The 57671-nt window shown below is 32.9% G+C and carries 50 protein-coding genes, 1 tRNA gene and 1 other RNA gene (1 of these 52 running past the window's edge); 21 read left to right on the top strand and 31 right to left on the bottom strand.

Annotation, left to right across the window (positions count from 1 at the left end):
- The 3 genes from ACJMML_RS00840 to ACJMML_RS00850 form a co-directional block, all read left to right on the top strand.
- Nucleotides 1-118, top strand: a 118-nt coding sequence (locus ACJMML_RS00840; protein WP_405305632.1) for a 4Fe-4S binding protein, incomplete at its 5' end; no start/stop codon positions are given.
- Nucleotides 119-129: 11 nt separating this feature from the next.
- A complete protein-coding gene (gene frhB / locus ACJMML_RS00845; RefSeq protein WP_292751989.1) occupies nucleotides 130-981 on the top strand; it encodes a coenzyme F420 hydrogenase subunit beta in 852 nt (283 codons plus the stop codon).
- A gap of 115 nt (nucleotides 982-1096) precedes the next feature.
- Nucleotides 1097-2080, top strand: coding sequence for an Ig-like domain-containing protein (locus ACJMML_RS00850; RefSeq protein WP_405305544.1), 984 nt, complete (start codon nucleotides 1097-1099; stop codon nucleotides 2078-2080).
- A gap of 30 nt (nucleotides 2081-2110) precedes the next feature.
- Here the strand turns inward: ACJMML_RS00850 and map are convergent, their stop codons facing one another.
- Entirely contained in the window at nucleotides 2111-3028 is a 918-nt protein-coding gene (map, locus tag ACJMML_RS00855; protein ID WP_405305545.1) for a type II methionyl aminopeptidase, read from the bottom strand.
- Nucleotides 3029-3126: 98 nt separating this feature from the next.
- Between map and ACJMML_RS00860 the strand changes: the two genes are divergently transcribed.
- The 5 genes from ACJMML_RS00860 to ACJMML_RS00880 all read left to right on the top strand — a co-directional run bounded on the left by ACJMML_RS00860 (nucleotide 3127) and on the right by ACJMML_RS00880 (nucleotide 8089).
- The gene (locus tag ACJMML_RS00860; RefSeq protein WP_405305546.1) at nucleotides 3127-3531 is read left to right on the top strand and encodes a hypothetical protein; all 405 of its coding nucleotides are present in this window, start codon (nucleotides 3127-3129) and stop codon (nucleotides 3529-3531) included.
- A gap of 8 nt (nucleotides 3532-3539) precedes the next feature.
- Entirely contained in the window at nucleotides 3540-4055 is a 516-nt protein-coding gene (locus ACJMML_RS00865; protein WP_405305547.1) for a hypothetical protein, read from the top strand.
- A gap of 85 nt (nucleotides 4056-4140) precedes the next feature.
- Nucleotides 4141-4215: transfer RNA gene (locus ACJMML_RS00870), tRNA-Met, on the top strand.
- Between the two features lie 20 nt (nucleotides 4216-4235).
- An RNA gene (gene rnpB, locus ACJMML_RS00875) (RNase P RNA component) lies at nucleotides 4236-4517 on the top strand.
- A gap of 350 nt (nucleotides 4518-4867) precedes the next feature.
- On the top strand, nucleotides 4868-8089 hold the full coding sequence (locus tag ACJMML_RS00880) for a type ISP restriction/modification enzyme (RefSeq protein WP_405305548.1): 3222 nt from the start codon (nucleotides 4868-4870) through the stop codon (nucleotides 8087-8089).
- A 512-nt stretch (nucleotides 8090-8601) separates the two neighbouring features.
- Here the strand turns inward: ACJMML_RS00880 and ACJMML_RS00885 are convergent.
- The 4 genes from ACJMML_RS00885 to ACJMML_RS00900 form a co-directional block, all read right to left on the bottom strand.
- On the bottom strand, nucleotides 8602-9498 hold the full coding sequence (locus ACJMML_RS00885; RefSeq protein WP_405305549.1) for a phage baseplate protein: 897 nt from the start codon (nucleotides 9496-9498) through the stop codon (nucleotides 8602-8604).
- 10 nt (nucleotides 9499-9508) lie between these two features.
- Nucleotides 9509-10159, bottom strand: coding sequence for a hypothetical protein (locus ACJMML_RS00890; protein ID WP_405305550.1), 651 nt, complete (start codon nucleotides 10157-10159; stop codon nucleotides 9509-9511).
- Between the two features lie 443 nt (nucleotides 10160-10602).
- Nucleotides 10603-16827 (bottom strand): Ig-like domain repeat protein, encoded by a 6225-nt coding sequence (locus ACJMML_RS00895; RefSeq protein WP_405305551.1) that lies wholly within the window; start codon nucleotides 16825-16827, stop codon nucleotides 10603-10605.
- A gap of 249 nt (nucleotides 16828-17076) precedes the next feature.
- On the bottom strand, nucleotides 17077-19716 hold the full coding sequence (locus tag ACJMML_RS00900) for a hypothetical protein (protein WP_405305552.1): 2640 nt from the start codon (nucleotides 19714-19716) through the stop codon (nucleotides 17077-17079).
- A gap of 120 nt (nucleotides 19717-19836) precedes the next feature.
- Here ACJMML_RS00900 and ACJMML_RS00905 point away from each other — a divergent pair, with 120 nt between their 5' ends.
- A complete protein-coding gene (locus ACJMML_RS00905; protein WP_405305553.1) occupies nucleotides 19837-20127 on the top strand; it encodes a MarR family transcriptional regulator in 291 nt (96 codons plus the stop codon).
- Nucleotides 20128-20273: 146 nt separating this feature from the next.
- Here the strand turns inward: ACJMML_RS00905 and ACJMML_RS00910 are convergent, their stop codons facing one another.
- From ACJMML_RS00910 to ACJMML_RS00995, 18 genes are all read right to left on the bottom strand, one after another.
- Nucleotides 20274-20534: a hypothetical protein gene (locus ACJMML_RS00910; protein ID WP_405305554.1), complete on the bottom strand. Its 261-nt coding sequence runs from the start codon at nucleotides 20532-20534 to the stop codon at nucleotides 20274-20276.
- Between the two features lie 51 nt (nucleotides 20535-20585).
- Nucleotides 20586-21215 (bottom strand): hypothetical protein, encoded by a 630-nt coding sequence (locus ACJMML_RS00915; RefSeq protein WP_405305555.1) that lies wholly within the window; start codon nucleotides 21213-21215, stop codon nucleotides 20586-20588.
- 75 nt (nucleotides 21216-21290) lie between these two features.
- A complete protein-coding gene (locus ACJMML_RS00920) occupies nucleotides 21291-21506 on the bottom strand; it encodes a hypothetical protein (RefSeq protein ID WP_405305556.1) in 216 nt (71 codons plus the stop codon).
- A gap of 59 nt (nucleotides 21507-21565) precedes the next feature.
- Entirely contained in the window at nucleotides 21566-22069 is a 504-nt protein-coding gene (locus tag ACJMML_RS00925) for a hypothetical protein (RefSeq protein WP_405305557.1), read from the bottom strand.
- Between the two features lie 12 nt (nucleotides 22070-22081).
- Nucleotides 22082-22414, bottom strand: coding sequence for a hypothetical protein (locus tag ACJMML_RS00930; RefSeq protein ID WP_405305558.1), 333 nt, complete (start codon nucleotides 22412-22414; stop codon nucleotides 22082-22084).
- A gap of 62 nt (nucleotides 22415-22476) precedes the next feature.
- A complete protein-coding gene (locus tag ACJMML_RS00935; protein ID WP_405305560.1) occupies nucleotides 22477-22797 on the bottom strand; it encodes a hypothetical protein in 321 nt (106 codons plus the stop codon).
- Nucleotides 22798-22810: 13 nt separating this feature from the next.
- Nucleotides 22811-23185, bottom strand: coding sequence for a hypothetical protein (locus ACJMML_RS00940; protein WP_405305561.1), 375 nt, complete (start codon nucleotides 23183-23185; stop codon nucleotides 22811-22813).
- An 81-nt stretch (nucleotides 23186-23266) separates the two neighbouring features.
- On the bottom strand, nucleotides 23267-24085 hold the full coding sequence (locus ACJMML_RS00945; protein ID WP_405305562.1) for an ArdC-like ssDNA-binding domain-containing protein: 819 nt from the start codon (nucleotides 24083-24085) through the stop codon (nucleotides 23267-23269).
- Between the two features lie 70 nt (nucleotides 24086-24155).
- Nucleotides 24156-24359: a DUF4314 domain-containing protein gene (locus tag ACJMML_RS00950; RefSeq protein ID WP_405305563.1), complete on the bottom strand. Its 204-nt coding sequence runs from the start codon at nucleotides 24357-24359 to the stop codon at nucleotides 24156-24158.
- A gap of 111 nt (nucleotides 24360-24470) precedes the next feature.
- Nucleotides 24471-24599 (bottom strand): hypothetical protein, encoded by a 129-nt coding sequence (locus ACJMML_RS00955; protein WP_405305564.1) that lies wholly within the window; start codon nucleotides 24597-24599, stop codon nucleotides 24471-24473.
- 2 nt (nucleotides 24600-24601) lie between these two features.
- Nucleotides 24602-24796 carry a hypothetical protein gene (locus ACJMML_RS00960; protein WP_405305565.1) on the bottom strand — a complete coding sequence of 65 codons (195 nt, stop codon included), beginning with the start codon at nucleotides 24794-24796 and terminating at the stop codon, nucleotides 24602-24604.
- Nucleotides 24789-25052, bottom strand: a complete 264-nt coding sequence (locus ACJMML_RS00965; protein WP_405305566.1) for a hypothetical protein — start codon at nucleotides 25050-25052, stop codon at nucleotides 24789-24791. Before ACJMML_RS00965 ends, ACJMML_RS00960 begins: the two co-directional genes overlap by 8 nt.
- Nucleotides 25053-25106: 54 nt before the next feature.
- Nucleotides 25107-25466: a hypothetical protein gene (locus ACJMML_RS00970; RefSeq protein WP_405305567.1), complete on the bottom strand. Its 360-nt coding sequence runs from the start codon at nucleotides 25464-25466 to the stop codon at nucleotides 25107-25109.
- A gap of 64 nt (nucleotides 25467-25530) precedes the next feature.
- Entirely contained in the window at nucleotides 25531-25803 is a 273-nt protein-coding gene (locus tag ACJMML_RS00975; protein ID WP_405305568.1) for a hypothetical protein, read from the bottom strand.
- A gap of 97 nt (nucleotides 25804-25900) precedes the next feature.
- The gene (locus tag ACJMML_RS00980) at nucleotides 25901-26197 is read right to left on the bottom strand and encodes a hypothetical protein (protein WP_405305569.1); all 297 of its coding nucleotides are present in this window, start codon (nucleotides 26195-26197) and stop codon (nucleotides 25901-25903) included.
- A gap of 2 nt (nucleotides 26198-26199) precedes the next feature.
- The gene (locus ACJMML_RS00985) at nucleotides 26200-26463 is read right to left on the bottom strand and encodes a hypothetical protein (protein WP_405305570.1); all 264 of its coding nucleotides are present in this window, start codon (nucleotides 26461-26463) and stop codon (nucleotides 26200-26202) included.
- A 28-nt stretch (nucleotides 26464-26491) separates the two neighbouring features.
- On the bottom strand, nucleotides 26492-27010 hold the full coding sequence (locus ACJMML_RS00990) for an HIRAN domain-containing protein (protein ID WP_405305571.1): 519 nt from the start codon (nucleotides 27008-27010) through the stop codon (nucleotides 26492-26494).
- 10 nt (nucleotides 27011-27020) lie between these two features.
- A complete protein-coding gene (locus ACJMML_RS00995; RefSeq protein ID WP_405305572.1) occupies nucleotides 27021-27155 on the bottom strand; it encodes a hypothetical protein in 135 nt (44 codons plus the stop codon).
- Between the two features lie 275 nt (nucleotides 27156-27430).
- Here ACJMML_RS00995 and ACJMML_RS01000 point away from each other — a divergent pair, with 275 nt between their 5' ends.
- A complete protein-coding gene (locus ACJMML_RS01000; protein WP_405305573.1) occupies nucleotides 27431-27589 on the top strand; it encodes a hypothetical protein in 159 nt (52 codons plus the stop codon).
- Between the two features lie 2 nt (nucleotides 27590-27591).
- Nucleotides 27592-28029, top strand: a complete 438-nt coding sequence (locus ACJMML_RS01005) for a hypothetical protein (protein ID WP_405305574.1) — start codon at nucleotides 27592-27594, stop codon at nucleotides 28027-28029.
- 96 nt (nucleotides 28030-28125) lie between these two features.
- On the opposite strand, the gene ACJMML_RS01010 is transcribed toward ACJMML_RS01005, so the two are convergent.
- On the bottom strand, nucleotides 28126-28851 hold the full coding sequence (locus ACJMML_RS01010; protein WP_405305575.1) for a hypothetical protein: 726 nt from the start codon (nucleotides 28849-28851) through the stop codon (nucleotides 28126-28128).
- A 430-nt stretch (nucleotides 28852-29281) separates the two neighbouring features.
- Between ACJMML_RS01010 and ACJMML_RS01015 the strand changes: the two genes are divergently transcribed.
- The 5 genes from ACJMML_RS01015 to ACJMML_RS01035 all read left to right on the top strand — a co-directional run bounded on the left by ACJMML_RS01015 (nucleotide 29282) and on the right by ACJMML_RS01035 (nucleotide 33589).
- Nucleotides 29282-29440, top strand: a complete 159-nt coding sequence (locus ACJMML_RS01015; RefSeq protein ID WP_405305576.1) for a hypothetical protein — start codon at nucleotides 29282-29284, stop codon at nucleotides 29438-29440.
- 13 nt (nucleotides 29441-29453) lie between these two features.
- A complete protein-coding gene (locus tag ACJMML_RS01020) occupies nucleotides 29454-29636 on the top strand; it encodes a hypothetical protein (RefSeq protein WP_405305577.1) in 183 nt (60 codons plus the stop codon).
- An 8-nt stretch (nucleotides 29637-29644) separates the two neighbouring features.
- On the top strand, nucleotides 29645-29944 hold the full coding sequence (locus ACJMML_RS01025) for a hypothetical protein (RefSeq protein ID WP_405305578.1): 300 nt from the start codon (nucleotides 29645-29647) through the stop codon (nucleotides 29942-29944).
- A gap of 118 nt (nucleotides 29945-30062) precedes the next feature.
- On the top strand, nucleotides 30063-32834 hold the full coding sequence (locus ACJMML_RS01030; protein ID WP_405305579.1) for a hypothetical protein: 2772 nt from the start codon (nucleotides 30063-30065) through the stop codon (nucleotides 32832-32834).
- Between the two features lie 14 nt (nucleotides 32835-32848).
- Nucleotides 32849-33589, top strand: a complete 741-nt coding sequence (locus ACJMML_RS01035) for a hypothetical protein (RefSeq protein ID WP_405305580.1) — start codon at nucleotides 32849-32851, stop codon at nucleotides 33587-33589.
- A 351-nt stretch (nucleotides 33590-33940) separates the two neighbouring features.
- Here ACJMML_RS01035 and ACJMML_RS01040 read toward each other — a convergent pair whose 3' ends face one another.
- Nucleotides 33941-35731, bottom strand: coding sequence for a tyrosine-type recombinase/integrase (locus ACJMML_RS01040; protein ID WP_405305581.1), 1791 nt, complete (start codon nucleotides 35729-35731; stop codon nucleotides 33941-33943).
- Nucleotides 35732-36027: 296 nt separating this feature from the next.
- Between ACJMML_RS01040 and ACJMML_RS01045 the strand changes: the two genes are divergently transcribed.
- Nucleotides 36028-36669: a site-2 protease family protein gene (locus ACJMML_RS01045; RefSeq protein WP_405305582.1), complete on the top strand. Its 642-nt coding sequence runs from the start codon at nucleotides 36028-36030 to the stop codon at nucleotides 36667-36669.
- 251 nt (nucleotides 36670-36920) lie between these two features.
- Here the strand turns inward: ACJMML_RS01045 and ACJMML_RS01050 are convergent, their stop codons facing one another.
- Genes ACJMML_RS01050 through ACJMML_RS01065 form a run of 4 tightly spaced genes read right to left on the bottom strand, consistent with a single transcriptional unit; the run spans nucleotide 36921 to nucleotide 40938 of the window.
- Nucleotides 36921-38447 (bottom strand): pectate lyase-like adhesive domain-containing protein, encoded by a 1527-nt coding sequence (locus tag ACJMML_RS01050; protein WP_405305583.1) that lies wholly within the window; start codon nucleotides 38445-38447, stop codon nucleotides 36921-36923.
- Between the two features lie 51 nt (nucleotides 38448-38498).
- Nucleotides 38499-40337, bottom strand: a complete 1839-nt coding sequence (locus tag ACJMML_RS01055; RefSeq protein WP_405305584.1) for a YhgE/Pip family protein — start codon at nucleotides 40335-40337, stop codon at nucleotides 38499-38501.
- Nucleotides 40338-40379: 42 nt separating this feature from the next.
- A complete protein-coding gene (locus tag ACJMML_RS01060) occupies nucleotides 40380-40649 on the bottom strand; it encodes a hypothetical protein (RefSeq protein WP_405305585.1) in 270 nt (89 codons plus the stop codon).
- A 1-nt stretch (nucleotide 40650) separates the two neighbouring features.
- Complete coding sequence (locus tag ACJMML_RS01065; RefSeq protein ID WP_405305586.1) at nucleotides 40651-40938, bottom strand: hypothetical protein; 288 nt, start codon at nucleotides 40936-40938, stop codon at nucleotides 40651-40653.
- A gap of 137 nt (nucleotides 40939-41075) precedes the next feature.
- Here ACJMML_RS01065 and ACJMML_RS01070 point away from each other — a divergent pair, with 137 nt between their 5' ends.
- Nucleotides 41076-41402: a hypothetical protein gene (locus tag ACJMML_RS01070; RefSeq protein ID WP_405305587.1), complete on the top strand. Its 327-nt coding sequence runs from the start codon at nucleotides 41076-41078 to the stop codon at nucleotides 41400-41402.
- Between the two features lie 22 nt (nucleotides 41403-41424).
- Here ACJMML_RS01070 and ACJMML_RS01075 read toward each other — a convergent pair whose 3' ends face one another.
- A complete protein-coding gene (locus ACJMML_RS01075) occupies nucleotides 41425-42261 on the bottom strand; it encodes a DUF1002 domain-containing protein (protein ID WP_405305588.1) in 837 nt (278 codons plus the stop codon).
- A 242-nt stretch (nucleotides 42262-42503) separates the two neighbouring features.
- On the opposite strand from ACJMML_RS01075, the gene ACJMML_RS01080 reads away from it, so the two are divergent.
- The 3 genes from ACJMML_RS01080 to ACJMML_RS01090 all read left to right on the top strand — a co-directional run bounded on the left by ACJMML_RS01080 (nucleotide 42504) and on the right by ACJMML_RS01090 (nucleotide 56417).
- A complete protein-coding gene (locus tag ACJMML_RS01080) occupies nucleotides 42504-47333 on the top strand; it encodes a cobaltochelatase subunit CobN (protein ID WP_405305633.1) in 4830 nt (1609 codons plus the stop codon).
- Between the two features lie 106 nt (nucleotides 47334-47439).
- A complete protein-coding gene (locus ACJMML_RS01085; protein ID WP_405305589.1) occupies nucleotides 47440-51786 on the top strand; it encodes a right-handed parallel beta-helix repeat-containing protein in 4347 nt (1448 codons plus the stop codon).
- Between the two features lie 200 nt (nucleotides 51787-51986).
- Nucleotides 51987-56417: a hypothetical protein gene (locus tag ACJMML_RS01090; RefSeq protein ID WP_405305590.1), complete on the top strand. Its 4431-nt coding sequence runs from the start codon at nucleotides 51987-51989 to the stop codon at nucleotides 56415-56417.
- Between the two features lie 229 nt (nucleotides 56418-56646).
- On the opposite strand, the gene dnaJ is transcribed toward ACJMML_RS01090, so the two are convergent.
- Nucleotides 56647-57671 carry the 3' portion of a molecular chaperone DnaJ gene (gene dnaJ, locus ACJMML_RS01095; protein WP_405305591.1) on the bottom strand. The gene runs 121 nt beyond the window's last position, so 1025 of the gene's 1146 nt are visible here — the last part of the coding sequence; its start codon lies off the right edge, out of view — the gene reads right to left on this strand; its stop codon occupies nucleotides 56647-56649.

Consider the following 57671-nt stretch of genomic DNA (forward strand, 5'->3'; position numbering starts at 1 on the left):
TTCTGAAGGTAGACCTAGCTGTGATAGAGACAGATGTATTAAATGTGGATCTTGTTATGCAATGTGTCCAAGAGCATGGTTACCTATAAAAAGAATTAAAGAGGAAACTGGATTATAGGAGGAATGAACATGCCATTAGGAACTTATAAAGAAGCATTATCTGCAAGAGCTACTGATAGCAAAATTACTGATGTATCACAAGACGGAGGAATTGTTTCAGCATTACTCTGTTACGCAATTGATGAAGGAATCATTGAAGGTGCAGTTGTAGCTGGAACTCCTGATGAAGATTGGAGACCTATTCCTACTGTAGTAACTTCCGCTGATGAAGTTATCGCAGCAGCAGGTACCAAATACTCAATGTCCCCAACCTTATCCGCTGTTAAAGAAGCTACCCGTCAATATGGTTTAGAAAAAGTCGGTGTTGTAGCAACTCCATGTCAAACCCAAGGTTTAAGAAAAGCACAAGCTTATCCATTTGCAAGATTTGTTGCTGATAAAATCAAATTAATCATAGGTATCTACTGTATGGAAAACTTCCCTATGGCTTCTCTTGATACTTTCGCAACCGCAAAATTAGGATTTGACTCATTACAAGATGCTACTAAAATGGACATCGGTAAAGGTAAATTCTGGTTAACCAAAGATGGTGAAGACTCTGGTTTAGCTATTAAAGAAACCCACGGATACGAACAAGCTGGATGTAACATCTGTATGGATTACGTTTGTGAATGGGCTGACGTATCAACCGGTTCTGTAGGATCTCCTGACGGATGGTCCACTGTTTTAACCAGAACCGACGATGGTGAATCAATATTCAAAGCTGCTGTTGACGCTGGTTTAATTGAAACAAAACCAATGGATGACGTAAAACCTGGTCTTCCTTTACTTGAAAAATTAGCTAAAGGTAAAAAAGACAAAAACGGCAAAGAACGTGAAAGAAGAGCAAAAATGGGATTACCACTTCCTGTGGAATACTAATTCCACTTCTTTCTTTTTTTTATTTTTTTAATCGACTTCTCACTTGAGGCATACTTTTTTTAAATTAATCTTTAAATATTATGAGTCATATATATTTAACAGATGAGGTGACTATATGAAGATTAACAAAATACTTGTTTTTGCAATTGCAATAGTGTTTCTGGTATCAATAAATTTTGCAGTTGCAGTTGATGAAAATGCCACTCATGCAGTATCTGAAGTTGATGACAATGCAGTTGAACTTCAGGATGCTCCACAGAATTCAGTGGCTGATGATTCTGAAGATATGATAAGTCAGGATACATCTAATGATCCGGAACCGGTTCAGACAATTAAGATGGGCAAGGTTACCAAACGTTATAATGGAGCCATTGAATATCAGGCAACATTTTATGACGCAAACGGCAATCCATTAAAGAATACTGAAGTTTATTTTGAAGTGGATGATTCCACTGACTATTCAGCAGTTACAGATTCTAACGGTGTTGCATTGCTGACTATTCTAATCAATAACGGCAACCATAAGATTGCTGCATTTTGTACTGATCCTGTAGGAATTAATTATGATAATATCAAGGTGTTTGATGTTTTAAGAGGCAATAAAAACATCAACATGTATTATGAAGGAGGAAACACTTATAAGGTTCGTGTTTTCGATGATAACGGCCAACCTGCAAAGGCTGGTAAAAAAGTTACTTTTGCCATTGGAAAAAAGGTAGCGTACAGATACACAGATAAGAACGGTTATGCCCAAATCAAGATTCATTCAACACCTGGAATATATGAGATTGGGGCAAAATATCAGAACTTTATTGTAAAGAATTATCTTACAGTCAAACAGGTCATAAAACCATTGACTTCATTTAAAGATAGGGCAATTAAATCAAAAATTAAATTTAAGGTTAAATTATTGGGTAAAAACAATAAAAATAAAGTGATTAAAGTCAAATTTAACAAAAAGACATATAAAGCCAAAACCAATAAGAAAGGAATAGCAAAGTTCTATCTCAAAACTCCTAAGAAGGTAGGAGTATATAAAGTCATTACATCCTACAAAAAAACAAAAGTAACCTCAGTATATTCCAAATATTATGCATAATGAAGAGATTGCTCTCTTCATCTTTTTTTTTTAAATGGTTGTAACGGTACAGCCTTCTTTTTCGATAATTAGGGTGTGCTCTTTTTGGCTTACAAAGCAATCCTGTTTTTCACGCAGGGGAGCATATGCATAGACTGCCATTGCTTCTGACAATTGCTTTAAGGCGATGTTTCCTTTTCTCTCACCGAATTCACTGGTAATCCATCTTCCTGAAAATGGAACAAACCTGTGATTGTTTTGAATATATTTCAGCACTCTTTGTGTGCTTTTCATTCTGAAAGGCCTGTTTTTTAGGTATGAGAATATGTAATGTCCCGGTGCATCGTTCACGATTCCCTCTCCGTTTGTTGCAAAGGGTTCGATTGCTACCGCTTGTCCTTCCTCTAAAATGTAGTGGTCATGATTGTCATAATTTGGGATTGAAATTCCTGCATGCAGGTTATTCTGTTCCAGACTATGGCCGGTTAAATTGAATATCGGATTTAATTTGTATTCGGAAATTGCTTCATGAACTGCCTCACCAATCTTTGAGACTTCAATCCCTGCTCTTGCGGTTGCGATTGCGGCTTCAAGGCCCGCTTCTGATGCTTCAACTATCTCTTCATGCAGATTGATCTCATCTTGTGTGTAATTTTCATCAATGTTTCCGTCAGCTATTATTGTAATGGCAGTATCTGCAATATATCCATCAACCATTGCTCCCAAATCTAATTTTACCATGTCTCCTGCCCGTATTGCGGTTTTGTCATTGGCTGGAGAGGTATAATGTGCAGCCACTTCATTCAATGATACGTTGCAAGGAAATGCAATTTCAGCACCAGATTTTAATATTTCGCTTTCTACATATTCAACTAGGTCAATGACCAATGTTCCTTCTGTAATCATTTTTGAAGCTTCGTCACGTATTTTGGAAGCGATTTTTCCTGATTGTATATAAGATTCCATCATAAGTTTTTACCTTCTATGTTAATCAATTAAATATTTAATTGATAAAGTTTATATATTAATTTATTAGTATACATTATATATTAATTGGAGGTTAAAAAATGGATATTCCTACAATACCTGACCAAATGTTTTTATTAATTGTATTGGTTATCATAGCTATTGTATTAATTATCATTGTTTTCCAATGGAGAAGCATTGCTCAATCCAAAAATTCAATTGCAATTCTTGAAAAGGAAATTGAGCTTAAGAAAATGTCCATGGTTGAAAAAGACATTGAATCCAAAAGATTAATGGATAACCCTATTCCATTACCGCAGGACCAACAAGATCGTCTTTCAGAAATAAGACAATCCACTACTGAAGCTAGAAGTCGCGTTGGCTTCCTTCATTCTGAAATCAATGAAAGATTAGCAAGGTTGGAAGCTGAAACCGAACAGAGAAAACTTGAAAAGATGCTTACAGAAATTGAAGAAAAAGAAAAGAAACTTAAAGGAATGAAATAGGTGAGAATATGGAAGCTATGGAAGTAGTTGCAGTCATAATTTTAGTTGTTGCAATTGCAGTATTAGTTTATTATTATTTGCTGAACAGTCCTGGTACTATGGACAAATTACGTTCTTATGTTCCAACAAGTGCCGATGCACATATGGATGAAGTTTTAAGCGGTTCTTCAGATTATCCAGATTTGTCCAAGGACGGATCTTCTGGAAAAGGTAATTCTATGGGTAAAAGAATCAAGGTTAAATTAAGCGACATTGACATGTCCTCTTTGAACACTGATGCTTTTTCTAACAAAATTGATGCATTTCTGGATGCTAAAAGTGAAGAATTAATTAAAGATTGGTCTTTAGCCACTACTGATGATTTGGAAGATCTTCAAACCAAATTTTCAGAAACCACAAGCAATGTGGATAATTTGGAAAAAGATTTCAATGAATTTAAAAAGTCTTCTGAAGAGTTCCAAAAATCAACTGAAGAAAAGTTAAATGACTTGGATAAAAGAATTGAATCATTGGAAAATAACTAATGTTATTTTCTTTGATTTCTTTCAATTTTACGAAAACTTTATATATTATATGAATCATATTTAGTAATGTTACTGATTTTCATATAGCAGGGTGGGGTAGTCTGGTGAACCCGCAGGGCTCATAACCCTGAGATCCCTAGTTCAAATCTAGGCCCTGCTAATTTTAATTAATATTTTTTGGCAAGTTAAAGACAGCTGCTGGTTATATTTTAACTAAGGAAACTCCGCACATCAAACAAGACTATGGCGTTGAAAAACGTATACTGAGAAGTATGACTCTGGAGCAGAAACGACACGGCTTTTAATGGTAGACGATGATATTTAATTGAGGACATTAAAAGAGGCGGTGAAACGGCCATTCCATAGGATGCAAGAGCAAAGTTGCCGATAATCACTTGTGTAGGCAAGGTAGTTCGCTAAGATGAATGCTGACAAACAGAATGTGGGTTACTCTTAACATGCCATACCCTAATGTCTGGGTTACTATTAAAATAGGTTGAAAGATTACCTATTTTCCAGACATTATTTTTTTTGTTATTTATTGATACTCTAAGTGGTCATTTTTGGTGGGTAAAAATAATAGTTAACAATGGAAGAATATCTACCAACCAGTATTAATCCATTTGTTAAAATAGCCATATTTTAGTTCAACAGATTTAATCTAACCTGATTATATAAACTTATTAAATAACTGTTAATTGATGTTCTTACGAAGTTTTTTTAAAGAAGAAAAAATAAATATTAAATAAGATTAATATGAGCTTTTGAAATAATCAAAGGAATATTAAAAACAATTCACCATTGGTGGAATTATGGAAAAAAAGGTTTATTCAGCAATAATTAATAAATATTACAAAGCTGTTCGTGAAGTATATGAACTTGGGAATGTGGAATCATCATATAATCCACATATTATCCAAATGTTCACAGATATAGGTTGTATTGCTCAAGACTTATCTGGAGGAAGATCAGGTACTAGTGGAGAGAACATTGATATCAAATTGTGGCATAGTGAAGATGATGTTACTAAAATTGAACCATTTGCAGGTGTGGAAGTAAAGAAAATTAATGGTATTGATAAAAGAGCATTAGGGCAAATAGTAATAGAAGTAGAAACATATGGTAATGCCATTTTGACCGATAATTTAATATGGAAATTCTGGCAAGCTGGCGATACCAAAATGTATGCGGAAATAGAGCTTTTAGAATTCAAAAATGGTAAATTAGTTCTCAAAAAAGAAAATATTGATTTATTTGTCAGTATATTAGAAGACTTTTTACTTAAAAATCCTGCCCAAATCAAATCTTCAAGCAAACTTGCTGAATATATGGCTATCCACGCACGTACCATTCGAAGTATTGTTTTAGGAATACTTGGTGAGGATGATAATGGACAACCTTTGGATAATAATTATCAGTGGAGTCTTCCAATGTTTCAGGAACTATATGGCCTTTACAATAAAATTAAATCTGAACTTTCACCATCAATGAATACAAAAGAATTTGCTGATATGTATGCGCAGACTATTGTCTACGGACTTTTTATTGCAAGATACAAGGACACTACACTTGATACATTTGATAAATATGAAGCTATTGGTTATTTACAAGACGAATCTGAATTATTGAAACAATTTTTCATTCACATCACTATGGGGAAAATGAACCCCACTCTTGAAAGTGTTATAGATAAGTTATGTGAACTTTATAAGATATGCGACATATCATTTTTACTTGGAAGAGATGAGCATAAAGACACAATCGTTCATTTTTATGAAGAGTTTCTTACATATTATGATCCTGAATTAAGAAAGTCTCTTGGTGTTTTTTATACACCAATTGAAGCAGTGCATTATTTAGTCAATATGGTAGATGAAATTCTGATAAATGAGTTAAATGTAGATAATGGGCTCTCCAATAATGAATACATAACAACTAATGTCCCTTGTGCTCCTAAAGAGATTAAAAAAGGAAAATGGATAACAGAAGAGGAAATTTCTGTGCCTAGCATTGCTATTCTTGACCCTGCTTGTGGAACGGGCTCTTTTGGAGCAGAGATAATCAGATGTGTTAAGGATAAATATTTCTCTGGTGCAAAAGAAGTCTTTTATGAAGATTACATTCAGGATAAAAATGGTCTTCTGTCTCGAGTCATTGGATTTGAGATAATGATGACTAGTTATGTTGTTGCACACCTTAAAATGCGTCGTATGCTGAATTCAACATTAGGACATACTCCTCATGTTCAAGTACCAATCAATATTTTTCTAACTAATACTCTTGCTCCTCCTATGTCTGACGTTGAGCGAGGAAAACAGTTAACATTGTTAGATTTCTCTGCTGCAATAACTGATGAAGCTTATCATGCAGACACTTGGAAGGCTCGACGTCCTATAAAAGTTGTTATAGGGAATCCGCCATGGCTTTCCACATCGTCTAATCCTTATGATATCTCATCATATAAAAAAGAAACGGATGGTGTCACTGATCTCGGCGAAAAAAAACATTTGTTGAATGATGATTATGTTAAATTCTTCCATTTCGCAGAACAAATTATAGGTAAAGATGATGGAGGAATTCTTGCTTTCGTTTCAAATAATGGATATTTAGAAAATCCAACTTTTAGAGGAATGCGCGGAAGTTTACTAAGAACATTTGATAAAATTTGGATTGTAAACCTCCATGGAAGTGCAAATAAACAAGAAACTACTCCTGATGGAGGCAAAGATGAAAATATATTCGACATAAAGGTAGGAGTATCTCTTTTCATAGGTGTTAAAAAAACTGATTCAAAAGAATGGGCAAATGTGTATTATACTGATTTATGGGGTACAAAAGATTATAAGTTAAACACGTTAGAAAAAGGAGGTTTAGACTTTACTGAGTTGACTATAGATTCAAAAATGGCCTATTTCGTTCCATTTGGAAGTGATGATAAGGAATACTATGATGGGGGAGTTAGCATAACTGAATTGTTTCCAACCAATGTTACCGGAGTTCAGTCAGGAAAAGATAAGGTTGCCTTAGCTCCAACAAGAGAAGAACTCGTTAGAAGAATGGATATTGTTAAACACTCTACGACTGATGAAGAAATAAAGGAATTATGGGGAAAATTTACCGCCGGACAATCTGCGGAAAAAATTAAAAATGATGTGCTTTCAGATGGAGTTATAACACAAATTTCATACAGGCCATTTGATTTGCGTTGGACATATTATTCAGGAAAATCTAGTGGTTGGTTACATAGGCCTCGTGAGAAAAGTACAATGGGGCATTTACTTGCTAAAACTACTTCTCCAATAGGTGAAAATATTGGATTGGTATTTGGTAGAACATCTCGACCATATTTCTCACCATTTGTCTCAAAAAAAATAATTGCTCACCGCTTGTTTTCAGCAAAGTGTGAAATTACTTATGTTGCACCATTGTATTTAGTATCAACTGATGAATCTGGTGTAGAAACATGGAAAGATAATATCGATGAAATGGCATATAATAAATTGACACAATATCTTTTGGAAAAACCTTCTCCAATTGAGGTTTTCGATTATGTTTATGGTATTCTTCATGATCCGATATATGCAGAACAATATGAACAATATTTATGTAGGGATTTCCCACGAGTGCCTATAATTAATGATAAAAACATAGAAAATGAGGATGGGGCATTTTTTGTCAGTACCGATTTATTTTATGAATATGTATCAATCGGGTCTAAGTTACGAAAACTTCATTTAATGGAATCAAAACATCCTATAGAATTGACATTAGAACCTAACACTTCTGAAGATATGGAAATTGGCGCTATTAAATATAAAAAAGGTGTTCTTCAACTTAACGATAACAAACAAATTTTAGGTATTCCAAAAGAAGTGTGGGATTATAAAATTGGTGGTTATAAGGTGCTAGATAAATGGTTTAAAGAACATAAAGGAGATACATTAACAATTGATTCTTTTACTCATATTGAAAATATTGTAGGAGTCCTTGAAGAAACAATTAAATTAAAAGAACATTTAAGAAACCTACATTAAACAGTATAATGGCATCATAGATTAATCTAAATGTTCTACAATCTCCTCTCCCAAACTTGTTAGTCTGTATAAGCGTCCTTTCCTAAAATCCTCATTGATGCATTCTGCAACTCCAGTTTCCTTAAGCTCTTTAAGGACTTTTGAAATATGATTTGTCCTGATTCCTGCATCTGCAGCTATATTTGTTGGCGTCTTAACGTCATCTTTTAGTGCTTTGACAGTCTTAACACGGTAAGAACTGATATTTACATAAGCGTAAGTCTTTAAAGTTTCATCATCGATAGTACCATCCCCAGTTTATACACATAATATTAACTTGATTAAAATATATAAGTTTATCTACACGAACTGGAACCATTAGATGGATTTTTCATAATCTTGTCATAATAACAAATATGGCAATCATTAAAACATACTTCCAATCAACAACTATCAAAAATACGAAGGCATTCCTTCGTTAAAACAAAGCCAATGTACATAGGAGACAATCATGATGACAATGATTATTGCAATTAAGCAATCCTTCGCCACATGGTAACCACAAAATATGGCGGTAAATTATTATGCGCTGCCCCACCACCGTTGGAATCATGAGTATGGGTAGCATTAAGATGGAATGTTTGAGCTCCAAAAGCACTTCCACTTGACATTGTCCTATCAGCAGCATTTGATCCGCTTAATGATATGATACCCGTCTGACCAGGATTTGATTTATAAGTTATAGGTCTGAAATTTCCAGTTAAACTTTTACTTCCATGATTGTGGCTTGGCATTTCGTTAACTGTTAGTGTATGGCTTGCTTCACCACCAGTTGAGCCATTAGTGTAAGTATCTCCCGCTGCAAGTAGGAATTTATCTTTAATCTGTTCCCATTGGCCACCAAAAAGAGTAGAAGGATTTGTGTTATTAACAGATATGTATATGCTACCAACAGGATACACTTTGTTGATATCAAAAGAATTTAACTCAAATAGATACATCAGATAATCAAGAGCTTGACCAATATTTTTGTTTGAACCAAGACCTTGCCAAGTTTCTCTTGACCCCGTGAAAGATACGTCTTCATGAGAATGAGTATGCTCTTCATCCGCTTTGTCATTTAATGTAGATTGAAGATTCGTAATGTTAGATATACTGTGTGTATGACTGGAAGGTGTAAAAGAAGAAGGTTTATTAGTTAAATTATTATATGAACAAGTATGAACGTGATCTGCCCTTGCATAATAACCATTGTCTGTGCCCGCACTTGAAGATGTGCCAATAGTTTGTGGTGCTCCTCCTGCTTTGACATGCCCAAAATTAGTTGAAGATGCATGAGTATCGTGATCAGATATTTTTCTATCAATTATATTGGATATACTTGTTGTTAAATTTGTTATTGTTTGTTTCATTGAATTTGATAATGCCATTTAACCACCACTATAATTTTATAATTTTAACATCTCTATAGTGCCATGTGGATCCTTCAAAACTGGTAAATCCCCAATGTTTAAGCTCCTGTGTACCAGTATAAGTATATTCTGACTCACGAGTAATAGTATTAGTTGTTAAATCAGTTATTTTGTTATAAAATGTATTTCCACTTCGTGTAACTTCCAACAAATATTCTCTGTTAAAAATCATATCAGAACCTGCAGTTGATTGAGCCACAACATATTGCTTATGTTGACCATTTGTACCATTATAATTACTGCCAGCTAACAATATTCTAAAATTATTGTTTCTGTTCGTTGTTGTATCTGTAATTGGGTTTCCATAACATATTGACAGTCCCGCATTGTACCAATTACCTGAAGAAGTTTGTTTAACTATACAAGAGACCTTAACATCATCAGTTGTCGTATACCAAATATCATAGTGGTAATGACCGATATTATTGTTTACAGAATTAACACTATAATAATGTGAAGTTTGATCGCAATATATACAATTATAGATTGCAAATTCATTAGAAACTAAATCACCGCTTTCTGCTACAATTTTTACATTCTCTGGAGATGTTAAAGAAAAATCAAGATTTGCATTTCCATCATCATTAGTTTTTACTGTACCTATTAATTGTTTTGCCATGTTTTTTCACCATTTACTGTATGTGTTTTCTAATGTTCAAAAAAAAGGTAATTGGGAGCTACTCCGATATAGCCCCACATGGTGAATTGTCCATTAATAAGTACAGATATTAATTTCAGATATAAAGTATAAAAATAAAAGGACCCTCCCACGACACGAAGATGATCCACGCTAATGCATAGTCCATTATCACTCAAATATGAACTATAATATCAGTTATGTGGAATTAATTATATAATGCCTGTCATTATTTTTTGGATAAAAACACAGAACATGAAATCCTCGCCATTTCGTATATATGCAATACTACAAATAATGATGCCTGCAAACATGGCAGTTGAATCGTTATAAACGTGATGCGTAAAAATAAGCTTTGACAATCATGGTTCACTTTGGCGAAGGCTTGAAGTTAAAATAAAAGAAGGAAGTAATTACCTGAGTAATTACTTGACGATAATTTTTGCTTTTTTGGTCACTTTGTTATAGTATTTGTTACCTTTGTAGGTGACAGCAACATTATATTTGCCTTTTTTGGTTAATTTTTTGATTTTAAAGGTTGCTTTGCCTTTTGCATTAGTTTTGGCAGTATAGGTTTTTTTATTAACCTTGATAGTGACCTTAATGTTTTTCATGGCTTTGTTCTGATTGTCTTTCAAAGTTACAGTGTATTTTTTGGTTTTAACAGATTTTTTGAAAGTCTTTTTGTTTGCAGTCAGTTTTGGAGTTGCTTTTTTGACAGTGACTTTTGCGGTTGTAGTTGATTTAGCGTAGTTAGTGTTTCCTGCAAATGTTATTGTTGCAGTGTAGGTATTAGGTGCTAAACCGTTAGTGGACAATTTAACTTGACCGTTCTTGTCAGTTGTTAGATATTTGACACCATTAAGATTGATAGTAACTTGAACACCAACTATTGGTTTGCCGTTAATGTCTTTTAATGTTGCAACTAAATATTTTCCCCCATTGTAGGCAGTTGTTATGGCTGAACTAGTTACTGTTGTTGGAATAATTTTAGTTACACTAATACTATTAGTTCTACTGAATGAAGAATATTTGTTGTCTCCTGAGTAAGTTATTGTGAAATTGTAGTTTCCTTCAGTTAATTCTGGAACTTTAACATTAGCCACACCATTAATTACATCAAAAGTATAAGTATCCTTACCAATTGTCAAGTTAACGGTGCCTGTTGCATCACCAGGTAATCTGATTGCAATATTATTAGCTTGACCAGCTTTAATATCAGGAACAGAAATGCTTAGGTCATCATCATTGATTTTTAATAAAACCTTAAATGTAGTAGAAGCACTACTGTCAATGTAATTATTTCCTGCTGTGAAATTAGCTATTACTTCATATGATCCAATAGGTAAAACACCAAAGTCAAATGAAGCAACATTGTTTGCGGTTACATCAGCAGTTTTGACAATGTTGTTGCATTTAATTGTTACTTTACCATTTTCGGTTGCTGTGACATTTACAATAACATTTTCTGTTGACTCATATTCTTTTACAATCAATGTCAAATCTGTCTGTTTAGGTGAAACAGATATTTTTGTTGAATTGTTATCTGAAACATAATTGCTGCCTGCATTTAAATTTAGGGTTATATCATAACTATTAACATCAAGAACACCAAAGTTAATAGACATAATCTGATTAGCAGTTACATCAATAACTTTGGTAATGTTTCCAATTTTTGCTGTTAAAGATCCATCAACATTAGTTTTAACATTAACAATTACATTTTCACCATAAATCTTATCTAATGCTTGAATTTCGGTAATTTTTGATTGTGCTGGTGAAATTACTAAAGAAGTATCATCAAAACTTTTTTCATAATTGTTTCCACCATTAAATGTAGCATTAACTGCGTATGATTTAGCATCTAAAATACCAAAGTCGACAGAATATAATTTATTTGCTTCAACATTAACATCTTTAATGATTGTTCCCACTTGAACAGTTATTTTACCATTCTCACTTGCAGTAACATTAACAATAACATTTTCTCCATAAATACTATTCTTAACATTGACATTTACAGTTGTTTGTTTAGGAGATACTGTTATTTGTGTTTTATTCAATGGTTTTGTATAATTATTACCTGCATTCAAACTTACTTCTATATCGTAAGTTTTAGCATCCAATATGCCAAAATCAAATGAAGTTAATTTATTTGCAACAACATTAACTGATTTAATTGCAGAGCCGGCTTTAACTGTTAAATTACCACCAACATTGGTTTTAACTTTAATAATAGTATTTTCACCATAGACATTGTTTGGTGCTTCTATAGTAACTATTTCCGCTTTGGCTGGGGATATGACAATATTGCCATTATTGTTACTTGGTTTATAGTTTTCTCCGGCATCAAAGGAAACTTCAACATCATATGAATCAGCGGCTAAAACGCCTAAATTGATTTTTGTTAAAGTGTTGGCCAATACATCTTTCTCACGAGTAATATCGCCAACAGTGATAACCACTTTTCCATCAGCACTTGCAGTAACATTAACGATAACATCTTCACCATAAACTGAATCTTTAGCACCTAATGTAATTGAAGTTTGTTTTTTAGCTACTGTAAAATTAGTATTGAAGAATGAGTTACCATAGTTTTTATCAGATGGGTGTAATATAACTGAAACATTATGCTTTCCTGCGAGAATCTTGTCATAAAAAGTAACAGGTACTACAGTATTTGCTATCACATTAACCTCTTTAACGTAATTGTTATCAATTTTGACAGTGGCAACACCATCAACACTACCTTTAACATTAATTACTAAATATTCTGAGTAAGTTATATCATCAACACTAGCGACAACATTGGTAGATACTTTAGTTATTGTTAATATTGCATCCGCTGTTTTAGTATTATAATTGTCATTGCCATTGTATTTTACTTTAACATCATATGTTCCAGCGTCAATATCGTTGATATTTTGCACTACTCTTTGATTTCTAATGATAAGATCATCATATGTTCTAACTGATACGATTGTGATAGTGATATTGCCTTCAGCATTACAATTAACAACTATTTTTGCAGTTTGACCATATTCTGCGTTAGTTACTTCAACTGCTATTACAGGGTCAATTTTAAATACATTGAAAGTTTTATTTTGAGTTGTTGAATAGTAATTATTATTTCCACCGTAATTCACAGTTATCTTATATTCGGATGCATTTAAATTGCTTAATATTCGACTGAATTTACCTCCACTAAGAGTTACATTTGAAAATTTGATTTCAAAACCTGCATTATTGGATATAGTAACATTTGCAATACCAGTAATATCATTTAAATAATTTATAGTTAAATTTGTAGATTCATTATAATTAACATCATCGATAACAATATCAAAGGTAGGTTCGCCTTTAAATATTGTTAAAGTACTTCTAGTTGTTGCTTTATCATAATTTTGATTAATAGGAATGAAAACATATTCCACATCATAATCTCCAACATTAATACCTGATAAATTCAAATAATTAATATTTGCATTGACATTGAATGATTTAAAATACTTATTAGATGCATTAATATTTAGAACACCACTCAAAGAGCTATCAAAACTGATTTGTGATTTACCATAAATCATATCAATAAGGTTTATGCTGTCTGTAATATCAATTTTCTTTTTAAGCACTTCAAAAGTGATATTATTTTCACAAGAACTATAATTGGCATTACCATTATAAACAAGCTTTATAGTATGGTAACCTGCATTTAATCCATTTATTGACAATGAATCATTAATATTGATTGTTTTATTTAAAACAGAATCAATATAAACACTAATATTGCCAGTTACTCCATCAGTAATATGATAATTAATATCTGCTGCCTCTCCAAAAGTAATATTGTCTGAAGTTGAATTGAGAGTTAGCATATCGATTGTTGGTTTGATTTTTAATACTTTAAATGTAGCAGTATTCTCACATGAGCTATAATAATTGTCTCCACTATAAACAAGTTTAACTAAGTAATTGCCAACAGGCAAATCATATATGTTAACTTCTTCTCCTAATGCAACATTTTTGATAAATGTATTATTAATATACACACTAATGCTTCCGGTGGCATTTGCTGTTAAATCAAACTGAACATCAATTGTTTCACCAATTGTTTTATCACTTACATAAACAGTTATCTCGGATTTTTTAAATTGAAGTGTGAAATTGTAATCATGTGTTAATGAGACATAATTAGAATCTCCTTCGTAGATTATTGTGCAACTATGATTTCCTGCAGTTAAATTATGAATAGTAATGTTTGTTTTACCTTCTATGAGTTTTGCAGAATATGAATTATTATTTATAGTTATAGTTATATTTCCAGTTGTTTTTTTATTTAAAATAACATCAAATAATACATCTCCTGCCAGTTCAGATGAATTAATTTCAATTGTAGGTTTTGCTTTTAAAACTGTTATTGTAGCAGTATCATAACAACTTGAATAAGAGTCATCGCCGCTGTAAATTACTGTAACATTGTGACTCCCAACAGTAATATTTTCTAATTCAAATATGTCTCCAACAGTAATATTAGCTTTAAATATATTATCAACGAATACACTTATGATACCCTCACAATTTGGCGTTATTGTGTAGATTACGGGAATATTTTCATCAAAACTAGTATTTTGTTTTAAGTTTAAGGTTATATTTGATTTATATAAAATTTTAAATGTATTAGTTATATAAATTGGATTATATTTATCGTCTCCTTCATATTTGATTTTATAAGTATTAATTCCACCATTTACATATGGAATATCAAAACATGTTTTACCATCAGCTAATTCATTAATAAATGTGTAATTAGCTAAAGTAATCCTAACCCTACCAGTTGCATCTTCATTTAATGTTACATTAATAATTACATTATCTCCCTCGACAACCCCACCAAAAATTGTAACTTCTTGAGAAGAGTTCTTACCAACCTTAAAGAGATTGTTTGCAGAAGTTCCTGTGTAAAAACTGTCACCAGAATAATCAAGAACAAGTTGATATTCGCCCTCTTCTAAATTATTTACAGTAAATGAGGATGTTAACTCTTCAGAAGACATGGAAAACTGTTTATATAAAGAAATTTTATCTGTAACATTATATATTGATACAGAAATATTATTTACCAATGGAGTGACATCACAAATTATAATATAATCATCATTATTATAAATTGAAGAATTGTGAATTAATAATACAGGATACACATTTTTTTCAGATTTACAAACTTCCCGATAATTATAGTAACTTCCATTAAAACTACAATTAAACATGTTTCCTTCATCACCATACCAGTAAATAGCGCCGCCCGAATTAGTTGTAGATGCAGAAGCATAATAATCCTTAAAATTACAATTAAATAGGTTTCCTTCATCACCATACCAATAAATAGTGCCTCCATAAGCATAACTGGATTTAGTTCCATCGCTAGAACCATAACTGGAACTAATAATGTGGGAACTTTCAAAATTACAATCAATTATATTACCATCATTTCCCATCCAATAAATAGATCCTCCATAAGAATAACTGTAACTAGAACCAATACGTTTATAACTATAACCATAGCTATCACTTGTACCATAAGAAGTTTTAAAATTACAATTAACCATATTTCCATCGTTTCCATTCCAAAAAACAGATCCTCCATAACAATTACTATAACTGTTGGTATTACTGGCAGTACTATAACCATAACTATTACAATAACTAGAACTAGACACATGTGAATTTTCAAAATTACAATTAGTCATATTTCCATTATCTCCATACCATGAAACAGCACCACCAAAACTATTACTTGAACTAGAAACTGTGCCAGTATTAGTTGTAGAAAAAGAAATGTATACATTATTGGAGCTATAACAATTTTTAAAATTAGAATTTATAAGTTTACCATTATTTCCATTCCAATAAATAGCACCACCAGTACTACGACTAGAAGTAGAACTACTGACAGTAATATTAGCATAACTATAGCAATAACAATTTTCAAAGTCAGAATCTAAAATATTTCCATTATTTCCATCCCAATAAACAGCACCACCATTATTAGAATAACAATCTACAAAATCACAATCAATTAAATTACCATCAATACCTGTCCAATAAACAGCACCACCAGACAAAGGAGTATGGCAATTTACAAAACTACAATAAAGAATATTACCATTTGCACCATTCCAAACGATTGCACCTCCTGTAGAAGAACAGTTACAGTTTTTGAATTTAATATTTTTTAATGTAACTCCACTTTGCGCAACATTAAATGCAGAAGCTTGTTCTTTTCCATTTATAACAAAACCTTTTCCATTAATTAATATTTGTTTATTAATATCAATACCATTTTTGTAACGTGAGTCTTTACTCGGATCATAAACATAATTTTGAGTTAAATTTAATTCACCATCAGCATTTGCAATATCATTAGCTAAATCAGTGAATGTACCTGTTGTAGCACTTAATTCATTATCTTCAGTTGCCCCCACTTCACCACCATATTGCTCTTCAATTGCCAGTATATCATCTGTTTCATCTATTGTTATTTGATTCTCGCTTGATATGTCAGTTTCATTGACATCACTAGCATACACACTAGCAATACTGAACAAGCAAATAATCAAACAAATGAATACTAATCCCTTTTTATATTTCATATCATTGCTCCCAATTTTTTTATTAATTGATATATATTATGTTTAAATTGTTATTTAATATTTCCGACTATCACTAACTATTCAAATAATTAATTTCACGATGTATTATATTAACATTAATTGATAAAAGTAGTTAAAATTTCAAGCATGCATGCAATTAAACATGATGAGTATAAAAAATGAATGTAAACATGATGACGAATGTATACGAATTAGTAAAAAAAAGAAGAAATTGTAGATGTTAAACATCTACTTTTTCACTTTTGCAGTCTTTTTAGCTATTGCATTACCATAGCTTGCTTGGTATTTGACTTTTTTACCAACTTTGAGCTTCTTGAGAACATTCTTTTTAATGGTTACTTTTGCAATGCCTTTCTTATTAGTTTTTGCAGTGTATTTCTTGCCATTGAACTTGAAAGTAATCTTTTTGCCGCTTAAAGCCTTGCTACCCTTTTTCAAAGTTGCTTGCAAGACTAGTTTCTTAGCAGATTTCTTGACTTTAACTGTTTTCAAAGATATTGTTGTTTTAGCTACTTTTTTTGTAGTGGAGGTTGGTGTATTTTGGTTTGTTGGAGTATTTGAATTATTTTGATTTGTTGGAGTTATTGGTTTGCTAATGGTAAAACTTCCGGTTTTTGTGAAAGATGTGTATTTTGAATCTCCAGAATAAGTGAGGACATATCCATAAAAGCCATTATCTAATTCTGGAAGTTGAACATCACAAACACCATTAACTACAGTGAAATTATATGGTTTACCAGCAATGTCTAAAGTAATAATTCCATTTGCATCGTTTGGCAATATAACTGTTCCAGATCCCCCATCTAGTGACGGAATAACAATATTCTTATCATCAATAGGTTTTGGATCTGCTGCTTTAACAATTAATTTGTTAACGATTGATTCACCAGTATAATCATTGATTGAAGTAATGTTATACTCTCCAGGATTCAATTCAATTGGCAATTTTGCAACACCGTTTGAATCTGTTTTGATAGGTGTTTCATCGTTGTTGATTTTGAATGCAACGTATTTGTTGGATAATGGTGCTCCATTACTTTCATAGAATGTAGCTATGAAGTAAGACTGCTCACCATAAGTTGTTTCCATATCATTTGCATTAATTGTGGCTATGTGACCAACCTTCAGATTGCCATTACTTTTAAATGGATTGTATATTTTGTTTCCAGAATAATTAATTTCATAGTCATAAGTGCCATTTGGCAATTCAGATAAGTCTATAATTGCTTTTCCATCATTGATAGTTGAATTATAGGTTTTATTGTTGATAATAAGAGTAATGTTACCAGTTGCATTTGTAGGTAAATTGATTATCAATTTTTTTCCATCATCACATGAATCCGGCACTTCCACAATTAGATCTGTCTTTTTATTTACATTGAAATTAATTGTTTTCTGAAAGTTTCCACATTTGATGGTTAGAGTTGAAATTGGCGAATTATTTAATGTAAAATTATATTCGCCATATCCACTTACAAATGGAAATGTATCTAACATACCTAAGGATTCAGCAATAAAATCAACACTTAATACATTTGAATAATCATAACTATTCATATTTCCAATATAATCTATTATAGAAGATAAATTACATTTGATTTGAGCAATATCGCCCACATATAACATATCTCCAATACTTGTTATGTTTAATACTAACCACTTTTGGACAACTAATTTATTCACATTTGCAGGTTTTTGTCTTGGATTGTCAAAAGTATTGCCCCACCAGTTATAATTACCATCAAATTCTTTTTCTGAATAAACAATTGGATTAGAGCCATATTCTGAACCTAACAAAATACAATTATTAATACGGCCTTCAGACAAATGTGTAATGTCTTCTACATATATTCCGTCATCTAAAGCACCAGAATTGTCTAAAAATAAAGAGTTATCCATGTTAATCTTAACATATAAATCATTTTTATTTATTGCAGTAATATATATTGCAGCACCTTTAATTGCATTATTGGAAATAAATTTTGAATTATGTATTTCAATTTTATCCATATTGGAATAAATTGCACCACCAGTATTTGATGCTGAATTATTAATAAAAATGGAATCGGTGATGTTTAATTCACAACTAGCATAGGAATTACTTTCTTTATCCACATCTATTCGTATTGCACCCCCGTTTCCTTGATTAGTATTGTTAACAAATGAACATTTTATAATATTAAAATAGATTTTATTTGAACCAAAATTATCTACATCTATTGCTCCTTGTTTAGAACCACTAAAAATACAATTTTCTATAGTATAATAACAAAATGACAATGGATTAATACTAAAACTTGATGAAACCCCAATACTATTAAAAAAATAACAATTTTTTATTATAACATCAAGATGCATATAATATGTATTTGAAGAACTGGAACTTGAAAGCAGAATGCCTCCACAGTTTGTAAAATTACAATTCTCTATGGTGATGGCATTATTTTCTGAAAACTGATCCCATCTGACTGCATATGTCCCATTGACAAAATTACAATTCTTAATTGTTATGGAATTTGAATATGTAAAATGGAATGCATTAGTATAATAATTGTTAAAATCAATTGTATGTCCATTTCCATTAATGTATGAATTCAATACATTTATTTCTTTATTTTCAGTATTAATATAATCCCTAGACAATATTTTGCCTGATTTAATATCATTACTTAAATCAGTGAAAGTTCCAGGAGAATCACTTATTTTATCATTGTCTGTTGATTCAAGTGAATCCATTTCATTATTTTCAATAGTTATTGTCTCATCACTTTGATTTTCAACATTTATTTGTACGAAATCCGTTTCATCATCCACACTAACAACATCCCCCGTTATATTATCCGCAGCAGACACCGTTGAAGCTGCCAATAATATGACAAATAATATTGCTAATGTTAAAATAATTTTGTGTTTAATTTTAATTCCTCCTTCGAGTGCGTAAAAGTGCATTCAATGGTTATACTATATATATTTGATTTATTTAAGATTATGGTTACCCAAAACAAAAATGGATATATGAATGAAGATGTTGTTAAAGACCGTATTGGATTTGTTAAATTATCCCCATATCGTCTTGAAATATTAAAATACCTTGAAACTGGAATGAAAATGCCAGTTGAAATAGGAAAACATCTTGATATTAGAACTTCTCATGCTTCCAATGTCCTTCAAGGATTAAGTAAAAATGGACTGGTCGTATGCATCAATCCGCACCGTAAAAAGGGCAGATTATATGAAAATACAGAATTGGCAAAAGAAGTTCTAAAATATTTTGACTGAAAAACTAGTTATGTTTCTTGTTTTATTCTTTTAACCACAGATGATGCAGAATAATACATAGAAAAATACTACCAGTTGGAATGGTGGAAAAATCCAGCATAAAAATAATACTAGACCTGCACCAATCAGTAATCCTGTCCATACATTCATAATTGATCCCTCCTTGTTGTAAAATCTTTTATCTCATATTTGGATCTCGCAAGCAACTCTAAAACTTGGAAGCAAGTATCCAAATCAAATGTGCCTTCATACACTATGATATCTTTAAATTTATACATGGCCAAAACACGCAAGAAACCATTTCCATTTTCTAAATCATCCACATTCACATACAATCTTGTATATCCTAAATCTAATGCTTCTTCAATCCTATCTACAATGTCTAATGTTATTTTAACTGAATCCATAGTAACAACTCCAAAAAGTAAATATTTGGTGATGGTTTTTAGTTTAGTGTTTTAATCGATTGGTTTGTTCAGATATCTGCAACAAGCCCTGAAATACTGCTTAGCTTTGGATTTACCTCCATAACAGTGAAGAACCCACACCATCACATATGCCTCATTATTTGCTGCAATAGGCACAACCTTAGGCCTTTGCACAGCCATGTCCCCCATAAAGGTCTTCTCATACAATTCATCAGCCAAATCTCTAACAAACTTCTCATCAAAGAAAGCATAAAATTCCTTTTCAAAGACAGATTCACGATTAGACATTGGATTGGATAAATATTCCTTGTGTGCTTTATCATATTCATCTTTCCAATGGTTACTAATCTTATTTAATTCTCGTTGTCTGACATTTTCATAGTGGTTGATGAAATTTTCAATATCATTCTCAGTTGTATTAGGTTGTCTACGAATATATGAAGTACAACGTCTCCATTCACCTTCAGGAAGGTATTTCATCCCATCTTGTTTCTTTCGAGACACATAACATACTCTTAAGACATCTTCAAAGTCCCTGTATAAATTATATCCAGTATTTCTAACTCTCTTATCTGCATTTGATGCTTTCATATCTTTTGCAGCACCAGATAATGCTGATGCAGCTATCGCCATACTTGCTAAACAAAGCAATAAACTCATAGTTTCATCTCCTATTAATTATTTAACTCACAGTTTAGTGACTTAAGAGCCATTGGTCAAAGTTCGACAGTCTAATTACACCATAGTGAAGTAAGGTCTCTTATCAATAATTTCAAGATCAAAGATTCCATTTGCACATTGTTCACGCTCCCATATTAGGCGACTAGAAGCTTCCTGCGATGTGGTAATGTAGTAGTCGAAAAGCCTCCATCTGCCATTTTCAAATTCGTCAATTCTAAAGGATACTTCATATCCAGTACGTGGACTAATTGTTATTCTAAATTGTTTCATTTAAATCACCAAAAATAGAATTTTTAGATTTTAAAGACTCACTATGTCATTTCAACAGTCTATAATACCCATTGTTCAATTATCTTAAGCATTTTCTTACGAGATTCAATGCCTTGAGCATGAACTGAATCATTTTCTTTTTCAATTGGTGTTGACCTAGAATAAATAAAATCATCAACAATATGTGCTTCAGACTTAAATTCATCTGTTTCCAAATAGTTACAGACATTTTTAATCTTACCGAAGTGACGAATGACGGCCACCAATTCAGAATCCATTTGCCATGCGAATATGCTGTCATAGGGGATTAAATCAGGTTCAAAGATTCTATTAAAAGAAGTAGTGCATTGCATTTCCCACATCTGCATAGGTGTAAACTGTATAATGAACATATGTGGAATTAATGACACTACTTCTGAAACAGTAGCATCAAAGACTTTCACATGATCAATTAGCTCACCTTCAATAGTTAAAAAGTAAACACAATGGTTAGAAGTGTTATCATCACTTACAATTTCAACAAGACAGGTTTTATTTGGGACTGGTATTTTATCTAATTTCACAATATCAACTCCTTACAAGTAAGAATAATCTCTACAACAAAGTTTAATGGAAAATTCAGCAAGAGAAGGCATATTATGTTCCTGAACAAGCAATCTGCAGCCAAGAGTTATAACATACATATTCACAGGCACTTCACTATGTTTGAAATATACTGATTCACAAATTGCCTGTAAATGCTGTAATGTGTCTTCAGTAATTTCTTCATGAATCAAGTCCATAACGACTGCAATCTCACCATTGTCCTGTCTGTAGGTCTTAACTTCATCTGTCAAGTCATCTACAAATCGGAAATTATTTCTAAAAAATCTGTTTACTCTTGCATTGTCTAATACGATTTTTAACACAAAAATCAACTCCTAAAAATAGTTATTGAATAGTTTTATGACATATTCAGGTCACAATCTACCTACAAATACTTCTTACATAAATCAAATACTATTTGGCCATGAAATTTTGCAATCTCTTCGATATCTACCTCCCCATATTGATCCCGATGATAACAGACATCATCTCTTATGTGTTGATACACACATTCAAATTCATCATCAGAAATACTTCCGTCATGGATTAAACCTTGAATGAATTTGTCTGCTTCAGATTCACAAAGAATCAAAGCATCAGATTCATCTGATTCAAGATTATCAATAATGTCGTCCATACAAATACTAGAGCCAATGTTTAATTCATTGTCAATTGCTTTCTCGATTGTTAAATTTTCAAATTTCATAATTATGCCTCCATTAGATTAACTGTTTTCTTAAATCTCTAATCATCTGTTGAGTTTCAGGTCTTTCAGCTTCCCAGTGCTCTTTTGGGTAGTCACCAATCAAGTAATGAATCAACCATTTAGGCGAACACCACTTAGTGTGATTACTGTGCTCATAGTCATCAAAGGCAAGCTTCAAACCATCAAAATTGATAGATTTTAACAGTTCAGGACCTGTAAATTCTGCATTCTCAATTGTGACCTTGCTGCAATAGAAACCATTGTCAGTATAGACACAAATGTTTGCAGGATTAGTTGCATCAGTGACCGCAATAATGATTTCAGCGGCACCAAATGGCAGATTTTCAACAATATCGTTCATTTTAGGCAACATTTTTTCTAACAACAACGTTAAAACCTCCAATAAATTGTGGTGATGGTATACAGGTAAAAGTAACAAAAAGAATAAAAATTAAAGAAGCCAAAGAATTTACTCTTTGGCCTCAACGAAATCATAGAGTTTCATCTCCCTAATGATTTTCTCACAGGTAGAAATGATTTTACTGCCTTGACCTTCCAAGTCTTCAATGGCATGTTCTTTGTTCCAACTTCTGATATATGCAGCAGATTCAGAATTTGTCACATTACAAAATTTGCATAGATAATAAGAACCAGCTTCAGCCATAGTTTCTTTTACAGATGTAGAGAGCTTTTTACCTTTTTCTGTGAAGTGACAAAGGTAATGAATGTACTCATGGAAAAATACTGCTACCTTTTGGTCATCGGGAATCCAAGAACTGATTTTTATAATAGTGCCATCTGTACTCCCTCTAGTCAATTGCTTGTTACTCATCTTAATTTCAACAGGAGATCTTTCAAGAATGTCTTGAAAAGTAATTATTCCCCTATTAACAACCATTGACTCTTCCATTGGCTCTCCATCAGTCATTGACAAATCCCACACATTCACTTTGACAAAATAAAGGATTTCTTCAATTTCTCCTGATTCTTCGTCTTCCTTTTTCCAAATACGGGGTGCTAAGATCTTTAAAGCTTTCTGGCCTTTACGTACGAAGCGTCCATGCTCCTGCCAAGCACGATAACCCGCTAACAGCTCCGTGGTTTCTCCAGTCCTAGCATACAGCTGTTTATCAGCAAGGAGGACATTACCAATAGAATAGTTGTAAAATCCTTCACGACATCTTAATTGTCTTTCGATAATTCTATCTAATTCATCTATATCAGTAACCAATTGGTCGCATAATTCTTTTTGCATTTTTCTTAACTCTTTTACTTCAGATTTGCTCATTTTAAAACCTCGTTTATTTAAATTAGAAAAGCAGTTTAAAATGACTTGCTCAGGTCATCGTTCAACTGCCTTAAATTCTTGAGAAACTGTCCAATTTAACATTTAATGCTAAAGTTGAGCCGTTTTCCCATTTCACATGTATCTGTCCGATATCATCTACAAACATGACTTCGCCAACAGTTCCAGAAGGTGGAGCGAAAGGATCGTCCATAAAATGAAGTTTGACTTTACAACCGACTGGATACATTTTCCTTAAAAAATCTACTTTGTTCATTTTGAAAACACCTCAGAAAATTAATTAATTGAGTCTTTTTGTGAGAATCCTCCAGCTCAAATAATAAAAAAATATAAAAAAGTATTACTTCAAAATTTGAAAAAAAAATAATCACTCTTTTTTGTCATATTTGCAATATTGATGTGTCCAACAGTCAAAATCGCAGTCATCACATTTGGATAAATCGATTTCATCATCATACCATGATGGATAGACTTCATAAGGACTGTAAATTCCCATAATTACTCACCTCCTGTACATCTGCAACCTTTTTCAGGTAATTTTTCAACAGCCAATGATTCAGATCCATTGTAGATACATTTAAATCCATACTCGAAGTGATAAATGTCATCTGCAAAAGGGCTATTTGCTTTAAAATCTATCACCTTGATAGGTTCATCTGTCATCAACATCTCACACTTAAAACATTTACACATCTAATTCGCCTCCAGTAAAGTTAATATCAATGCGTGCTTCATGGTAAGGACATAATTTGTCTGCTTCATACTTAGTTAATGTAGCAGAGTATCCAAATTCTTTAATGAAGTCTTTAATATTCCTCATTTTTGAGAAAAATTCATCTGCACTTTCACCATCATCTGTGAAACTGATACTTCCTTTGTAGTCATCAGTCCATGCTGTGACATCAATCCAGTTCAAAGGACCAAATTCTTTTTGTATTTTTAAATTCATATCCAAAAACACTTTTATAATATCCATACTTTCACCACAATTAAAAAGAAGAGTTTATAAATACTCTCCTTCGATTATACTCCAAATTTCATATGCTCTATCAGGAATAGGTCCTGAAACAATATTGAGCTTATTGCATATTGAAAACATACATTCCCGATAGAAATCTTCATCATTACAATCTTCAAATTCATGATACACTTCACCTGCAATCAGACAATTCTCTTTGAATTCTGAAACATCAATTATGACAGAGATCTCTTCTTCGTTGCTTCCAAATATCGAATCTGAACCATATTCAATCGATTTAATATGATAAGTATCCTGTACTTCTGTTCTTCCATCAAAACTATTTTCATAGACTTGAATTCCACCAATTACTTTACCATCTTTTTCTACAATCTTAACAATCATATAAAACACCAATTAAAATATTAAAAAAATCCAGTTTAACGACATGGAGGTCGCATTCAACCAACTAAATTAACTCACAGTATTTATCAAATAAAAGACCTGCAAGTGCTTCCATATAACCTTGATCATAACTTATGTCGAGTTTGATTCCTGACCAAACAAGTTCCCTATAAGTTTCGACCAAATATTGTACTCGTTCAAAATGCTTTTTAATCACTTTTGGATCATCAGAAGTTTCCAAATCTTTCCAAATTTGATTAATATCTGCATCCAAACCATACATTTTCAACTCAAAGTCCATTTTACGAAGTTCTCTGTTTTTTGCAAAATTAGTCATGATTTCACCTCATTTTAATAAAAAAATGGAGCATTTAATGGCTGCTCCAAACCAAAAACTATCGTTAACAATGTTATATTGATGATTTAAAAATTTTTCAATGGAGAAAATACTCATAGGAATTAATAAATCTATCAATATCTGTAACAACTTGTTTTATCAATTCTTTTGCTTTTTCGTTCTTGTAGTAGCGAGAAGAGTTACTGCAATAATATGAGAAATCAAGCAATGCTCCATAACTACATTTGTCAATTCTATCGAATCGATTTACAAGCTTAAAACAAGATCTTTTCTCATAAGAATTGCTTCTCACAAGAAACACCATTTCCGCAAAGCTGTCATAGACTTTTTCGGAAATATTTGCTTCAAGTTCTTTGTTACTTGGCACATACACATTTAACACCCCCTTGAATGTCGATTTAACCATAATTCACAAGCTTCTCTCATTGTTGCACTTTCTAATGGTCGTGCTACTTTATGAGAACTGGCAAATAATGATACAGCCATCCTGTGGCTATCAAATTCATAATCTACTTCGGAACCTGCAAGTAAATCAATTGCAAGTTGTTCTGTTGCTACAATAACCTCTTCAGGATTAGTGTAATTGGCATTGCAACGTTCATTTACAAAATCTAAACCGATTTCAATTTCATTCACCATATTATCACTTAAAATAGAATGGGAAGTCTTATTTACCTCCCATTCTCATTGACTTTAAATCGACAACAACTTTCTGCAACTCTGCAACAATTACTTTCAAATGTTGAACCTCTTCCTTTAAGACATCAACATCGTTGCTGGGAGCAGTATCCGTTTCCAAATCAATTGCCCTTTTAAATGTAACCTCTGAAACATCTTCAACAGGTTTATTAGTGTAACTATACTTTCCCTCATTGACTTGTAAATATAAACAACTTGAAAACGCTTTGATAACTTCTCCATAGAACTCTTTGCCTGCGAAATCAATATTCCCTTTAAGTTCTGAAGCACTGATGTTCCCATTTTTCCTATTGTTAGGACTTAATGTGCGTTCTGAGTTTGCTACATGGCCAATTAACTCGCCGTCAGAGTTGTAGACAGCAATAGCATCTTCATCAAACTGATTATTTTCATCTGCTTTCAAAATTACATATTCACCAGCTTCAACCTTATGAGAAGGATTATTGAAGCATAGGCCAACAGTTTTCACCTGATATACTCTATTCATATAAATCACCTCAGTAAATTCCCATTCCTTCAAAATCAATTGTGGAAACAATTAATTCCTCAGGAGTTAGTGAATTCCTGTATTCAACAAAGAATTCAAAGTCGACAGCATTGTACATTGTAGTTTTTAAGTTTTCACCATTCATTATATCACCTAATTCGTGTTTAAAATGTTCAATATATGCTACAAAACCGTGAGATTAGCACACAGCATATATCAACATCACCAACCTCACGGTAGGCTTATTTGGCAAAGTAATAAATCTCATACTGTCTTACGTCTTCAAGCTTTAAATTAAAAATAGCATTTGTTTCTGATGTTTAGTGTCCTACAACAGAATATAGGGACAGTGATGACTGTCCCACGCATTCTTTGTTTCTTTTAATACATTAGAAATAATATTACTATACAAGTGGTATAATGACAAATACAAAAAACAATACAAACACATTCACTATTAGGTTCAATAGTGAAATACAAAGTAGATTAGACTTTTTACAAGAAAAAACGCAACTGAGCAAAGCTGCAGTAATAAAATTAGCGATTTCAAAAATGTTTGAGGATTACGGTGGTGAATAATGTTGTCACTAAACGAAAAAGTTAATTTAGAAGAAATTCAATTTGGATTTGATGACATAACTTATGTCCAATCGGGAGCAGGATTAATAAAAAAAACATATAACTACGAATCTTCAGATGATGAAGATATTGGTAAGATTTACATTTACCAAATAACCGTAATTAGAGATATTCAAGACCGATTCGAGCCTTTATATGCTCTTAAGTATGAAGATTTAGTATTTGATGAGACAAAAATTACAAAAAAAAGAACTTTTGATGATTTAGTAAATTTCATTGACAAGCAAAAGTTAATAATCGATGACAAAAAATCTCTTGAATATATTCTTTCGTATTCAATTAATTATTTTAGCCATGATGTTATTTTTAACGATATCCCCTTTGTTGTTAAGAAAGTTGTCGATTTTGAAGATGTTGAATTGCCAATGCATCCAATGTAATTATTGTTATATTAGAAATGTTCTACAATTTGCAGAAAAAAATGAATTAAATGTTTTGTGAGATATTGCCTTTGAATTGAGTATGTTTTATTCCCCTTAATATCTCATATTTGTTGTAAAATTATTTATTGTATGATTAAGCTCATTATTGGTGGAACCTAATGTCAAATAATCAACAACAGTCTTATAATGGTCAATTAATAAATATCTGTCATCTTTTACATGTTCGTAGAATCTTTTATTATTAGCAGTGCCACTTCCATTCAATAATAAAAGAACTTCATCCCTGTAGGATCCACGAAGATGATTTTTACAAATGTCTTTAAACCTATTCCTAACATATTCCGATTTTATATCTAAAGATTCATCATTAGGAAGATAGTTACTTGCTTTCTCTCGTGCCCTGCGAAATATGTAAGAAATATGATCTTTACCAGCCATTGGTTCATTGTGGTGATTCAAAAATACATAATCTTTATCACTATCAATATTGAGGTTTTTTCTATAACGTAAATATTCAATTGTTAATTGTAAAGACTCAGGACTACAACAAGTCATTCTTGGACGTGATTTCATTTTTAAATCAAAGCATGCAATGTAACCATCATTTTTAGGATTTTTCTTAACCAGATTATGGATAGTTTTTAGTTCATCGTACTTAAAATATGAATCACAAGCATCTAACAATTGTTCATAAGTCAATTCTTCTATAAACTTGGAGGGTAGCCCTGATGATAATAATAATGTTATAATTGCCCAATCATTTTTACCTGCACCCATGGACATGATTTTGAGGATATCTTCTTCGGTAGCAATTGTCATGAAAATATTTTTGGCATAAAAAATACTTAAACTCATCGACCTAAGTCTGGAGTTAGGTTGTTTTGTAAATTCACCAAAATACCTGATTCCACAGTCAGGACAAAATGAAATTTTAACTCTTTCACGATGCTACAATCCCAAAAAATACAGTTAACCCGAGCCCAAACTCATGAAAAATCTTTATATGTCTTTAAAAACCACATAATAATTGCAAATACAAAGTTTTAAATAAAATCATGATTTTACGTTAACTTTTGAATTTGTAAAAAAAATTAAACAAATTCATTAGGAGGTCATAGTTATGGATAAACAAAATACTACAAAATGGGATGTGTTGATGAAACTGGAAGAAAGTCAGGAAAGCATTGCTCATTTGAATAAATTTTGCTTAGATATGACTTGTTTGTACGAAAGTTTGAAACATAGCATCATGGATTATGCTGACGGCAAAGAAGAAGGCAAGGATCTTTATGTACACAATGATAAGCTGACTAAAGAAACTGCCATCTACGCCAATATAATTGATAATGCTGTTAAGGACTTGGAAGGCTGTAAAACTTTACTTGATAAATTTTTAGATAACAACTGAAAGTGGTGATAATATGATAACTGATAGTTTTTGTGAATTGCAATATGATGAACAGCACCAATGTTGCTATTGTAAAAATTGCATATGTAAAAAAGGTGATGTTTATTACGAAGGGCATGAGCCAACAGATGCAGAAATTGAAGCAGAAATAGAAAGACAAATAGCTAAATCAGAAGCTATGGCTGATCGAATGTAGGTGATAATATGAACGATATTAACGAAATATATTCAGATTTAGTAGATAAAACTGGAAAATTCATTAGTATGAGTGTATTTTTTTGTACAGTAGTAGAAACCTTTGTTGATTTCAATTTTAATATAGACAAAAATGAACATCCATTAACAGATGATGGAGAATTCGTATACTGTGATTGCGGCTACACTGATACAAAAGAAGAATTTTTAATCGAATTAAAAAAGTTCAAAGAATACATTGAAACTATAGATACTAAACTTACAGAATTATATGAAAAAGAAATTAATAAGACAGAAAAAAGTAGTTAAATGAGATAAGTAAACCCCAAACAACTACTACAAGTTTATTAGCATTTACTTTTTTGTTGTTTGATGGTTAAATACTTTATCTTTTTTTCTACTTTCTTCAACTAATGGAGGAATTAACATGGGCTTTAGTACCAAACAAGAAGAAAAGGAACAATCAATTTATTATGTTAAAGAATTAGCGGAATTAGGATATCTCGATGATGATATTGGAATTTACATACCTTATCCTGATAAAGGCAATCCGACTGTATTTTTAAAAATTAGCAGAACTGAGGGTTTAAAATCAGAAACTGTTTATACATGGGTAGAAAAGGAAAAAAATGGGTTTCGCACGCTAGCTATGTATAAAAGTAGAAAATTAATTATTGAAACAGACCAAAACTTACTTGACAAACTAAAAGAATCAGCAACCAGTGTTGATATTAATATTATTGAAAGTTTTGATGACTTTGTTGACGATGTTATTAAAAATATTAGAAAAACAAAAGGTCTTGATGTATTAAAAGATGAACATTTTGAATTTCCAAAGTCTCCAAGAGACAACGAGGATATGGAAGAGGCAGAAGATGTTTTCGGCTTTGATAGTTATCCTGATTTAATTCAAAAAGAAGCATTGAAAATCATTAATGATGGTTCTTTGTATGAAAAATATGTTGATTCAATTTCAATTACTCATGCTGGCAATGAAACAACAAAAGACCAGTTAGCTTTAATTAGTGTTTCTTTATTCATTGGTGAGCCAACACATACAGAATTGGATGCTAACACAGGGCAAGGGAAAACAGATGTTACAACAGAAACTGTTAAAAACATACCTGATATTTATGTGCATCATTTATCAACGGTTTCTCCAAAGAACATATACTACGACCGAGAGTCATATGGCAGATACAACATTGTAATTTTTGATGATGTAGTGCTAACAGATGAAACAATTGGATTACTCAAAGTATTATCTGATAATAACAAACCAGTTAAAGAATTAAAAACAGTGATTGATAAAAAAGCAGTTAATTTTACATTACCTGGGAAATTTTTAGTCATTATCACATATGCTAAAGACAATCCTGATGAAGAATTATTGAATAGATTATACAAGCTAAACATGAACATTGATGAAGATAGTAAAAAAGTAATTAAAAACAAAATCAAATACAATACTATCATCAATGCAGATAATAACGAGATTATATCACGATCCAGATTAATTATTCAAGCAGCAATACAATATTTAGTTGAACAGGAACTTGAGATTTTCAATCCATTTGCCGTATTGTTTGATCCAACACCATTAGAAAATCGTAACATTAAACATTTTATTGCAATGGTAAAATCGAAAAGTTTTTTCCATACTAATAAACTTAAAAAGATTGATTTTGCTGGTAAAACCATTTATATTGGTTCCTATGAGGATTTCTGGCATGTTGCAGACATATGGTCAAAAGAAGCAGATACACAGAAATACAAACTCAATGACAAAGAAAAAAATATTTTATCTATTCTTGATGAAAAGACTCGTAAACAAGCAATTGAAGATGTTGAAAGTAAATTAAAAAAATATAAGGAGTCATTAGCAGCAGATCAAGCAGATATCTTAGATGAATTAGATACCCGTAAAACAATATCTAAACGTATTGGTGTTAACGAAACATCTGTTAGAAATTATCTTGATAGGTCACAAGGCACTTCTAAATCTTTACTTGATTTAGGTTTAATTGGTAGAATTAGATTTAATACTGAAAATGATAATTCACCATGGGTTTATTTTAAGGTTAAAAATGAAGATGATGAAGATATAAAAACCCTCTGGCATAACTGGCAAATCGAAAACGCCAAGTATTTCGATAACTTTGAAAGCAAAATAAGGATTCTCCTTTCTTTTCTATACTTGGCAAATATTACAGTAAATGAAAAAGGATATGTATATCTAAAAAAATATTGTGAAGATGAAACTCATTGTATAGACTTGAATGATTATGATAGTTATTATAATTTTATCAAAGATGCAATGAACTATTTTGATTTAAGAAGATATGCTATTAAATTAGAAGATGCTAAACATGATGATTTGAAGTACATGATTGACTTATTTTCATCTCCTTCTAAAAAAGTTGAGGAAACATGTTCTGACCAAAATTCTGCAAGTTCTGCCGACCAACTGAAAATGGTGGAAAATGCTCCAAATGAAGATACAATATCAAATTCATATGGCGATTCCGATTTGCCAAGTGCTGCCAAGGAGCAGGACAGTACCTCCAAAGACAACCTTGACATAAATGACTCAAAATCTAATTTAAAAGATAATAATAATTTTGAAGTTTTGGATTATGATAAGGATTTTGAAGAGAGAATGAAAGCACAAGAAGAGATGGAAAACCCCCATGCTCTTTTAAACACTTATACTCTTGATTTTACTGTTGAAGATTGTCAACTCAAGATATGTGATTGTTTATCTAAAAAGAAGTTGGATTCACAGCAACTTATGGACAAGGTATTGCCTAGAGAAAATGGACATAAAATCGGAATTGGATTATTTAAAAAATCATTACGCAAGTTAAAATCTGCAAACATCATATCAAAAGATAAACATGGCAATTATTGTTTAAATGATTCTTCTAAGGAAATAGAAAAATCCACTATTTTGATAAGCAATTTAACTTCACAGGAATGCCAACTGCGAGTCTGTGGTTTGTTGGCAAAACAAGACATGGCTAAAGATGTTATACTCAAAAAATTAAAGAAGAGTGTTAATATTGATGAGGGTGAGTTAAATTTGGTGTTAGATAATTCATTGGAATCTCTTGAAGGTAAAGGTGCTATAGAATCAAAGGAAATTGATAATATTAAGCATTATCATCTGAGGAGTGATTTTAAGGAACAATTAAATTAAAGGAGATGATAATTATGGCAAAAAGTAACAATGCAGGAGTTGATATTGTGGCTATAACAAATATTTATAAAGTAACAAGCGAGTTGAAAGAAAAAGGTTATCTGTATGATGATACTGGCGTTTATGTGCCTTACACACATAAGAATGAGGAGTATCGTGATAACAGAATGGTATTCCTTAAGATTGAAAGGAGGTCCTCAAAAAATGAGTTAAGGTACACTTTTGTTAAGCTTGAAGAGGGATTATTTTATCCTATTTCAAGTTCTTATATATCAAAAGTATTAATTAATGAATACGATGAGTATTTGGTGAGAAAAATATCCTCCAGAGGTTCATACTGTGGTTTAAATACACAGGAAAAAGTATTCATTAATTTTGTTTTACAATTCAAAACTGCTATTATTAATGCTGATTGCTTAGATGTGTTAAAAAATAGTGATTATACTATTGTAAATGAAGAAAATATAGTGAATTTAACTGTTGATAAGAAAAATAGCACTCATCATAATTTTATGAATATGAAAAATTTAGTCATGAGTGTGACTGGGAAAATACCAAAACGATTTGGCGATGTGCACAATACTCATGTTAATCTTTTTACAAAGGGTGATAGTGTTGAAGTGTTCCAATGTGTTCTTAAATGTTCAACAACAAAGAAACAATACGATCAGACTGAATTCTTGATGAAATGGTTTGATTTGGATACACCACAAGAAGCTGAGGACAAATTTCAGGAGTTGAAACGCAACACCTAATTATTTATTTTTTTATAAAAATGTACATTCCCCGTTGTTATAGCTATACGAATATAAGCTTGTTTCAATGTTTGCGGAATTGCTTTTAGTATTTCATAGTAGCAGCATATAATATGTAGTTTGTATTAACCTAGCCTTGATTTAATTAGCCATGAAATCAATTAAAGTAACGCATTATGTAGGCTTTGTCTGCCCAAATTATGAACCCATGCAAAACACTATAAAATCCTGCATGAATGCCCCAAAGCCGCAATACGTGTAGTATCCACACCTGGCCGAAAGAGGTATTTTGCTGAGTTTTGACCGCACACTTTGCTATCTTCATAGGTCAAAAATAACGATTAATTCTCATTATACAAATTCCATTAGTACTGCACTGACTATTTCAGTTTTGTCTGAATCAGTTAAGTTAGTGATGTCATAGTCTGATTTTTTAAGGTAAGTTTCTATTGCATCTTGCAGTTCATAGTAATCCTCATCACTAATGATTTCCATTAATTCTGTGTTACTTGTCATGGTTTTCATTACTTCTCTTACAGCGTTAGTCATTTGCTTATTCTTTATGTAGTCTTTATTATTTTGTTCCATAATTTGGTTGAACAATTCTTCAGTAGTTTTTCCAGACATACTTATTTTGATTCTGGCCTTTTTGATTAATGAGGACAGATATTCATCAGTATTTTCAAAATCTTTTTTGTTTTCTAAAGCCATATCTAATGCTAATTTACGAATAACGAATGATTTGTTTTGGTCTTCTTCGTTTAGGTTTTCTTGGCAATAATTATTGATAATGTGTTCTATGTCTGTTTTTGTTTTTCTTGAGGTTATTCTGTCAAAGGCTTCTAATTTTTCATCTACTTGTTCTTGTGTCTGATGAATAAGTTGTTTTAATTCTGCTATTTCCTTATCTTTTTCTTCCATTTCTCTTTGATGTCGGATGTCTTTTTGTTGATTTTGTTCTTCCAATATGTCGATTTTTTCTGTAAGTTCTGTTACCTCTTTTGAATTGATGTGATGTACTTCGGTATCTTTAATGCTTAAATAGGGCACTAGTTTGAAGTATATTTCCCTTAGATAGCTATCTTCACTATCATCTGGTATTGCTTCATATGCTTTTGAATTTGATTCATTTGGCGGCACATGGCCAGTAAATATGCTCACTACATCCATTTCGGTTGTTTTATCAGAATTTAAACTAATATTTAGCATGTTTTTTCTACATGTTGTTGAGAAAAGTTTTCTCATGGAATGTTTCCTAAACTTACCATATACTCCATTTTTGTCTTTTTCATCTCCTAATTGCTTATTTAACCGTTGAAACATTTTTTCAAGAGATCCAATCTTTATTCTTCGATTACTACGATTAGCAAACAGTGGATCACTTGGTTTTAATTCTCCTTTTTTGTCTATTCTTTCTTTTAAGTATTGCCATAAATATTCACTACACTCGGGGGTGTTAAATGTCATGGCTAATTGTGATTTGTCATCTGTTTTTGTAGGCATTATTTCATAACAAGGAATTATTGATTGGGGGTCTTTTTTAAGTAAATTTTCAAGAGTATGTTCTTCGCCATCATCAAAGTATATTTTACAACCTGTTATTAAATCTTTGATGTTTAAATTTAGCATGTCGGTTCCTCGCATACCAGTTGTGGCTAAAAATGCTATTATGGATTTTTCACGAATTCCTTTGCTAATATTCATGGCTTTTTCGACATCTCTCCAAGAAATAATGTCTGATTCTCTAATTCTATCTTTTTTAATTTTTATTTTTGGTGATTTGGGTTTTTGTATATTGTATTCTCCTAATAATGCTCTGTATGTATCTAATTTCAATTTTTTAGTGCTTTCCGCATTTCCCTTTTTGTCTAAATGGTCTTTATATTTTATTTGGTATTCTGTAACTTTCCGGTCTTCTAGATCAAGTATATCTACTAATCCTTCATCATTAATAAATGGTTTTTGTTCTTTTTTCCCAATTTCAACTATTTCTGATGGAGTAACTTTAAGGAGATTATATATCTCATTGAAAATGGTATCATAATTCTTTTTAGCGTTTTTTGTAAGGCTCCTTCGTTTAACCATGAGCATTAATTTGGGGTCTGTTTCGGTAAATTTTATTCTATCGTTATTTTTTGGCATACGTTTTAAATTATGCGTTTTGCGTTATATATATTTTTTGGTAACCCAGACAATAAGATATAGGTTACTCTTAACATGCCAAAATATTAATTATTCTTTTTTTTAAAATTTTTCAGGATAAATGAAAGATTCCTGGAATTATTATAAGTTGTCATCGTTCATTTGCTTTTATCACGAATTTATTAAAAAATTATTTAATAGAATTGAATGATAGGTAAACGATGTTTATTAATTTATTGTAAATATGGGAATGAATGTAAGAAAAAGTTTTATATTTAAAAATATAATTTAATATTATGTTTAATTTAACAAAAAGGGAATTGATTGAATCAATAATTGCATTTATTGTGCTTTCTATTTGTTTTGCTATATCAAATGTCAAATTTGATGTCCATGGATTCATTTCAATTTTGCCTGTTGTCATGATTGGTGCCGGAATTGGATGTGTATCTCATGAGTTTGGGCACAAATTCATGGCTATGAGATATGGTTACAAGGCTGAATTTAGATTATGGCCTATAGGATTGCTGATTGCATTTGTAACCTCATTTTTTGGAATTGTTATCGCATTGCCTGGTGAAGCTCGCATCTATGCTGAAGATCTGTCTGATGAGATAGTTGGGAGAATTGCAGTTGCGGGGCCAATGCTCAATATTGCATTTGGATTAATTTTCATAGTAATTGCCGTTTTGATATATCCTCTTACGCCATATTCCGACATTCTTTATTTCATATTTTTGATTGATGCAGTAGGGTTCTCTGTTAATATCTTTTTAGCCACATTTAACATGCTTCCTTTTTATACACTGGATGGGATTAAAGTTTTTAAGTGGAACATTAAAATTTGGTTTGTCATATTCGCAATTTCAGCAATGCTGATGGCCGTGTCTATAATGATTGGGCCTGAAAACATGGTTAAAATGTTTTTAAGGATATAATATGCTTTTTTGCATGTAGCATTTTTTCTTGAAACATCTTTTTTGACATACTTAATTGATTTTTGTTGTCACATATAGATTTCACAAATTGAATTTTTTGATTCGGTTTTGTAATTTAATTTAATGGCAATAACCTTTACTTAAATTAAATAAAAATCATTAGGGCACTATTTAAATAATTGTATCTTTAATAATTTTATAAGAAAAAATAGATTGATTTAAAAAAATAATTAAAGTAAATGTTTAAACATTTACTTTTTAACTTTAACAGTTTTTTTGACAATTACTTTTCCGGAAAATGCTTTGTATGCCGCTTTATAGGTAACCTTTTTTCCAACTTTAAGCTTTTTAAGCACGGATTTTTTGATGGTTACTTTAGCAATACCTTTTGAATTGGTTTTAGCCTTGTATTTTTTGCCTTTGAATTTGAATATGACAGTTTTACCTTTGGCAACTTTACCGCCTTTTTTCAATTTGGCCTTCAATACAAGTTTTTTTGCGGATTTTTTCACAGCAGTTTTTTTCAATGCTAACTTATAATAAAGGAATTTGCATTCTGAAGTGGTTCCGCCATACATGTCCCTGCCTTTTTCAGCTTTGTTTTCATCAAAGGTACATTTGACAGCTTTGGCGCCATGTTTTTTATCGGCATCATCATACTTGAATCCATATATTGCTCCACCCTTTTTTGCAACATTCTTTTTAAATGTTGAAGACTGGATGGAATTGGTAAAGTATTTGACATCTGAAACCCATTTTCCGTCCTTATAATGACCACTCAGTGCATGGCATTTGAAGTAAACCGCCCCACCATATTTTTTCGCTGTGTTGTAGTTGAATTTGGAATTTTTTATAAAGAGATTTTTACATCCAAATACTGCACCACCTTCATCACCTGCTTTATTCGAATTGAATGTGCAGGAATTGATGTCTATGTGGGAGAATGCATAAACCGCTCCTCCGCCACGGCCATTAGCCTTGTTGTTGGAGAATGTGCACTTGTATATTGTGTCTTTACTCGGTTCAAGAACTGCCTGCATTAAAGTATAAAGGAGGTTTGTATCCTCTGTGGCATTTTTGCCCTCAAAATATTGGTAATAGAATGCTGCACCTTTTACTATTGTCAGTGAAAAGACTGCACCTGCATCCCCTCCTGCTGAATTCTTGTTAAATACAGAATTTTTTAAGGTTAATGCTCCTAAAGAATTAATTGCTCCTCCAGCAGTGTCTGCCTTGTTGTTTGTGAAGGTACAATGGTCAACTGTCAAATCTGCAAAGTTTAATATTGCCCCTCCATAAATTTTGGCGTTACCGTTCTTAAAAATGATATTCTTCAATGTAACTTTGTGAAACTTTAATCCGTCGCCATAATTAATGTTGAAAATTCTGGATTGGCCCATTCCATCAATGGTGTGTCCATTGCCGTCGATGGTTATATCCTTATTGATGAAAACTCCGGTAGTGAGTCTAAAGTCGCTGTTGTACTTATAGTCATTGGCTAGGTTAATTGTACTTCCGGCATCCGCTTTTATGACTTTCAATTGCAGTGATGTGAAGGTTCCATCATCTGTACTGCCGCTATCTTCTGACAGCTGATTTTCATCATTGCTGGATGCTGCTATCTCATCAACTTCACTGTCGACAACAAACTCATTTTCTTCACTTGATAGAGCCGTATCGTTAACCATTGCATCATTAACGTCACTGGCTACCGCACCAGAAACACTAAAAAGCATACAAGCAACCAATAAAATAATCAGTAAGCCCTTTCTTTTCATTTGTCATCTCCTTCAATATCTAAAAATTATTAGAAGTTATTGAAATAACTTCTAAAATAATCCGCTTTCCTCTAAACGTTCTTCAAAGTATTTTGAAGATTTGTCTGCTTTTTCCTTAATAAGCACTGCACAAATAACAGTTGCAATACCAATTCCTAAAAGAATGGCCAATGAAGGGATATAATTTGACCAGACAACTCCAAGCTGTGCTTCACGCAATAGATTGATCGCATACGTCATTGGCATGTATGGATATATGCTTCGGAAGAAACTGCCCATGATTTCGATAGGATAAATTCCCCCGGTACCAGATATCTGAAGTACTAAAAGAAGTACGCATAATCCTTTTCCAACAGTTCCTATAGCCGAAATAATGGAATATATCAGTATCATGAACACCATCGATACCAGTATCGCTGATAAGTAGAACAGAAGATAATTATCGACATAGATTCCAAGTATATGCGCTCCAATCAGTGTTACGCAGGCCTGCAGTATGCTCAATATCACATAGATTAATAGTTTGCCTGAATACATCTCGAATGGGGAATATTTTGTTCCCACACTTGATTTAGGTTCAATCATTACGCAAGTGATTAAAGCACCAACCCACATGGACAATACGATATAGAATGGGGATACGCTTGAGCCATAGTCTGGAACTGAAAATATCTCATTTGTTTCCAGTTTCACTGGTGAGAAGAAATAATCTCCGAGAAGGGTTTCGTTGATTCCGGTAATGCTTGAAAGCGCATCTGCAGATGAGAAAAGAGCAGCTGATGCAGTGAATAATGCTTGTGCTGCAGCATTTGAAAGCATTTCCGCTCCTGCTGCAAGGCTCACTGAACCTTCAGCCAATTGACGAGATCCATCTGCCAATTCTCCGGATTTACTTGCCAGATATACACTACCGTTTGTAATCTGTGATGACCCTTCAGCCAGTTTTACAGAACCGTCTGCCAGTTTGCTTGAACCTTCAGCTAATTGACCACTTCCGTCAGCAAGTTTTGCATTTCCTTCAGCATATTCTTTAACAGGTCCCTCAGGTATTAGAGAGGGATCAACAGTTGATTGAATTTCCTCAGAACCCTTTTCAAGTTCCTCGGATTTTTCTTTAATGAGTTCAGAGTTTTCTTTAATGGTATTTTTACCTTCATCTATTGCAGTAGATTTTTCTTTCAATGTGTTGGATCCCTCTTTTATTTTTCCGGATCCATCTTGAACTTGTGCGGCTCCATCTTGAACTTGGCCGGCACCTGCGGAAACCTGGTCTGCGCCTGATTGAAGTAGTGTTCCTCCGCTAGATAACTGTTGAGCTCCTGAAGCAAGCCCTTCCTGCAATTCACCAAGCTTGCCGTATGCAGCAAGGTTTATAAATTCAACAATCTTTGCATTAAGATTAGTATAAACTGTATTGGCTGCTGTATTTGTCAATTTGGCAGCCACAGGGTTGGCTTTAACGTTAACAACATATTCCAATTTTGCCTGCTCAGGGTTATCCGTCGCAATCGAAACAATGTTCTTACTCAGGTTTTTGGGTATTACTATGCCTGCATAATAATCACCCTTATAGACCCCGTCTCGTAGCTCGTCCTCCGTAACAAATGTCCATTTGAATTTGGTATTGTTCTTCAAGTCCTTAACAAGCTCGTTTCCAACATTTATTTTTTGGTCTTGGAAGGATGTGCCGTTATCGAGATTAGCAATTGCAAATTCCACATCGCCTGTGTTTCCATAAGGGTCCCAACATGCGTATATGTTCAAAAGAGCATAAAGGGAAGGCAGAATAATTATTGCAACCAGTATTAATGTTACTATAGGATTTGAAAATGCTGATTTGAAATCGTTTTTCATTATTTCAATAATATTACTCATGTCTTTTCTACCCATTTTCCACCTCTTCAAATTAATTTTTAAAAATAAATGTTAATTTTACATACCCATTGCTTCTAGCATGGATTGTGCACCTAAAAGAATAATGGCTACTCCACCGAAGATTTCAATATAATCTGCATATTTGATGGCTACTCTTGTTCCATATGTTCCAAGTAATAACCATATGATAACTGCAATAATACTCAATATACTCAAGATGACTGGATCCACATGAGCTACAGCACCTTGTGAAGCTAAAATAAGGTTTTCGATGTTTCCAAAAATTAGCAGTCCTGTGAACGGAGCATAATCTTTCCAATTAACCATTTTATTCACCTCGTTTAGTTTCCCTGATGTGGTGTACTGCATCTCTAATTGAAATAATACCTAAAATCACTATTGCAAGGCCTCCAATGAATGTAATGTAATTGGAGTATTGTATAGCGATATCAGTTGCTACAAATCCAATTATGAGCCAGATAATTACTACAATTATACTTAAACCGCCTAAAATCTTAGGGTTCACACCTTCAACCACTCCTTGAGAAGATAGGATAAGGTTTTCTATATTTCCAAAAATTATTAATCCCACAAAGGGTAAATATTCTTCTAACATTAAAATTCACCAATTATATTTATCATTATGTATATTATAAAATAGTTTCTATTCGTTTTAACTAAAATTATAATATATTTTATAATTAAATAATGATATAAATGGCTTAGAGCATATTTTAATTCAAAGGTGCGAACATGAGAGAAAAAATTACATATGATGATTTAAAGGAACATGAACATCTTTTTTTGCTAGCTCCATCATTTATATTGGGTGGAATGGCAAAAAGGAATTCAAATCTTATAACTAAGTTCAGACCAGCTGTCGAATCACATTTGAACAAATTAAGTGATGATGAAAGGTCCAAATTGCATGTCATATTGGACAGTGATATTGATGATTTGCAGAAGCTGTTGAGGCAGGCATATATCAAGACAAAAATAAGGCAATATGCGATATTGTCCGATCCAAAAAATAGAGATTTCATTGAGCTTAATCTCAACGAATTGAGAAAATTAATCTAAAAAAAAATAAAGTATGGATTATTCAGTTGAATAATCCGTCTAATAATCCTGTTTCATTGCCGGCATCGGTGCTGTTCAGTATATCGGACACTTCGTTTTGATAATTGTTGATGTCCCCTTGCACGTTTTGAATTTGTTCAATGCTTGTTGCAAGGTTTTCGATGTCGCTGTCTGTAATGTTTATGTTGTTTATGACAGTATAGTTGTTGATAATGTTCACGATGGTTGTGTGATCTGTAACATTATTAACTTGCACTTCTTCTTTCACGTCATCAACCAGTTTGGATAGGTCATCAGCATCCACATCTGAGTTTTTGACGATTTCCGCTTGGGTGTATATTTCATTGTTGGCAGCTTCTTTTACAGTTTCCGGAATTTCAACATCGGTTGCCACTTCATATGAATTCATGATTCCTGCAAGAGCGGATTCACCGGTTGCTTCCACAGGACTGGTCACATAAACGTGTCCTGCTGTAATTCCTGCTGATTTTAGGGCAGAAATGTACATGTCCCCTGTAATTGTTGTAATTTTGGATTTATCTACACTAACTTCCAGATCATCATTTTCATTCAAATCCACAAGTGCAGATGAAAATATCTGATCTGATGAGTAAGTTTTTCCGGTAATTGTACTGGAAATCTTGTTTACTTCAGAAGCTGTGATGATTTTTGAATCTACATTTTTAAGGTCAAATCCAGCATTGTTTATGAAAAATGTGTCTACAATATTTTTATAATTTGCATTGTTGTAGGTTGTCTCTCCATATGTTGCTACCACTTGGGTGTCGCTAGTTGAAAATCCTGCTGGAATGAGCATTCCAACAACGATTATGGCTAGCAAAATCATTATCTTGCGCATTAATATCACCTCTTATAATTATGGTAAATTTTAATTAGTTATTTAAGTATTTAAATGTATCTTTTCTGTGTATACAATTTTTGAGTAATGGATAAATTTAATTAAGTTTAGTTAATTTTATATGTTTTCAAATCAAATTTAAACTTATAGTAAATATAATATTTTGCTATGTTTCAATTGGGCATGAAGGAGGTGAAAAAACGAAAACGGATAAAAGATTATTATTTGCATTAATTATTTCAATATTGCTTGTATTTTCTGTAAGCTGCGTATTTGCAGGAGATAATGAAACAATATCTGATGTGGTGAGTGCTCCAAGCGAGTTAGAAGAGATAACGCAAATCCAAGATGATGTTCCGGGTGTCCAGTCTTCTCAATCAGATGAGGGAATCCTTGAAGCAGGGAATAATGTAATTAATGTTCACGTTTATGATTCTTTCAATGAAACAGGCAAAACATGGACGGAAGATGGAATTGAACTTAAGGGAGCTACCGTAAAGTTGTATGAAAATTCTACAAATAAGTTGATTTCAACTCAGACAACCAATAATAAGGGTATTGCAACATTCACAGGATTAGGTTCTCAAATATATAATTTGGAACTTACCTACCTGACATACAATCCGATTTATCTCAAAGGTATTGATTTTACTAAAAACAGCGGTACATTGGACATTAAGGATGTGATGTTTGTTCCAGACATGCTATTATTGGTTGATTACGCTTCTCACAACGAAAAGGTTGACCTGCTGATGAACATGTCAAGGCGTGTTGCATACATCAGTACCACTAACTTCGACGAGTCAAGGGCATGGTTGGCAGAATATGCAAACTACATCCACATTGACATGTTTGCTGAAAACTCAGCGTATAATAGGTTTACAGCGGCATATCTAAAGGAATTGTTGAAAAACTCTCCGGCTAATAGAAACTATAAGGTTGCATATACTTTTGGAGTCTACTCCCAAGAGATATTAAATACAACAGGTATGCATATTATTGGTGCCAATTCAACCAATAACTATTACGATACCATTGAAAATACCTACATTGGATCATATTTCCAGGCGGAAGACATCAAGGACTCAGATGTTCTGGTTAAAAACATGAAGAATTACTTTGATTATGTTCGTTATCTAATTGAACCGGATAAGTATTCCAATCCTACATTGACTGCGGACGGAATTCCTATGATGAGTCCAGAATGTGGTTTTTACCATCCAGATTTGGGAATGTACACTCTTGTCCCTAAACCGGATTTGATTCATGAATGGATTACAACAAATCCGGGTTATACAAAAACACAGGACGGTAGCCTCAATTGGATGAATGAGAACTATCAATATTGGGTTGAGCACACTTTAAACCCTAAAGAATTATTCAACAGTTTTGAAAATAATTTTACTGCTAAGCTTAATCCAGATAAAAAACTCATAGCTATCGCTACTTACTATTGTGGTGGAGATGTTGTTGATGCTTTAATTAGAAGTTATGCCGCAAGCGGTAGACCTGCCTTTAACGTATTCAAGACAAGTACTACTCCTTCAATGTCTTCTATTTTAAACAGCATCACAAATTCCTCAAAAATTGGAATTTCACTGATTACTTCACTATATAGTTGGTCTTTAAGTTATGCTAATGGTTCAGCGGAACCTGATTTGTCTGAAATAGATTTAGCGGTTCTTAAAGGTGTCAATGATATATCAGAATACAGTTATAATTCTGAATTGGGTCCACAAATCGAATGGACATATGCAGTGACCTATCCAAGTTTTGAAGGTGTTTACGGACCTGTAATCCTATCATATGTTGACGGTGCAGGTAAGACTCATGTAATCCAGACCGGTGTGGATAAGATGGTCAAGTTAAGCTGTGGCTGGGCAGATTTAAAGGATTTCGATAATTCTGACAAGACCATAGCTATCGTACTATACAATTATCCGCCAGGTAAAGCTGAAATTGGTGCTTCATACTTGAATGTAACTCAATCCACTTATGATTTAATCGTTAAATTGTATGAGCAGGGATATGATACCGGAGGAGACATCAGGGAAATGATGACTCCACAGGAACTTGAAGAGCGCATTTTCAAAATGGGTAACAAGGGATCATGGGCTTATGGTTTGCTGAAACAGTATGTTGAGGAAAACTATGACGAGCTGGTCAGACACAACCAACTGATTTCAACAAGGGACTTCCGTAATCTGATTAAAGACATTCCAATGAATCTGATTAAAAACATGACCGATTATTGGGGTTCAGGGTTAGGACCGTCAATGGTTTACAATGGTACTGACGAACAGTACATGATCGTTCCGGGAATGTGGTTCGGTAAGGTATTCGTGACATTCCAGCCAAGTAGAGGTTGGGAAGAGCTCAAGACTGTTGAAAATTACCACGATTTGACTCTGCCTCCAACACAATACTATGTATCATTCTACAAATGGTTGGATAAAACCGCAAAGGTAAATGCAATCGTGAATATGGGAACTCACGGAACTCTTGAATGGTTGCCGGGTACTAATTTGGGTGCCGTTGAAGGCGACTGGACATTTGAGCTAACCTTGAATCCGACCCTATATCCTTATATCGTATCAAACCCTGGTGAAGCAATGGTTGCACGTGACAGGATTGCTGCATTGCTGATTACTCATATGACTCCGGCAATGGTAACATCCGGTTTATATGGTAACTATACAGTGTTAAATAATTATATTACATACTATAAGGACCAGGTGGCTCTCAATGTAACTTCAAATGCGGAAGAGTATAAGGCAAAAATCATCAAATTGGCTCCAAGCTTAGGTTTCAGAAACTATACCGAAGCCGAAACATTTGAACAATGGTTGGATGACCTTCACTTGTATCTTGAAGCGATGAGCGATGATTTCATAAGTTACGGTTTGCATACCTTAGGTAAAATATTGACTGGTGAAGAGCTTGTGGAAGAGGTCATTACAATTACAACTTCCCAGACCAAAATCTACACATACATCATGGAACTCCTGTATCCTGAATTAAAGGGATTGAATTTCTATGAAGACATTTCAGGAAATCTGAATTATCTGGTTGAGGCCAGTGCAATCAAGCAGTTCCTAAAGGATTATGTAACAGATTTGGTAAACGGTTCTTCAATAAGTGAATTGACACAGAAATATGGAATTCCAGTCGGATCTTCATTATACAACTCAACATTGTACGCAGCACAGGTAATCGTCAATATTCAAAACAACAATGAATGGAATGCAATATTGACTGCTCTTGAAGGAGGATATGTGAAATCAGGACTCTTTGCAGACCCTTCCTATGGGGATTCAATTCCTACAGGTTATGACGGTTATGCATCAGACCCTACAAGGATGCCTTCAGAGTCAGCTTATGAATCTGCAATCAAGATTGTTGATTTGCTTCTGTCTGAATATTATGAAAAACACGGCAAATGGCCGGAATTGACTTCATTGATTTTATGGGGTACTGAAATATCAAGGACAGAAGGTATTGGTGTTGCCGAATTCCTGTATTTCCTCGGATGTAAGCCTGTATGGGCAGACAACGGCAAGGTCATTGATGTTGAAATGCTTCCTTTGGAAAAACTTACAGTCAAGCTTTCCAACGGCACTGTTGTAAACAGGCCTAGAATTGACGTGTTTGCAAGTATCGTTACAAGCAATAAGGATTGGCTCACATGGATGTTGAAGGCTGTTAAATTCGCAGCATTTGCAGAAGGCGAAAATGCAACCAACAACTTTGTGAAAAAGCATTATGCCGAAAACCCTTCACTTGACAGGTTGTTCGGTCTTCCGGGCAATGTCCTTGAAGGAACAGGTATGTCAACACTTATTCCGAACACAGCTGACTGGGATATAAATACTGTAAATGAGTTTGCAATGGACGTGTATCTCTCAAGGGTATCCTACTCCTGGACAATAGACGATAACGGCAATATTGTAATAACAAATCAAAAGGACAACTTCATATATCTGCTCAACAAGACTGATTTGATTACTCAGAACTTTGACAGTACATGGAGACTCTTCGATTCAGACGATTACTATGACTGGTTTGGCGGATTGTACAATGCTGCTAATATATTGAAAGAAAGGTCAGGTCAGGAAAGGCCGGACACTTCATTTGTAGATATAAGAAGCAAAAACAATTATATTGCAAGAACCTATGAAGAGGAAATCGATTTTGAAATAAGGACAATGCTTTTGAACCCTAAATATTACATGCCGCTCATTACCGGGGGTGGTGCCGGAATGAACTCCTATGCGGCTAGAATCCAAAACATGTTTGGAGGTTTGACAGTAAGTGGAAACAATCTTGATACCCAATTGGGTAATCAATTGGCCAATGAGCTGCTGGGCATGGACGGATATGTCAACAGTGCAACAACAGCATCAGGTTATCAGACTTCACTTGCTTGGATGATTTACCTTGCAGACCAAGGAACCTGGCATACAGACATGAGGACATATAAGGAGCTGGTTGACAAGTATATCGATAACGTAAACAAATATGGTGTAGCATGTTGTCACCACACATGTAAAAACCTTGCTTTCAACGCACAACTTATCCAAATGAGTTCATTGACTCCTGCTGAAAAACAGAAATTCGCAGAGATACTTGCACAGGCAACAAATACTGATCCTTTATATCAAATGCCTGAGGAAGATCAAGGTTCCAACTCACAGCAACAAGGCGGTTCAAGCAGCGGTGATTCAAACTCCGGTAATCAAAACTCCAATGCGCAGCAATTGGTAAACGGAACATCAAATGACAGGTCCAGTAGCAGCGACGGAGGAAGAACTGCCGTTGGTGCAGACGCTTCAGAAAGTGGAGATGCAAGATCTGCCAGTGAACTTTCAAGTTCTTCAAGTTCAGCTTCTGACAGTGGTTCTGGAGATTCAGGTGCTAAGGCATATGAATTGTCCGATAAATCTGCAGCCAAATCTGCAAGTGCAACTGAATCAAGCATGCCGATATTTGTTATCATTGCAATAATTGTTCTGATTGCAATATTCCTTGTCGGATATGTAAGAAATGATGAAGACGAATATGATGATTATTAATTAATCATCAACTTTTTTTTATTTTTTTTAAATTTAGTAATTTTTAAATATACTTTATTTCAATACATAATAATAGTATAGATTATTTATGTAAGAGAGGTATATCATGATTAAAAAAATTAATTTTTTATTAGTTTTATTATTGCTTTTAGTGTCTATCGGCGCTGTGAGTGCTGTTGACGATTTGAATGACACTATTTCAAGTGATGATGGAACTGTTTTAGAAGAAGTTGCATCTGAGGATGTTGTGGCTTCTGATAGTGAGGATATTGTATCTGCTAATTCCCACACTGTCAATAAATCAAATTATTATAATTATTTTGATGCATCTACAGGGGAATTAAAGGATTCTTCCGCAAGTGAAGGAGATACAATTAATCTTGAAGGCGATTTTTCAAATTTAAAGTTTGTTTTTAAAAAATCAATAAATGTTATTGGAAAAGAGAATGTCAGATTATCCAATTGCATGTTTACATTTTCTGATGGGGCTTCCGGAAGCTCTATTTCAAAAGTGAACATTTTCAATACAAAAGAAACAACATATGGTATTTTTTTAAATGGTGTAAGCTATTGTACCATTCAGGATTGTTTTATAAACAATACTGGGGCTTCATCTTATGCGGTTTGTATTGCAAATAGTGCAAATTATAATAATGTCACTAACAATAATTTAAATACATATGGAATTACTTACGGTCATGGAACTCGTTCAACTCCTCCATTGCTTATAAGTGGAGCTCATTACAATTATATAGCAAATAACCTAATCGATTGTGATGATGCAAATGCAATTTACTTATCAAGTTACTCTGGAGGTCCTTTGAAGGGAGGAAACTCTAATTTTAATTTGATTTACAATAACACTGTAAAATATCATGTTCTTCCTACTTCCTGGAGTTATGGAATTCAATTAATGGGGGAATATAATACTGTTGACTCAAATAGGATTATTGGAGCTTATAGAGGAGTATCTTCACAGGGTTCAGGTAACAGAATCATTAATAATTGGATAATTAATTTAACAGGTGCTGATTATAATCATCCTACAATTGAGGTAGGTGGAGATATAGGAATTGTTGGAGGCACTTATTCAACTATTGCAAATAATACAATTTTAAATTCAAGAATATTATCCAGTGGTGCGGGAATTTCAGTATTGGACCATTCTACTGTAGAAAACAATATTGTCCAGATAGCTTATAGAGGTACTGGAATACACCCACAGGGTTCTGATATAATAATTAAGAACAATAATATTTCAACACTTTCAGGTGTGGGAATTTTATATAATTCTTATTCTTATAACCTAACAGTCATAGGTAATAACATTACAAGCCAATCTGGTGTCGGTGTTCTAATCCAAAAATTAAGTTCAAAAAGAATGCCTGGAAACATTACTATCGTAAATAACTATATATTTACAGGTAACACTTACGCTATTGATGCAAGGGACGCTGATGCTAATTCGGTAAATGTGATAGGTCCGAACAATATTCCAAAAAATGGAGGTAAGGTTTTAACTCCTGAAGGTGAATATGATCCATCAGTTCCGGTTTACAATTTTAATGGAACAACCTATACAGTAACTCCTTCCAATTTAAATACTACTTTCTTGGAAGACAATGGAGCATTCAAATCAGATATTAAAGACGGAGATATATTAAATTTTGAAGGTGAATTCCACAATCTAAGAATCCTTGTCAATAGAGGTGTCAAAATCAATGGTCAAAATGCAATCTTCTATAACACTACCTTCCAAGTATCTTCTGACGGTGCATGGCTTGAAAATTTAGTGATTAGAAATAATGATGCCGGAGGATCAAATTGTTGGGGAGTAGTTGCCTATAGGGTATTTGGAGCCACAATTAAAAATTGTGATATTGAAGTTTGTGACCTAAATTCTGCATATGCAGTTTATGTGGTGGAATCAAGCAATGTTGATGTATTAAACAACAGACTATTCTCCAGTGGCAGTTATTTAACTTACACACTGCTCGCCCACACAGTTGAGGACTGTAATTTTATCAACAATACCATTAAAACTGAAGGTACAGGTAACCTTTATGTCCTTTCCGGTGGTGAAACTTGTATTGATGGTAACTGCATTGACGGTAATTGTCTGGATGGTAACTGTTTGGATGGTAATTGTTTAGACGGTAATTGTCTGGATGGTAATTGTTTAGATGGCAGTTGTCTTGATGGCAGTTGCTTTGACGGAAATCATTATGTTACAGGAATTTTCAGAACTTACGGAATTTTAATGATTTATGCTTCCGGAAATAACGTTTCTGGAAATAGGGTTAATGTCACTTCTAAATTAAATAGAACAGTTGGCACCAATCAATCCACAAACTCTCTTGTAGGTATTGATTTGTACTATAATTCTCATGATAATACCTTCTCATCAAATAATGTCTATGTATGTGGTAATGATAATTATATCTATGGTATGGGCGTTTTAGGATATACTGAAGGACATAATGCTCCTGAAGGTCAAGGTGCAACAAATACCAGGTTTATCAACAATCAAATATTATTAGAAGGAACATATTTTGTTGAAGGATTTGTGATTGGTCAGGAATCTACAGATACACTAATTACTTCAAATGTTGTTAATATGCAATCTGATTGTGTAGCTTATGGTATTAATTTAGAAAATCCACAAAATTCCACAATCAATAAAAATACATTCGTAATAAATTCCGATGTGGTATATGGAATTGAATCTTTCAATTCAAATAATAATAAAATTAGCGAAAATAATTTTGAAATCAATGCAAAACTAGCTTATGGATTTGCACTTGCCAATTCTGTTAATAATGAAATTGTCAAAAATAAAATCATCGCTAATGGAACCGGTGAAGCAATTTCATTTAACAATCATGATGTGATCTCTGAAGGAAATGCAGGAATTTATCTTGATTCTAATTCAACTAATAATAACATTAAAAACAATGAAATCACCTCCAAAAAAGGTTATGCCATACTTCTTGATGAAGATGCAATCAATAATGTAATTGAGGACAATTATCTGGATTCAGAATTAGGAATAGGTGATGATGGAGTAAATAATGCTTCAAATAATGTTGTAAGGAACAATTATAAGTATTTGGTAAATGGTAGTCTTCAAGATATCAATATCAATTACTTGGAAAATGGAACATTTGTTTTCACAACTACTGATGCTGCATTAGAAGGTGCAACAGTCAAATTTATGGATTTGGACGGAAATATAATTGGGGAAGCCATTATCGCAAATGGTGAAGCAAAATCCGAATATAGTTTTGTTGACTACACTCCCGCTTCATATACATTTTCAGCAATAGTAAATAAAAAATACTTCAGATTAACTGAATTCTCTGCTCTTTTAAGTGTTGAAGATGGAGACTTGGATGTAGTTTTATACAATACAACCGGTGCAATGTATAGAAACGCCGAATTCATGGCAGTAATTAAGAACATTTTAGGCATTGGGGTTGAGGGAATAACTGTTGAATTCTACATCAATGATGACGGTGATGAAGTTTATGAGGGTAAGGCAATTAGTGATGTCAACGGTATAGCTTCTCTCATTAGAGAGATACCTAAAATATATGATGATTATCCAATAATCACTGCAAAAATCATTAATCCGGATTATTTCAAATCAACTTCTGCAAATGCTAATTTAACTGTTTATAAATTAGTAAGCACAACACTCACAGTCAATAAAAATGTTTATCCTGGCGGTGTTTTAGCCATTTTGAAATATGAAAAAGATAATTTGTTATCTAATAAGTTGGTTTCAGTTAAAATCGGTTCAAAAACTTATGATATTTCAACCAATTCCAAAGGAGAAATAATCATGCCGGTTATCTCTAAAGGCAGCTATTCAGTTTCTGTTTCATTTGCAGGCGATGCACAGTATTATGATTCTAAAAATACTGCGAAAATAACTGTCTTGCCTTCAATTGTTGAAAGCAGAAGTTATACTGTATATTATGGAAACACAATAACCTATAAAGTGCGCGTAAAAGGATCTGACGGAAGCTATGGTGCAGGAAATGTTGTAACCATTAAAGTAAACGGTCAAACTTACAAAGTCCAGACAGATAAAAACGGTTATGCCACCAAAGCACTCAAACTGAAAGCCGGAACCTACACAATAACTGCAGAGTTTAATGGCGATAAAGTTTCAAACAAGCTAACTTTCAAGCCTACTCTGACTGCAAAAAATATCGTAGCGAAAAAAGCTAAAAAGATTAAATTTTCAGTAAAAGTTGTTGATAAAAATGGTAAGGCAGTGAAAAAGAAAAAGGTTACTTTTAAAATCAAAGGTAAAAAATACACTGCCAAAACAAATAAAAAAGGCGTAGCTACTGCATCCATTAAGAATTTGAAAGTAGGTAAATATTCTATCAGTTCAAGTTTTGGCGGATGCACAATTAAAAATACAATCAAAATCAAAAAGTAAAGGTTTTTAACCTTTATTTTACTTTTTTTTCAAATGACCTTTAATAACATTTAAATATATTTAATTACTATTTTTTAATATAGTCAATCTATAATTTTTATTCATCAAATTTATTAGACTATACTTTAATTTAATAATAATAACGAGGTGTAAATATTAAACAAAAAGCCCTGATTATTTCATTGCTTCTACTTTTTTTAATGGTTTTATCAGTTAGTGCAACTTTTGCGGCTGATGAAAATGTAACATTATCAGAAGTGGATGATGAAGTAACCATTGACCAAGATGTTCTAAGCGTTCAAGAAGATAATGCACCGCTTAGTGTTGAGGATGAAGGAGTTGTTGAAGCTGATGATGGCTTTGATGATGTTTTGAAAGCGGAAAATGTTGTAACAAATAATACGTTCCACAATTACTTTGATGATTCCGGTAATTTGTTGGATACCGTAACAGATGATGAATTAATTTTTGAAGGGGACTTTTCAGGAATTGATGTAAATTATATTACCATTGATCGAGAAATTAAGTTCACAGGAAAAAATGCAATATTTAACGGAGTATCCTTTGTAATTTCTTCAGATGATGTTGAAATAAGTGGTTTTGATTTAACAGGTTCAGATTATGCATTAATCACTATGTCTGAAGTTTCTAATGTAATAATTTCTGATTGTAAAATAAATTTCACTGCTGTTGAAGATTCTGATAGTTATGCAATTTATGCATTTTCTGTCGATACTTTGAAAATTATTAACAACAATATAACTTATGTTGGATGCACAAATGGAAATTACATAAATAATGTTATTCGTATTGAAGGGGATGAGGATGAAGAATTGTCTTCGAATGAGATTGTAATTCAAAAAAACAATTTTGATATTACACTTCCTTCAGTTGCTATAAAACATCCTGACATGTATTCACTTGAAAATACTAAAATATTCTCTGCAGGTATTGATTTATTTTATTGTTACGATGTAAATATCATCGACAATGAAATGAATATTAAATATAATAATCATTATGGTAAATTAGATTCAATAGTCGGTATTTCTGTTAGGGGAAATCCAATGAATTTGATTTCAGAGGATCCTATTGTTTCTGAAGATGTTTTAATTAAAAACAATGTAATTAAAGCAACAGGTTACAATTATATTTATGGTATTTTGATTGCAGGAAACGATTTTGAAGTTTCAGACAATCAATTAACAATTTCCTCTGATAATTATTATGCAAACGCTATTGAAGTCGAAGGACCTTCTGAAGAGGGTACTGTAAAAAATAACACAATCTCACTTAAAGCACCTGGCGCAACTTATGGTATTATTAGTGGTGTTTTAACTATGGGTATTATTGATGGTGTTAATTATGTTGATAACACTATTGATGTTGAATCCTACTTTGCCTGTGGTATGGAGTTATCACAATGGGATTCTGAAGTTACTAACAATAATATTTCAGTAAAAGGTAATTACACAGTCGGAATTTGTGACAGTGTTCATAATGGTGAATCCACTATTTCTAAAAATACAATTGACTGTTTTGGTACAAATATTGGTGATGACTATACAGGTGACACTATTTTAGGTAAAGAAAGTATTGCTATTGCTGTTTTAGGTGATGTAACTATTGAAAATAATAATATCTCCTCTACTAATGTAGGTATTAAAGCAGTTGAAGAAGGCACTGTTGTTATCAGAAAAAATGATATTAATGTGATTGCTAATAGTGGTAAAGTTGATAATTTTGCTATTGTTGCTAGTGAGATTGATGATTTAACTATTATTAATAACAATGTAACATACGCAGGTATGGTTGATTACCAATTCGTAACCATTGGCTATGATGATTGGGGTTATCCTATTTATGATACCAGCAATAACACTCACACCTATGGTGTTTTCATTAAAAATACTGATGTTAAGATTGTGGATAATAATTTTGATATTGCCATTCCTACCTTTGCTGTAAACTGGGGCGCTACCCGTGAATCTTTCAGTGAAGGTATTGTTTTAGCAGGTTGTGATGATGCGGTATTAAGCAACAATAATATTACAATAAGTGCTAATGGCGGTAATAGTTGGGATACTATTTACGGTATTGATATTTTGAATTCCGCTAATCCAACCATTCTGGTTAACGATATAGTTCTTAATGGTGCAGGTTATTCCTATGGTATCATTATTAATGATGAACTTTTCAAAATATATAGTAATAACATTACTGTAACTTCTGACGAATATGCCTGTGGCATTGATGTTGAAGGTGCAGCTAAAGGTGAGATTGAGAACAATATTGTCACTGCTACTGCAACCAATTCCGCTTATCCGATTTACACTGGTATGGTAGCAGGTCAGGACGTAGTGGTTTCCATCAATAACAATGAAATTAAAGGTGAAGCTTACTATGTTGTTGGTTTAGAGATTGCTGCTTCAGAAGCTCATATTTATGAAAATGTTATTTATGTAGATGGTAATCATACTATTGGTATTGGAACTAAAGTTTCCAAGGTTGAAATAAAGGACAATATTATTAATGCTTTTGCTTCAAATGTTGGAGATAATCCTGTTTGGGATAGTATGAAAACTGATAACTGCGGTATTAAAGTAATTAGTGGTAATGCAATCATAACTGATAATAAAATCGCTTCTAATGCCATAGGAATCAATGCTGATTCAACAAATGATATTGTGAAAATTATAGATAATGATATTGTTGTTAATGCTAATAGTGGTAAAGTTAATAATTATGCTATTGTTGCTGAAGAAGTTAACTTAACTATTGTTGATAACAATGTAACATTCAATGGTATGGTTGATAACCAATTCGTAATCATTGGCTATGATGATTGGGGTTACCCAATTTATGACTCATCCAATAATACCAGATCATATGCTGTTTTCGTTAAAAATAGTGATCTTGTAATTAGGGATAATGATTTTGACATTGCTATTCCTACCTTTGCTGTTAACTGGGGCGCTACCCGTGAATCTTTCAGTGAAGGTATTGTTATAGTGGGTTGTGATGATGCGATATTAAACAACAATAATATTACTATAAGCACTAATGGAGGCACTAGCTGGGATACTATTTATGGTATTGATATTTTGAATTCCGCTAATGCAAAAGTTGTTTCTAACGATATACTTGTTAATGGTGCAGGTTATACCTATGCTATCATTATTAATGACGAGTATTTTGTTATTTCAGACAACAATATTGTTGTAACATCTGACGAATATGCATGTGGCATTGATGTTGAAGGCACTGCTGAAGGAATAATCGTTTCAAATAATATAGACACTACTGCTGCTAACTCTGCTTACCCGATTTACTCTGGAATGAATTACATGCCGGTCACCATTACTATTCAAAAGAATAACATAACCGGTGAAGCTTATTATGTTGTAGGTATTGAAGTAGGTGGAACCGAAGCAGAAATAATTGAAAATGATATTAAAGTAAGTGGTAATCATACTATAGGTATTGGTGCTTATATTGATGAAATAACCATTGATAACAACAATATTACTTCCAATGCTTCAAAAGTAGGCGATAAATCTATTTGGGATCAAATGGGAATCGCTGATACTGGTGTTGTAATCAAAAAAGGTAATTTCACTATTACAAACAATGAGATTGAAACAACCGGAGATTATGCGGCTAAATTAGGTGACAATAATGGTACTATTGCCGATAACAAAATGACCAGTAATGAAGGTGAAGGCGATATGACTATTTATGGAACAGGTAATATAACTGAATCTGGAAACACAGGTGTTCCTACCGATAAGCTCAAAGTTGTTGTTGCTGCTGTTGAGTTTACCAAAGTTTACGGCACTGATGATCTCTTTACAGTTAAACTTTTAGATGAATACGGTCGTCCAGTGTCTAATAAAACAGTTACTGTATCTCTTGCAGGTCAAACATTCGCTAACGTTACTGATATGAACGGTAAAGCCACATTCAACATTAATGTGGTTCCTGAAGAATATCTTGCTTTGATTAAATTTGAGGGCGATAATAACTACCTTTATAAATCTGTTTATAATTATGTCGCCATTACCAAAGCACCATCAGCAATTACCGCTCCAGACAAATCACTTTTAGTAACCGCTACTAAATCTGGTGTAAATTACCAAATTGTCTTAAAAGACAACTCAGGTAATGTTTTAGCAAATCAGAAAGTAACTATCAACGGTAAAGAATATACCACTGATGATAAAGGTGTAGTTAATTACAAAATCACTGCTTCTAAAGCTGGAACTCAAAAGTTAACAGTTAAGTTTGCTGGAGATGCATATTATGCAGAATCCACCAAGACTGCAACTATCAAAATCAGCAAAGAAGCAGCCAAATTGACTGCTAATAAGAAAACTTTCAAAGCTAAAGTCAAAACCAAAAAATATGCTGTAACCTTAAAAGACAGTAAAGGTAAAGCAATCAAAAAAGCTAAAGTCACTTTAAAAGTTAAAGGTAAAACCTACAAAGCAACCACCAACGCTAAAGGTAAAGCCACCTTTAAAGTTAAAAACTTAAAGAAAAAAGGTAAATACACTGCTAAAGTCACTTTTGCTGGAAACAACCTTTTCAATAAAGTTGCAAAATCAGTTAAAATTACTGTTAAAAAATAGGGATTTTTAATCTCTATTACTTTTTTTATTTTTTCATATAGATTACTCAATTTATAATTACTGTTTTTAAAATATCGCTTAATTATATTCGATAACCCATAATTTATTGCAGATGATTTCATTATACAACAGCATTTAATGCATCGTTGCTTCAATATTTGTGGCACTTATTTTTGCCCTGAAAATCAGTAATAAAAAATAGTAAAAAAGTAAATTAGTGTTGACTAATCTACTCCATTGCATCCTTGACCCTGTCGAAGAGTCCTTTTTTGACCTGCTTGATTTCATCTCCGCTGATTTCAGCGAACTGCTTGAGCAAGTCTTTTTGTTTTGAATTTAATTTTTTAGGAACTACAACACTGACGGTAACGTACATGTTTCCTCTACCTTTGTGCCTGACGGAGTTCATTCCTTGGCCTCTTAGCTTGAATACTGTACCGCTTTGTGTTCCGGGAGCAATCTTGAATTCAACCTCTTTTCCCTCAATGGTAGGAATGCTCAACACATCCCCCAATGCGGCTTGCGGGAAACTCACTTGCTGTTCCATGTACAGGTGGTCGCCTTCACGGGTGAATTTCTTGTCCCTTTTGATGTGGATAGTTACAATCAAATCCCCTTCAAGGCCTGCTTTTTCACCGCAGTTTCCTTCGCCGGAAACCCTGAGGTGATTGCCTTCATCGACTCCTTCAGGAATTTCGATTTTGATTGTTTTTGTTTTTCTTTTACTTCCCTTACCGTGGCAGTCTTCACATGGCTCTGTAATGATCTTACCTGTTCCTCCACACTCTCTGCATGGCCTTACGTTAACCATCTGGCCTAGGAAAGTATTGCTGACTTCCTTGATTTGACCTGTTCCTCCGCAGGTTGTACAGGTTTCGGGATCGGACCCAGGTTTTGATTTGGAACCGTGGCATGTTGGACATAATTCGCTTCTTGTAATCTTGATTTCCTTTTCACAGCCTTGGAATGCCTCTTCAAGAGTGATTGGAACTTCGGTATATATGTCTGAACCTCTTTGAGGGCCTGCATTCCTTCCTCTGGAGCGGCCACCGCCTCCTCCGAAGAACATGTCGAATATGTTTCCGATATCGAATCCCTGGAAAATGTCGTCGAAGTTCACGTTTTGATAGAAATCTTCAGCTGTAAATCCATCCATTCCTGCATGACCGAACTGATCATACCTTTGACGTTTTTCATCATCAGACAAGACAGCGTAAGCTTCACTTACTTCTTTAAACTTATCTTCTGCATCTG

The sequence above is a fragment of the Methanobrevibacter sp. genome (assembly GCF_045130115.1).
In the GTDB taxonomy this organism is placed as follows: domain Archaea; phylum Methanobacteriota; class Methanobacteria; order Methanobacteriales; family Methanobacteriaceae; genus Methanocatella.

What these genes read in the sequence shown, in the direction of transcription:
- frhB (WP_292751989.1), top strand. Translation starts at nt 130, where the DNA reads ATGCCATTAGGAACTTATAAAGAAGCATTATCTGCAAGAGCTACTGAT.
- ACJMML_RS00850 (WP_405305544.1), top strand. Translation starts at nt 1,097, where the DNA reads ATGAAGATTAACAAAATACTTGTTTTTGCAATTGCAATAGTGTTTCTG.
- map (WP_405305545.1), bottom strand. Translation starts at nt 3,028, where the DNA reads ATGATGGAATCTTATATACAATCAGGAAAAATCGCTTCCAAAATACGT.
- ACJMML_RS00860 (WP_405305546.1), top strand. Translation starts at nt 3,127, where the DNA reads ATGGATATTCCTACAATACCTGACCAAATGTTTTTATTAATTGTATTG.
- ACJMML_RS00865 (WP_405305547.1), top strand. Translation starts at nt 3,540, where the DNA reads ATGGAAGCTATGGAAGTAGTTGCAGTCATAATTTTAGTTGTTGCAATT.
- ACJMML_RS00880 (WP_405305548.1), top strand. Translation starts at nt 4,868, where the DNA reads ATGGAAAAAAAGGTTTATTCAGCAATAATTAATAAATATTACAAAGCT.
- ACJMML_RS00885 (WP_405305549.1), bottom strand. Translation starts at nt 9,498, where the DNA reads ATGGCATTATCAAATTCAATGAAACAAACAATAACAAATTTAACAACA.
- ACJMML_RS00890 (WP_405305550.1), bottom strand. Translation starts at nt 10,159, where the DNA reads ATGGCAAAACAATTAATAGGTACAGTAAAAACTAATGATGATGGAAAT.
- ACJMML_RS00895 (WP_405305551.1), bottom strand. Translation starts at nt 16,827, where the DNA reads ATGAAATATAAAAAGGGATTAGTATTCATTTGTTTGATTATTTGCTTG.
- ACJMML_RS00905 (WP_405305553.1), top strand. Translation starts at nt 19,837, where the DNA reads ATGGTTACCCAAAACAAAAATGGATATATGAATGAAGATGTTGTTAAA.
- ACJMML_RS00910 (WP_405305554.1), bottom strand. Translation starts at nt 20,534, where the DNA reads ATGGATTCAGTTAAAATAACATTAGACATTGTAGATAGGATTGAAGAA.
- ACJMML_RS00915 (WP_405305555.1), bottom strand. Translation starts at nt 21,215, where the DNA reads ATGAGTTTATTGCTTTGTTTAGCAAGTATGGCGATAGCTGCATCAGCA.
- ACJMML_RS00920 (WP_405305556.1), bottom strand. Translation starts at nt 21,506, where the DNA reads ATGAAACAATTTAGAATAACAATTAGTCCACGTACTGGATATGAAGTA.
- ACJMML_RS00935 (WP_405305560.1), bottom strand. Translation starts at nt 22,797, where the DNA reads ATGAAATTTGAAAATTTAACAATCGAGAAAGCAATTGACAATGAATTA.
- ACJMML_RS00945 (WP_405305562.1), bottom strand. Translation starts at nt 24,085, where the DNA reads ATGAGCAAATCTGAAGTAAAAGAGTTAAGAAAAATGCAAAAAGAATTA.
- ACJMML_RS00950 (WP_405305563.1), bottom strand. Translation starts at nt 24,359, where the DNA reads ATGAACAAAGTAGATTTTTTAAGGAAAATGTATCCAGTCGGTTGTAAA.
- ACJMML_RS00955 (WP_405305564.1), bottom strand. Translation starts at nt 24,599, where the DNA reads ATGGGAATTTACAGTCCTTATGAAGTCTATCCATCATGGTATGATGAT.
- ACJMML_RS00960 (WP_405305565.1), bottom strand. Translation starts at nt 24,796, where the DNA reads ATGTGTAAATGTTTTAAGTGTGAGATGTTGATGACAGATGAACCTATC.
- ACJMML_RS00965 (WP_405305566.1), bottom strand. Translation starts at nt 25,052, where the DNA reads ATGAATTTAAAAATACAAAAAGAATTTGGTCCTTTGAACTGGATTGAT.
- ACJMML_RS00970 (WP_405305567.1), bottom strand. Translation starts at nt 25,466, where the DNA reads ATGATTGTTAAGATTGTAGAAAAAGATGGTAAAGTAATTGGTGGAATT.
- ACJMML_RS00975 (WP_405305568.1), bottom strand. Translation starts at nt 25,803, where the DNA reads ATGACTAATTTTGCAAAAAACAGAGAACTTCGTAAAATGGACTTTGAG.
- ACJMML_RS00985 (WP_405305570.1), bottom strand. Translation starts at nt 26,463, where the DNA reads ATGGTGAATGAAATTGAAATCGGTTTAGATTTTGTAAATGAACGTTGC.
- ACJMML_RS00990 (WP_405305571.1), bottom strand. Translation starts at nt 27,010, where the DNA reads ATGAATAGAGTATATCAGGTGAAAACTGTTGGCCTATGCTTCAATAAT.
- ACJMML_RS00995 (WP_405305572.1), bottom strand. Translation starts at nt 27,155, where the DNA reads ATGAATGGTGAAAACTTAAAAACTACAATGTACAATGCTGTCGACTTT.
- ACJMML_RS01000 (WP_405305573.1), top strand. Translation starts at nt 27,431, where the DNA reads ATGACAAATACAAAAAACAATACAAACACATTCACTATTAGGTTCAAT.
- ACJMML_RS01010 (WP_405305575.1), bottom strand. Translation starts at nt 28,851, where the DNA reads ATGACAATTGCTACCGAAGAAGATATCCTCAAAATCATGTCCATGGGT.
- ACJMML_RS01015 (WP_405305576.1), top strand. Translation starts at nt 29,282, where the DNA reads ATGGATTATGCTGACGGCAAAGAAGAAGGCAAGGATCTTTATGTACAC.
- ACJMML_RS01020 (WP_405305577.1), top strand. Translation starts at nt 29,454, where the DNA reads ATGATAACTGATAGTTTTTGTGAATTGCAATATGATGAACAGCACCAA.
- ACJMML_RS01025 (WP_405305578.1), top strand. Translation starts at nt 29,645, where the DNA reads ATGAACGATATTAACGAAATATATTCAGATTTAGTAGATAAAACTGGA.
- ACJMML_RS01030 (WP_405305579.1), top strand. Translation starts at nt 30,063, where the DNA reads ATGGGCTTTAGTACCAAACAAGAAGAAAAGGAACAATCAATTTATTAT.
- ACJMML_RS01035 (WP_405305580.1), top strand. Translation starts at nt 32,849, where the DNA reads ATGGCAAAAAGTAACAATGCAGGAGTTGATATTGTGGCTATAACAAAT.
- ACJMML_RS01040 (WP_405305581.1), bottom strand. Translation starts at nt 35,731, where the DNA reads ATGCCAAAAAATAACGATAGAATAAAATTTACCGAAACAGACCCCAAA.
- ACJMML_RS01045 (WP_405305582.1), top strand. Translation starts at nt 36,028, where the DNA reads ATGTTTAATTTAACAAAAAGGGAATTGATTGAATCAATAATTGCATTT.
- ACJMML_RS01050 (WP_405305583.1), bottom strand. Translation starts at nt 38,447, where the DNA reads ATGAAAAGAAAGGGCTTACTGATTATTTTATTGGTTGCTTGTATGCTT.
- ACJMML_RS01055 (WP_405305584.1), bottom strand. Translation starts at nt 40,337, where the DNA reads ATGGGTAGAAAAGACATGAGTAATATTATTGAAATAATGAAAAACGAT.
- ACJMML_RS01060 (WP_405305585.1), bottom strand. Translation starts at nt 40,649, where the DNA reads ATGGTTAATTGGAAAGATTATGCTCCGTTCACAGGACTGCTAATTTTT.
- ACJMML_RS01065 (WP_405305586.1), bottom strand. Translation starts at nt 40,938, where the DNA reads ATGTTAGAAGAATATTTACCCTTTGTGGGATTAATAATTTTTGGAAAT.
- ACJMML_RS01070 (WP_405305587.1), top strand. Translation starts at nt 41,076, where the DNA reads ATGAGAGAAAAAATTACATATGATGATTTAAAGGAACATGAACATCTT.
- ACJMML_RS01075 (WP_405305588.1), bottom strand. Translation starts at nt 42,261, where the DNA reads ATGCGCAAGATAATGATTTTGCTAGCCATAATCGTTGTTGGAATGCTC.
- ACJMML_RS01085 (WP_405305589.1), top strand. Translation starts at nt 47,440, where the DNA reads ATGATTAAAAAAATTAATTTTTTATTAGTTTTATTATTGCTTTTAGTG.
- ACJMML_RS01090 (WP_405305590.1), top strand. Translation starts at nt 51,987, where the DNA reads ATGGTTTTATCAGTTAGTGCAACTTTTGCGGCTGATGAAAATGTAACA.